Source organism: Ruminococcus sp. (assembly GCF_017650195.1).
Lineage (GTDB): Bacteria > Bacillota > Clostridia > Oscillospirales > Ruminococcaceae > Ruminococcus.
The window spans coordinates 1-52,983 of sequence record NZ_JAGCFH010000326.1 but is presented as its reverse complement, the minus strand read 5'-3'; the positions used below and the strand labels follow the sequence as shown (position 1 = coordinate 52,983).

Annotated in this window: 45 protein-coding genes and 1 pseudogene; 30 read left to right on the top strand and 16 right to left on the bottom strand. The window is 46.3% G+C overall.

Annotated features, from left to right (window positions below):
- The coding region (locus J6U00_RS14780; RefSeq protein WP_296583146.1) for a hypothetical protein at positions 1–1,155 on the bottom strand (1,155 nt) is incomplete at its 3' end.
- A 221-nt stretch (positions 1,156–1,376) separates the two neighbouring features.
- On the opposite strand from J6U00_RS14780, the gene J6U00_RS14775 reads away from it, so the two are divergent.
- Together J6U00_RS14775 and J6U00_RS14770 are read left to right on the top strand one after the other, a co-directional pair.
- A complete protein-coding gene (locus J6U00_RS14775; protein ID WP_296583144.1) occupies positions 1,377–1,931 on the top strand; it encodes an RNA polymerase sigma factor in 555 nt (184 codons plus the stop codon).
- Entirely contained in the window at positions 1,924–3,243 is a 1,320-nt protein-coding gene (locus J6U00_RS14770) for a hypothetical protein (protein ID WP_296583142.1), read from the top strand. Before J6U00_RS14775 ends, J6U00_RS14770 begins: the two co-directional genes overlap by 8 nt.
- Positions 3,244–3,458: 215 nt before the next feature.
- Here J6U00_RS14770 and J6U00_RS14765 read toward each other — a convergent pair whose 3' ends face one another.
- From J6U00_RS14765 to murC, 13 genes are all read right to left on the bottom strand, one after another.
- Positions 3,459–5,975, bottom strand: coding sequence for a heavy metal translocating P-type ATPase (locus J6U00_RS14765; protein ID WP_296583141.1), 2,517 nt, complete (start codon positions 5,973–5,975; stop codon positions 3,459–3,461).
- 167 nt (positions 5,976–6,142) lie between these two features.
- A complete protein-coding gene (locus J6U00_RS14760; protein ID WP_296583140.1) occupies positions 6,143–6,922 on the bottom strand; it encodes a M23 family metallopeptidase in 780 nt (259 codons plus the stop codon).
- Between the two features lie 326 nt (positions 6,923–7,248).
- Complete coding sequence (locus J6U00_RS14755; protein WP_296583138.1) at positions 7,249–9,540, bottom strand: penicillin-binding transpeptidase domain-containing protein; 2,292 nt, start codon at positions 9,538–9,540, stop codon at positions 7,249–7,251.
- A 52-nt stretch (positions 9,541–9,592) separates the two neighbouring features.
- Positions 9,593–10,171: a hypothetical protein gene (locus J6U00_RS14750; RefSeq protein WP_296583136.1), complete on the bottom strand. Its 579-nt coding sequence runs from the start codon at positions 10,169–10,171 to the stop codon at positions 9,593–9,595.
- Positions 10,161–11,027, bottom strand: coding sequence for a rod shape-determining protein MreC (gene mreC / locus J6U00_RS14745; protein WP_296583134.1), 867 nt, complete (start codon positions 11,025–11,027; stop codon positions 10,161–10,163). Before mreC ends, J6U00_RS14750 begins: the two co-directional genes overlap by 11 nt.
- Before the next feature lie 11 nt (positions 11,028–11,038).
- On the bottom strand, positions 11,039–12,055 hold the full coding sequence (locus J6U00_RS14740) for a rod shape-determining protein (RefSeq protein WP_295077826.1): 1,017 nt from the start codon (positions 12,053–12,055) through the stop codon (positions 11,039–11,041).
- Between the two features lie 179 nt (positions 12,056–12,234).
- A complete protein-coding gene (locus tag J6U00_RS14735; protein ID WP_296583132.1) occupies positions 12,235–12,495 on the bottom strand; it encodes a DUF4321 domain-containing protein in 261 nt (86 codons plus the stop codon).
- Positions 12,496–12,527: 32 nt separating this feature from the next.
- Entirely contained in the window at positions 12,528–12,968 is a 441-nt protein-coding gene (gene dut / locus J6U00_RS14730) for a dUTP diphosphatase (RefSeq protein ID WP_296583130.1), read from the bottom strand.
- Entirely contained in the window at positions 12,965–15,001 is a 2,037-nt protein-coding gene (locus J6U00_RS14725) for a U32 family peptidase (protein WP_296583128.1), read from the bottom strand. Before J6U00_RS14725 ends, dut begins: the two co-directional genes overlap by 4 nt.
- On the bottom strand, positions 15,001–15,363 hold the full coding sequence (locus tag J6U00_RS14720) for a cell division protein ZapA (RefSeq protein ID WP_296583126.1): 363 nt from the start codon (positions 15,361–15,363) through the stop codon (positions 15,001–15,003). Before J6U00_RS14720 ends, J6U00_RS14725 begins: the two co-directional genes overlap by 1 nt.
- Positions 15,364–15,515: 152 nt before the next feature.
- Positions 15,516–15,926, bottom strand: coding sequence for a VOC family protein (locus J6U00_RS14715; protein ID WP_296583124.1), 411 nt, complete (start codon positions 15,924–15,926; stop codon positions 15,516–15,518).
- Between the two features lie 116 nt (positions 15,927–16,042).
- The gene (gene lexA, locus J6U00_RS14710) at positions 16,043–16,624 is read right to left on the bottom strand and encodes a transcriptional repressor LexA (protein ID WP_296583122.1); all 582 of its coding nucleotides are present in this window, start codon (positions 16,622–16,624) and stop codon (positions 16,043–16,045) included.
- A 4-nt stretch (positions 16,625–16,628) separates the two neighbouring features.
- The gene (murC, locus tag J6U00_RS14705) at positions 16,629–18,044 is read right to left on the bottom strand and encodes a UDP-N-acetylmuramate--L-alanine ligase (protein ID WP_296583120.1); all 1,416 of its coding nucleotides are present in this window, start codon (positions 18,042–18,044) and stop codon (positions 16,629–16,631) included.
- Between the two features lie 259 nt (positions 18,045–18,303).
- Between murC and spoVG the strand changes: the two genes are divergently transcribed.
- Positions 18,304–18,603, top strand: coding sequence for a septation regulator SpoVG (gene spoVG, locus J6U00_RS14700; protein WP_296583118.1), 300 nt, complete (start codon positions 18,304–18,306; stop codon positions 18,601–18,603).
- Between the two features lie 59 nt (positions 18,604–18,662).
- Here spoVG and J6U00_RS14695 read toward each other — a convergent pair whose 3' ends face one another.
- Complete coding sequence (locus tag J6U00_RS14695; RefSeq protein ID WP_296583116.1) at positions 18,663–19,199, bottom strand: NUDIX hydrolase; 537 nt, start codon at positions 19,197–19,199, stop codon at positions 18,663–18,665.
- Positions 19,199–21,724: a YfhO family protein gene (locus tag J6U00_RS14690; RefSeq protein WP_296583114.1), complete on the bottom strand. Its 2,526-nt coding sequence runs from the start codon at positions 21,722–21,724 to the stop codon at positions 19,199–19,201. Before J6U00_RS14690 ends, J6U00_RS14695 begins: the two co-directional genes overlap by 1 nt.
- Before the next feature lie 198 nt (positions 21,725–21,922).
- Between J6U00_RS14690 and J6U00_RS14685 the strand changes: the two genes are divergently transcribed.
- From J6U00_RS14685 to J6U00_RS14555, 27 genes and pseudogenes are all read left to right on the top strand, one after another.
- Positions 21,923–23,053 (top strand): cysteine desulfurase family protein, encoded by a 1,131-nt coding sequence (locus J6U00_RS14685; RefSeq protein WP_296583113.1) that lies wholly within the window; start codon positions 21,923–21,925, stop codon positions 23,051–23,053.
- A gap of 550 nt (positions 23,054–23,603) precedes the next feature.
- Positions 23,604–24,788, top strand: a complete 1,185-nt coding sequence (gene thiI, locus J6U00_RS14680; protein WP_296583111.1) for a tRNA uracil 4-sulfurtransferase ThiI — start codon at positions 23,604–23,606, stop codon at positions 24,786–24,788.
- A gap of 63 nt (positions 24,789–24,851) precedes the next feature.
- Positions 24,852–25,406, top strand: coding sequence for a CinA family protein (locus tag J6U00_RS14675; RefSeq protein WP_296583109.1), 555 nt, complete (start codon positions 24,852–24,854; stop codon positions 25,404–25,406).
- A complete protein-coding gene (locus tag J6U00_RS14670) occupies positions 25,387–27,231 on the top strand; it encodes a sortase (protein WP_296583108.1) in 1,845 nt (614 codons plus the stop codon). The genes J6U00_RS14675 and J6U00_RS14670 overlap by 20 nt, the downstream gene beginning before the upstream one ends.
- 5 nt (positions 27,232–27,236) lie before the next feature.
- Positions 27,237–28,196, top strand: a complete 960-nt coding sequence (locus J6U00_RS14665; protein WP_296583106.1) for a class B sortase — start codon at positions 27,237–27,239, stop codon at positions 28,194–28,196.
- Positions 28,197–28,789: 593 nt separating this feature from the next.
- A pseudogene (locus J6U00_RS14660) lies at positions 28,790–28,894 on the top strand (stage II sporulation protein D); the annotation flags it as partial.
- 6 nt (positions 28,895–28,900) lie between these two features.
- Positions 28,901–29,530 (top strand): SpoIID/LytB domain-containing protein, encoded by a 630-nt coding sequence (locus tag J6U00_RS14655; RefSeq protein ID WP_296583148.1) that lies wholly within the window; start codon positions 28,901–28,903, stop codon positions 29,528–29,530.
- A 421-nt stretch (positions 29,531–29,951) separates the two neighbouring features.
- Entirely contained in the window at positions 29,952–30,383 is a 432-nt protein-coding gene (locus tag J6U00_RS14650; RefSeq protein WP_296583104.1) for a division/cell wall cluster transcriptional repressor MraZ, read from the top strand.
- A 60-nt stretch (positions 30,384–30,443) separates the two neighbouring features.
- On the top strand, positions 30,444–31,385 hold the full coding sequence (rsmH, locus tag J6U00_RS14645; protein WP_296583102.1) for a 16S rRNA (cytosine(1402)-N(4))-methyltransferase RsmH: 942 nt from the start codon (positions 30,444–30,446) through the stop codon (positions 31,383–31,385).
- Positions 31,378–31,878 carry a hypothetical protein gene (locus tag J6U00_RS14640; RefSeq protein WP_296583100.1) on the top strand — a complete coding sequence of 167 codons (501 nt, stop codon included), beginning with the start codon at positions 31,378–31,380 and terminating at the stop codon, positions 31,876–31,878. The genes rsmH and J6U00_RS14640 overlap by 8 nt, the downstream gene beginning before the upstream one ends.
- A 316-nt stretch (positions 31,879–32,194) precedes the next feature.
- Positions 32,195–34,618 (top strand): penicillin-binding transpeptidase domain-containing protein, encoded by a 2,424-nt coding sequence (locus tag J6U00_RS14635; RefSeq protein ID WP_296583098.1) that lies wholly within the window; start codon positions 32,195–32,197, stop codon positions 34,616–34,618.
- Positions 34,619–34,715: 97 nt separating this feature from the next.
- The gene (locus J6U00_RS14630) at positions 34,716–36,155 is read left to right on the top strand and encodes a UDP-N-acetylmuramoyl-L-alanyl-D-glutamate--2,6-diaminopimelate ligase (protein WP_296583095.1); all 1,440 of its coding nucleotides are present in this window, start codon (positions 34,716–34,718) and stop codon (positions 36,153–36,155) included.
- Positions 36,156–36,275: 120 nt separating this feature from the next.
- Positions 36,276–37,325 (top strand): phospho-N-acetylmuramoyl-pentapeptide-transferase, encoded by a 1,050-nt coding sequence (gene mraY, locus J6U00_RS14625; protein ID WP_296583093.1) that lies wholly within the window; start codon positions 36,276–36,278, stop codon positions 37,323–37,325.
- Positions 37,326–37,359: 34 nt separating this feature from the next.
- Positions 37,360–38,637, top strand: coding sequence for a putative peptidoglycan glycosyltransferase FtsW (locus J6U00_RS14620; protein WP_296583091.1), 1,278 nt, complete (start codon positions 37,360–37,362; stop codon positions 38,635–38,637).
- Positions 38,638–38,639: 2 nt separating this feature from the next.
- The gene (gene murG, locus J6U00_RS14615) at positions 38,640–39,773 is read left to right on the top strand and encodes an undecaprenyldiphospho-muramoylpentapeptide beta-N-acetylglucosaminyltransferase (protein ID WP_296583089.1); all 1,134 of its coding nucleotides are present in this window, start codon (positions 38,640–38,642) and stop codon (positions 39,771–39,773) included.
- A complete protein-coding gene (locus J6U00_RS14610) occupies positions 39,770–40,648 on the top strand; it encodes an alpha/beta hydrolase (protein WP_296583087.1) in 879 nt (292 codons plus the stop codon). Before murG ends, J6U00_RS14610 begins: the two co-directional genes overlap by 4 nt.
- 52 nt (positions 40,649–40,700) lie before the next feature.
- Entirely contained in the window at positions 40,701–41,960 is a 1,260-nt protein-coding gene (gene murA / locus J6U00_RS14605) for a UDP-N-acetylglucosamine 1-carboxyvinyltransferase (protein ID WP_296583086.1), read from the top strand.
- Positions 41,961–41,982: 22 nt separating this feature from the next.
- Positions 41,983–43,242, top strand: a complete 1,260-nt coding sequence (locus J6U00_RS14600; RefSeq protein ID WP_296583085.1) for an FtsQ-type POTRA domain-containing protein — start codon at positions 41,983–41,985, stop codon at positions 43,240–43,242.
- A 186-nt stretch (positions 43,243–43,428) separates the two neighbouring features.
- Entirely contained in the window at positions 43,429–44,574 is a 1,146-nt protein-coding gene (gene ftsZ / locus J6U00_RS14595; RefSeq protein WP_296583084.1) for a cell division protein FtsZ, read from the top strand.
- Between the two features lie 201 nt (positions 44,575–44,775).
- Positions 44,776–45,396, top strand: a complete 621-nt coding sequence (locus tag J6U00_RS14590) for a helix-turn-helix transcriptional regulator (protein WP_296583082.1) — start codon at positions 44,776–44,778, stop codon at positions 45,394–45,396.
- Positions 45,397–45,792: 396 nt separating this feature from the next.
- Positions 45,793–47,253: a hypothetical protein gene (locus J6U00_RS14585; RefSeq protein ID WP_296583081.1), complete on the top strand. Its 1,461-nt coding sequence runs from the start codon at positions 45,793–45,795 to the stop codon at positions 47,251–47,253.
- 96 nt (positions 47,254–47,349) lie between these two features.
- Entirely contained in the window at positions 47,350–47,931 is a 582-nt protein-coding gene (locus J6U00_RS14580) for a sigma-70 family RNA polymerase sigma factor (RefSeq protein WP_296583080.1), read from the top strand.
- 97 nt (positions 47,932–48,028) lie between these two features.
- On the top strand, positions 48,029–48,304 hold the full coding sequence (locus J6U00_RS14575; RefSeq protein ID WP_295077928.1) for a zinc-ribbon domain containing protein: 276 nt from the start codon (positions 48,029–48,031) through the stop codon (positions 48,302–48,304).
- 103 nt (positions 48,305–48,407) lie between these two features.
- Positions 48,408–49,868: a Nif3-like dinuclear metal center hexameric protein gene (locus tag J6U00_RS14570; protein ID WP_296583078.1), complete on the top strand. Its 1,461-nt coding sequence runs from the start codon at positions 48,408–48,410 to the stop codon at positions 49,866–49,868.
- 9 nt (positions 49,869–49,877) lie between these two features.
- Positions 49,878–50,696 (top strand): methyltransferase domain-containing protein, encoded by an 819-nt coding sequence (locus tag J6U00_RS14565; protein WP_296583076.1) that lies wholly within the window; start codon positions 49,878–49,880, stop codon positions 50,694–50,696.
- A 100-nt stretch (positions 50,697–50,796) separates the two neighbouring features.
- Positions 50,797–52,563: an NFACT RNA binding domain-containing protein gene (locus J6U00_RS14560; protein WP_296583074.1), complete on the top strand. Its 1,767-nt coding sequence runs from the start codon at positions 50,797–50,799 to the stop codon at positions 52,561–52,563.
- A gap of 1 nt (position 52,564) precedes the next feature.
- A partial coding sequence (locus tag J6U00_RS14555; protein WP_296583072.1) for a DNA-3-methyladenine glycosylase occupies positions 52,565–52,983 on the top strand: 419 nt, incomplete at its 3' end.

Here is a 52,983-nt window from a genome sequence, read left to right as displayed (position 1 = left end):
GGTTATTATCTTTGTATTGGCAGCCTTCGCAGGATCACGCTTTACCAGCTTGTAAATACTAACCTGACTGCCGCCATTACCGATATCCCAGCAGTAGAATTCGTCATCTCCTGCGCTGACTACGTTCATCGGTAAAGCGTCCGCGTCGATCCAGTTGAGTATCTGTTCTTTCGTTCCGTCCTTTTTTATACCGTAAAGGTCGGTGTCATCGCAGTTCAGCAGCAGATAATCACCGTAGCCCGTGGTGAAATTATCTCTGTACATCAAAAAGCTGTCGCTTTCCAGAGTAAAGAAAGGTTCTCCGACAGTCCTCCTTTCCGGGTCATAAACAGCGATCTTCCTTACGGACCTGCTGTAGTCTGCGTCGGGGTAATAGGAATAGGTTAGCAGTACCGAGCCGTCGGAGGCATACATGAAGTATGCGTCTTCTGTTTCGCACTCATCACAAACCGAGGAGAGCTTTTCAAGGCAGCCGTCGCTGCTGCATGAAAAAATCTCGTTCCTGCCGATAGTAAGGAGCAGAGTATCGTCGGAGCTGATGATAAAGCTGCCGAGATACCGCTCTTCCTCCCCGTCGCAAAGGTATTCATCAATATTGCTGAGCATGGAAAAGCTCTTTACAGAGCCGTCCTCGTTGTAGAAGCATATGCCGTAGGAGGTCTTCCTGCTGTCATAGAAGCTCTCGTAATCAAAGCTTTCGTCATAGCCGTCCGGCAGCTTCACTCCGTCGTCGTCATAGAGCATATAAATGGCAGCATACTGCCCCTCCGGAGAAATAGAGGTCCAGCAGTAATGATCGTCTGCTGCCTTTGCCTCATCGGGGATATCGAGCTTTATCTCCATGAGCTCTGATAGCCCGGCGTCGGCGCGGTAGAGCATTTCACTATTATCTGCGTAATTATATGCAGTAAGGATATAGCCCCCGTCCTTCTGAGGAACTATCGTGCCTAAATTGTCAAATCCGCCGAGGACCTTATAGTCGGTGAGCTTGTAGGAATCCGCAAGAAGCTCTGCCGCAGACTGCGGTACAGACTCTCCGGCGGAATTTACCCCTGACTTATCCTTGATACCGTTGTTCTTTGTATCGCTGCAAGAGCTCAGGGACAGGCAGGCTGCTGCTGCAAAAGCCACAGCACGTATTATTCTGTCGTTCATTTTATCTCTCCTTTTGCGGAGGATCTCCGCATAGTTCCTGCAATGACCTCTGCTTTATGTTTATCATTGCCTGTACACTATTATAAACGTAAGGAACTGCAAAAACGTGACAAAAAATCTTCCTTGAAAAAATTTTTCCCCGGAACTGAAATATTCCGCGTTAAAATTCGATTATATAGACAAGAGGACCTCAAAACCTAACGAAAGGAGGTTTCCCGGTTATGAATGATGCATCTATCATGGAACTGCTCCGGAAGAGAGACGAAAGCGCGATACAGGAGCTGAAGCTTAAATACGACGGACTGTGCCTGTATGTAGCGGGAAATATCCTGTCAGGGCGCGAGGACGCAGAGGAGTGCGTGAATTCCGCCTATTATGACCTTTGGAAGAAGATACCGCCGGAAAGTCCCTCAGACCTTAAGACCTATCTTTGCCGTATCGTAAAGAACAAGGCTATAGACAGACTTAAGTACAACACCGCACAGAAGCGGGGCTCGGGATATACGGTCTCCCTTGACGAGCTTGAGGAATGTATACCCGACAGGGGCGGCGACGATGTCTCCGCGGAGAAGCTTGCAGGGATAATAAGCAGATTTCTCAGGGAACAGGACGAAAAGCACAGAAAGGTATTCGTAAGGCGCTACTGGTACGGCGACTCCCTCGCGCAGATAGCAGGGTACTACGGTATGAACGAGAAGACCGTCGCTACCTATCTTTTCCGGACAAGAACAAAGCTCAGAGAATATTTGAAGAAGGAAGGTTATGATTATGGATAAACAGAAATTTTATAAAGCTGTTGATATGATCGACGATGACCTTATAAAGGAAGCGGAGATAGCTCCCGATAAGCTTATGGAAAGCGACGGCGAGGGCATGACAGTATCCGGCGTTGAGACCTACAGAAGACCGAAATGGAGCATTATCGCTTCTGTTGCAGCAGCTGCTGTACTTGTACTGGGCGTGGGCGCTTCGCTGAATATGCTGATGAAGCACCGCCCGAACGTAGTGCAGGATATGACTGATGATACACTGGAGGACAGCAGCGGCAGCGATCCCGCAGCAGAGGGTACAAAAGAAAGTGAATATAAACAGGGAGCAGGAGAAGAGGCGACCGCAGCTCAGCACAGCGAGGGACCGAAACCTGTTGATACCACTGAAAGTACAGGTACGGCTCCCGATAACGGTGAAGAGCCCACAGCTGTTCCGATAGTGGAGAACGACGGCAGACAGCAGGAGACAGTACAGACAGCGGCACAGCAGACCACTCAGCCGACAGAAAATACTTCCCCAAAGACTACTGCCAAAACCACCTCAAAGACAATTGCTAAGACCACCACAAAGACCACGACCAAGCGTACAGAGCCCGTTACTACGACAACAAAGTCCGTAACTACAGAGAAAATGGACGTATTTGCCCGTCTGAATGCTCTGACCTATTCTCCCGAGACCTGTGACGGACTTGCCGAGTATGTGCTGAACGCTCCCGGAGATACTGAGATATTCTATTTTAATTTTTCGGGAAATTACAAGTGGGTATGGCGCAACGGTTCGGCAAGTAATCCCGTACTGAAGGAAGCTGTTCTTCCCGATGACCTTGCCGAATACCTTATGGAACACGGCGAGGAGATAGGAATGTATCCTGCATATTACAGCATTCCGGTGCCCATGCAGGGCTATAGCTTCAATGCTCAGTATATCCGCACTAACGGTTACAGTGACGGTGCAGTATATCCCAAGAAAAAGCTCATAACGAGCCGTGCGGAGCTTGACAGCTACATTGAGGCTAATAAGGACATATATGATTTTAAAGGCTGGGATACAATAACAGGCTTCATGAACGCGACTGCTAAATATGACGATAACTGGTTCAGCAGCCATAAGCTTCTTGTAGTTGTACTGGAAGAGGGAAGCGGTTCCATAAGTCATACAGTAGCAGAGGTCAACGGACTCGGTGTAACTATACAGCGTGAAATACCCGAGGTCGGCACCTGCGATATGGCTGAGTGGCATATCCTTATAGAGGTGGACAAGGACTTATATGTCCACAGCGACTTTATGGTAAGCACCTACGAAAAACACATAAGATAAAAAGCAGAAGGCAAGCGAAAAGCTTGCCTTCTTTTTATGTCCTGCCAGCCGCTGCCGGCAGTAATTCTTTATTGGTATTAAACAAATGTGAACATACATTCTTGTGCAGAACAGAGAACTTCAAAATTATTTTTTCAATATTCAATGGTTTTACATTGAATTTCATGCCATTCCGCCCCCCTTATAGAAGGTGTTTTTATCTGCCTGCCTCTGCGCTAAATACTGACGACCTTATATCCTGCGGCTTCCACAGCCTGTTTCAGCTCATCGCTGCTTATATCGCCGCAGAGCTTCACCACAGCCGTACCCTTTTTATGGCTCACCTCTGCGCTTTCCACGGCTTTAAGCTCCTCCAGAGCCTTTTTAACGCGAGCTTCACAGTGTTCGCACATCATGCCCTTTATTTTTATGGTCTTTTCTGTGCTGCTGTCGGGGTTTTCCTCAGCTTTTATGTGTACCGACCGCTTTTTATCGCGGCTTGGGTCGTAGGGCTTGAACATATTCAGCCTCAGGGCATTAGTGACCACGCAGAAGCTTGAAAGGCTCATTGCCGCCGCACCGAACATAGGGTGGAGCTCCCAGCCGAAGAGCTTAATGAAGGCTCCTGCGGCAAGGGGTATACCTATTATATTGTAGAAGAAAGCCCAGAATAGGTTCTCGCGTATATTCCTGAGAGTTGCACGACTGAGCCTTACAGCGGCCGGAACGTCTGCAAGACTGTTCTTCATGAGAACTACATCAGCCGCGTCTATGGCAACGTCCGTGCCTGCGCCGACGGCTATGCCCATATCTGCCGAGGTAAGGGCAGGTGCGTCGTTTATGCCGTCGCCCACCATTGCGGTAACACCCTGTTTTTTCAGCCTGCGTACAACCGCTTCCTTTTCGTCGGGGAGCACACCTGCTATGACCTCATCAACGCCTGCCTGCTCGCCTATTGCCCTTGCAGTGACCTCGTTGTCTCCGGTGAGCATTATCACCTTTATACCCATATTTTTAAGTTGTTTCACGGCTTCAGGACTTTCCTTCCTGATAACGTCCGCAACCGCTATAAGACCTGCTGTCTTTCCGTTTTCAGAAAAGAAAAGTGGAGTTTTTCCCTCTGCGGAAAGCTTTTCGGAAGCAGACCTGATATCCTCCGGTATATCCGCGGAAGATCCTATAAATTCGAGATTTCCTCCCGATATTTTTACACCATTTCTTTTTGCAACAAGACCGTTTCCGGATAAAGCCATGAAACCAGTAACATCTTCAGGCACCATGCCTTTTGTGGTGCAGCATCTGATTATCGCCTTTGCAAGAGGGTGTTCACTGTGAGTTTCAAGGGAAAGCGCAAGGGTAAGAAGCTCCTCCTCCGTGCGTTCTCCTGCTGGGATAATGTCAGTAACTACCGGCTCTCCAGCGGTAATTGTACCTGTTTTGTCGAGAGCGACAATGCTGACCTTTCCAGTCTGCTCGAGAGATATGGCATTCTTGAAGAGTATGCCGTTCCTGGCTCCAGTACCGTTTCCGACCATGATTGCCACGGGAGTTGCAAGTCCGAGAGCACAAGGGCAGCTTATAACAAGGACGGATATCGCTCTAGCAAGGGCATAGCCTGTGCTTTTGCCTACAAGCATCCAAATTATAAAAGTTACCGCGGCTATTATTATTACCGCAGGCACGAATATCCCCGATACCTTGTCAGCAGTTTTTGCTATGGGAGCCTTTGTGGCAGCTGCGTCTGAAACGAGCTTGATTATCTGTGAAAGAGTGGTATCTTCTCCCACCTTTGTGGCTTCACATTTTAGATATCCTGAGGTATTGACAGTAGCGGCAGTTACAGAAGAGCCTGGTTTCTTGTCTACAGGTATACTTTCTCCTGTGACAGCAGCCTCATTTACGGCGCTTTCACCATCTGTCACTATACCATCAACGGGTATGCTCTGACCTGGACGGACTACGAATATATCACCCTTTACTACGTCATCAGCAGCAATCTCAGTCTCAACGCCGGCCCTTATTACTGTGGCAGTCTTCGGGGACAGCTGCATGAGACTTTTCAAAGCGTCCGTTGTCTTTCCCTTTGAGCGCGTTTCGAGGAGCTTTCCTACGGTTATGAGAGTGACTATCATTGCAGCTGACTCAAAGTAGAATTCGTGGGTATAGCTCATGGCTTTTGTGATATCACCATTTACTTGAGCGTCAGCCATTGCAAAAAGGCTCCATGTACTGTACAGGAATGAAGCCATAGAACCCATAGCTACTAGAGTATCCATATTAGGGGAGCGGTGAAAAAGTCCCCTAGTGCCATTTATGAAGAATTTCTGATTTATGACCATTACTATCGCCGAAAGCAGCAGCTGTGAAAGGCCGATAATGATATGATTTTCAGCCATAAAGGCGGGCAGGGGAAGTCCAAGCATAGAATGTCCCATTGATATATATACAAGTATTAGCAGGAATACAATAGAAGCGGATAGCCTGCGTTTCAGCGTGGAGAGCTCTCCAGTCTCTGAAAGCTCGTCATTTCTGACTATTCCGGCTTTCACAACACTGTCAGCCGAAGAAGCTCCGTAGCCTGCGTCTGTAACTGCTTTTATAATAGCGCTGTCCGGAGCGCTCCCTTCAACCCTCATAGAATTGGTCAGCAGGCTTACAGAGCATGAGGTAATGCCTTCTAAGGAGGATACGGCTTTTTCAACTCTTGCACTGCACGCTGCACAGCTCATGCCTGTTATATTGTATTTTCTCACAGCTCCGCCTCCGTTTCTGATATACTAACGTTAGTATATCATAATTATGATTCTTCGTCAATCAGGGCTTATACTGCTGTTGCATATGGCTAATATCATGGGCCGTGTATGTAGGGGCGGATATCAGGCAGCTTCGCTTATCCGCCCTGAGCCTGTAAGCAGAGTATTCAATTACTGATAAGGCTCATGGGATCTATGAATTTTCCGTTGTGGGTGACTTCAAAGTGAAGATGAGGAGGAATACTGCTTTCGATATCTGCGGTCTCGCCGACAGCTCCGAGGATATCTCCACCGTCAACTCTGTCTCCTTTTTTTATGGCAAGGTCTGAGCCCATACCACAGTACTTGGTGATATATCCATTCATATGATTTATTACTATCGTAACTCCCCACAGAGGGTCATTTGATACAGACTCTATTTCACCAGCTGCTACGGCATAGACGTCAGTACCCACTTCGGCTGCTATATCAGTACCGTTATGGGTCTGCCATGTTCCTGTGGTCGAGTTTTTTACAAGCTCTCCGTTGCTGAATTCGCAGATGATATTGCTCATATCCTCAAGTGGAGAGCGAACCTCTGACATATCTGTGGCAGCCAGCTCGGCCTGTTCAATGTAGACGTTGTCCTTGAAGGGAGCGTCTACCTTTATTTCCGCAGCTGGCAGAGTTTGCAGCGGAGCCTCTGTGATTAGGGGGGCAGTCGCCGTTGTTTTAGTTATGTTGGCAGGAGCTGTGGTCACTTGTATGTTGGTGACCTGTCTGCTGACGGTATTCTCTTGTACAACACTGTTGCTTCTGGTATAGGAGTCTATCTGCGGCAGTCTGTCACCCTGTTTATGTGCGAAAAGGCAGGCGGCGCCGATCATTACAGCACTTATGCCGAGTGCGGCGTAGAAGCCCTTTGAGCCTTTTTCGTTATGCTTTTCGGTCAGTTCGTTTTTTTTCACACTAACACCTCCGACCATATTATTGACAGTAGGCAGGAAAATATACATTTTTTTCGTTTTTAGTCTATAGCCGGTGCACCCCAACCTCACACAATGCTGTCTGCCCTCGAAAAAAGCCATAAGGAAAAATTTTGACCTTCCTTATGGCTCAGCTTTCAGAAAAATATGATTTGGTAAAGAACGTGATTCTCAAGAGATGTTCTCCGGTGAGTCGGTTTAATTGCTAGGGGGTGGGCGAAGCTACACTTATAATCACAATGCGCTCCGAAAGAGGGCATTTTCTGTAAACTATGCAGTTTAACAGACTGACCCATAAATGAAAAATATCAGTTATAATTCGGTTCCTGTGAAGCATCCGGTACTAAGCTGCTGGTATCCTCGGAAGAAGGCGGAGGAAGAGTTGCGGCAGGAACTGTCCATATCTCAGTTGGCTGAGTCCATGGTTCTGTCGGCTGAGTCCAAGGCTCGTAAGGAACTGTAGTCACGGGCTCGGTATATGGTTCATAGACTGTAGCTGCGGTAGTTGTTGCGACAGTTGTGGTGGTCAAAGTAGTTGTGATCGTCGTTGTTTCGGTGGTAGTGAGAACTGGACGCACCTCATCAGGAAGCTTCGGATTTGTGGGCTTTACGCCATTCAGACCGTAGCATTCCTGATAAGCGAGTATCAGGTCTCTTATCATATATTTCGAGTATTCACCGTGCTCGACAACGCCAGCAAAGGCAATCTCCGGATCGTCTGCAGGAGCAAAGCCTATGAAGAAGGAGTTCTGGTCGTTGATGTTTGCGCCTACCTGCGGAGTACCGGTCTTTATAGCTACATCAAAGCCGAGGTTTGTGAGGGAGTATTTTGCAGGCATACTGCGTGAAGCGTCTATCATACCGCCTATGATATAGTCATAGAGGTCAGGAGTATTCAGCTCTATCTGATTTGCCACTACAGGCTCTGTCTTCTTTATGAGCTGACGCGAGCCATAGGAGTAGTAGCTGTCAACGATATAAGGTTGATATCTTAAGCCACGGTTTCCGATAGTGCTTGCGACGACAGCCATTTGCAGTGGAGTGATACCGCAGTCCTGGTTACCAATACCTGCCTGGATAACATTTCCTATGACCCATTCCTGACCATGTTCTTCAAAGGTCTCAGGGTTACACAGGTACCCCTCTGCGTCTCCTGTTTCTATTCCGGTATGAGAGCTGAGGCCGTACATTTTTGAGTATTTTGTGATATTGTCGATACCCAGCATACGTGATAGTTCATAGAAATAGCAGTTGCATGATACCTCTATAGCGTGGCGCATGGTGATATTTCCGTGAGTACCCGTACACGAGTAATGACTGCCATAGAACCAATAGTCATGACCGCAGAAGAGGGGAGTACCGCCTGTTACAACGCCCTCGTTTAGACCAGCCGTAGCGGTAATGGTCTTAAAGGTGGAGCCGGGACGGTAAAGGCCGTAGGTGCAGCGGTTTACAAGAGGAGAATCCTCAGCCTGTAAGAAATATTCGTAATTCTCCGAGTAATCCTTAAGATTATAGGTAGGAGCCGTAGCCATTCCCTTTACAGCGCCCGTTTTAGCGTCAATGACACAAACTGCTCCGCATTTTCCTTTCAGCAGACTTGGCATGGGATTTATGGCAGGGAAGGTATAATTCAGAAAATCGTCGAGGATATTCTGTAATTTCAGCTGATAAGCACCGTCAACGGTGAGCTTTATAGTCTCTCCGGAGTTTGCTTCAAGAATGGTCTTGACGTCTCTGACAACGCCATCCTTGACGGCTATCTGCTCCTCGCCGTTCTGACCGCGCAGGGGAGTTTCCATAGCAGCTTCGATACCGCTCTTTCCGAGGGTGTCGTTATAGCTGTAACCCTTGGATTTCAGATCGTCGTACTCCTCCGCGTAGATAGGACCTACAGTGCCTATCTCATGTGGAAGGATATCTCCGCGGACTATCTTTCTTTCAGAGGCGTCAACTGCCTCTACGCCGCGGTAGAAATTGCTCAGCTCCTTCATATCGACCACAGTCTTGTCGTCAACTCCTTCTGCAAGGAGGAGGTCGTTAGTATAGGAGAAGTCCTTGTCTATCATCTGATAGCGCATACCGGCGATGATACGCTTTTCCTCATCGGTATAGGTATCGGCTATCTCGTAATCGGATATGAGTTTGTCTATACAGTTTTCAGCTGTTGCGTAGACGTTGAGGTTAAGGTCGGAAATGAGCTCCGAGTTATCATCGGACATGAATATATATGGTTTTGTAAATGATACCGGTATGGTCTCCTTGAACTTGTAACCGTGTTCCTCAAGGGCTCTGTATATGCCGAGGAGTATTTTGTTGCCCTCTTTGAAGTCAGTTGGGAAAAAAGCCATTTGCAGGACTATATCGGTGCGTGCGTCGTTGGTGACTATGGTATTTCCACTGAAATCTATGATCTCTCCACGGGTAGCCTTTATGCCCTTCTTGTAGGTAAGGGTGCCGGGCTCGTACTGCTGGGGAGTTTCAATAGCGTTGTCACCTACTACCTGTATCCTCATGAGTCTCAACGAGCTTAAAAGAGCAAGGGATACAACGAGGAATATGATTATAATAGATTTGAGATTTTCTGCAAATCCTTTCAAAAGGTGTGCCTCCTTTATGATTATGACCGCACCTTTGGTGCGGTCTGAGATATTATCTTCTGTTTTCCGACTGAATATTTGTGTTTATCGCTTCCTCAATAGTAAGGTGCTCCTTTGGCATGAGAAGGCGATTCACAAACTTCAGCACAAAGTAAATCAGCACTGATGATATAACGGTATATATCCAGACTCTGAGCGTTACTCTTACGAAGATACGGTGTACGTTGGCGTAGCCCCATATCTGATAGTAGAACTTGTAGTCCAGCCAGCACTGTATGTACGAAGCGGCAGCGGTGACAAACATATAGTTTATAAAGCGGTCCCTCAGGTACAGCTCAAACATGAGATTTGCAGCGATACAGAAAAAAGCGAGTATCACAGCGTTGTAGCCGAAGAGCTTTCCACAGCATATATCTATGAGAAAGCCGCATAATGCTCCCGTAACTGCTGAGGCGTAGATATTGTTTTTCAGCGCTATGCCTATTGCGAGAGGAACAAGCAGTATCGGCTTATATAGAGTACCGGAACTCATTATTATGAAACCAATAAAGATGAGCAGGTAGTATATTCCCCAGCGCAGAGTAGTTTTTATGCGAAAGATACGCTGCTCACGGGTAGTTCTAATCCTCATCTTCTTCGTCCTCCTTCTTGCCGCTGAAATCGGTTATAACGATAACAGAGGTAAGACGGGAAACATCCACGCAAGGATTTATATCGGCGCAGACTGAAAGTCCGTTGGAATCGAAACCTATCTCAAGTATAGTACCTATAGGGTAATCCTTAGGGAAAAGACCGCTGGAGCCGGCGGTTATCATAAGGTCTCCGCGCTTGAGCTTGTTCTTCTTCGGAACGTGTATAAGCTTTGTGTGACCATTTTCAGAGGAGAGTATATCACCTTCGATTATGCCCTGATCCGCATTTGACGATGAAGCGACTGCGGCAACTGATAGGTCGGGTGAAAGAATAGTCCTTACGGTTGAAAGATGCTTTGAGACCTCGACGGTAATGCCCACAAGACCTTCTGCGGTTACTACGGGGCAGTTCACAAGGATACCGTCTGCAGAGCCCTTGTCGATAGTGAAGGACTTGAAGGGGTCGTTAGTTACGTAGCTCAGCACCTTGCAGGGTTGGGAGAGCTGGTAGTCGTCATGGTTTTCCTTGATAGTAACGAATTTGCGGAGCTCTTCCACCTCAGCCTTTATAGCGTCGTACTCAGTGAGCTGAGCGTTGAGTTCGCCTATCTGCTTTTTCAGGCGTTCGTTCTCCTCATAGTATTTGTCAGCGTTTTCAAGCTTATCCACAGTGTGCTCCATTTTGGCGCTTATACTGTTTGAAGCAGCGCGGAAAGGCTTTGTAACGGTATTTATGAAGGAAGCTCCCGAAACGGAATAGCCGCCTTTTGTAACGGCGTATACCATAATGCCGACGAGAAATGCGAGAAAAGCAAGCAGAACCTTGAATCTGGTGCTTTTTATGAAATCACGCATGGAGCTCCCCCTTAATAGTACTTGACGTTTTCAGTGAGAGCGTCCTGATAATCATTGATATTTTCAAGTATCTTTCCGGTGCCCTCGGCAACGCAGTCAAGGGGATACTCGGCGATATATACCGGCATACCGGTTTCGCGGTTTATGAGCTTGTCCAGACCGCGGAGCAGAGCGCCGCCGCCGGCAAGTGTTATGCCGTGGTCGATAATATCCGCCGAAAGTTCAGGAGGAGTTTCCTCAAGAGTTGACTTTATCGCGTCGATGACTCTTGAAAGTGGCTCAACTAGAGCGTCACGTATCTCGGCAGAGGTAACGGTTATATTCTCCGGGAGACCGTTGAGTAGGTTCCTGCCTTTTATTTCCTGGGATTCCTCCTTCTCGCTGGGGAAGGCAGAGCCGATATCGAGCTTGATATTCTCAGCTGTTCTCTCACCAATAAGGAGATTGTATTTTTTCTTAATATAGTTTATAATAGCAGCGTCAAACTCGTCGCCAGCGCATCTTACCGAGCGTGAAGCGACTATTCCGCCCATTGATATAACGGCTACCTCGCTGGTGCCACCGCCGATATCAACTATCATACTGCCGGCAGGCTCGTTTGTTGGAAGACCTGCGCCGATAGCGGCAGCCATGGGCTCCTCTATTATAAGTACGTTGTTAGCACCTGCCTTTTTGCAGGATTCGCGTACTGCACGCCTCTCAACGGCTGTAACACCAGAGGGTATGCATATAATAACGTTTGCCTTTGTGAAGAAGGTACCCTTCAGGGCTTTCCTTATGAACTCCTGAAGCATGGTCGTGGCTATGTCGAAATCGGCGATAACGCCGTCCTTCAGGGGCCTTACGGCAACTATCGAGCCGGGAGTACGGCCGATGACGTCCTTAGCCTCCTTGCCGACATAGCGGCATTTGTCCGTTCTTGTATTTACAGCAACGACCGACGGCTCTCTTATTATTATACCCTTTCCTCTCATATATACGAGGGTATTAGCTGTGCCGAGGTCAATGCCAATATCTTTTGTAAACATTCTGTAGCTCCTTAAACTGCTTTGATTCTGATATACACATATTTATATTATAGCACTAACGGGAAATATGTACAAGAATTTTTTTCTAGAAAAACCCGTGGTTGTAAATTTTGGTGTAATACGGAAACTGCTCCGCATAAAGCCGGTAAAAAACTGTCGAAATGGACGACAATGCCTTATCACTTGGAGGTGATGAGCTTAGGAGCGGTTTTTATGTATGCATATATAGCAATGAGTATGCATATTATCTGTGCTATATTGATATTGAAAGAGAAACCGAAGGTTATGCTGAACAGCTCCATTGAGAATTTGCTGTCCTCAAGGCTTATGCCTCTAGAGTAGCCGAGCCATGCAAAGGCGCCTGATGCGACTGTGCCAATAACTCCGCCGAGAATGCAAGCGCAGATAAAAAGAAGCAGAAAATAGAGTGTTTTTTTCATAATAATATCTCCTATCTTTTGTTTTAGTGTATTTATTTAATTCCCGATGAACCAAAGCCGCCGTTTCCTCGCTCTGTTTCGGAGAGCTCCTCGCTAACTTCGATATCGGGCATTAATATACGTGTTGGTATCATCTGGGCTATACGCATACCGTGTTCTACGGTAAATGCGGCTTTTCCGTGATTAATAAGGGGGACGAACCATGCGCCACGGTAGTCGCTGTCAACTACTCCCACGCAGTTGGCAAGGGATACTCCGTACTTTGAGGATAAACCTGAGCGTGGGTATATGAGCAGCGCAATGTCTTCTGAATCCGGCTCAGCTGTAATACCGATTGGTATCATTTTTATCTCGCCCGGCGCAATTGTTACGGGAGAATCAAGGCAAGCGCAAAGGTCAAGACCTGCGCTTCCAGGCGTTGCACGGGAGGGGATAACAGCTCTTGGATCAAGCTTTTTGAATGTGAGTTTCATGTTGTGATACCTCTGTAGTAAAGTCCTCTGGTGATATTTCCCTGCGGCTTTTGGCCGCTGAGAGCGGCAATTGTGCTCTCGGTGTCCTCGTCGGAAAGGTAAATGACACCGTAGCTTATTCCACGGAGCTCCTCAGTTCTATCAAGCATGTACAGTCTGTCTGGGTTGAGTATCTCGGTATAATCATTTGAGCATACCACAGGGAGCTCCCTGCCGGTGCGGTCGGTGAGCTTCTTTTTGCATTTTTTGCAACCCACCTCATTCCTTATAGGGCAGTTTCTGGTGAGCATCAGTGGCAGTCTTCCGTATACCACGGCTCCCAATGGGAGATCGGTATGTACGGCGGCAGTTTGCTTAAGAGTTGCTTCAACTGAGAAAACGCAGTCCTCAAGGCCGAGACGGCGGAGATAGCCTGCAGAGAAGGAGTTGAAAATATTCAGCGTGAAGCTGCCGTGGAGCCTGAATCCAAGTTCTCTGCCAATTGCGATACAGTCGGGGGTGTGGCAGTAAAGCCTGTCGAGCCCCTGTCTGTAAAGCTCTCTGAGGCGTTCATTGAGACTGTATTCGTTTACGATGAAGCGCGGCGGCGATACTATCAGCTTGCTTATATCCACGCTGCCAAGTATTTCCTCATTCAACAGTTCCTCAGGTACTATGAGATACTCCGAAAGCTCCGCGGCAGCTTTTATCTGTTCAGCTGTGCGGCAGAAGGTCCGGAGAGAAATCTTTCTATCAGGTTCTATGCAGCTTTGCTGAGGTAGATGAGGAGTATAATCGGAAAATGTATATTCCGGCGTGTTTTTGCGGATGATCCTACGGGTCAGTTCCTCAGTAACATTTCTTCTATACTCGTTGAGCTTTCCGGCAGGGACCATAAGTCCGTTGTCTATATCTGCGGTCAGCTTTCCAAGTATGAAAACAGTATCTCCCAGCTTTGAGAGCTGCTTTTCAAGAGAGGATTTGTCAGTGGGGCGGCTGAGAGCCCTTTCGGGAACTTCGCCTTCGTAGGAGACCGTAATGCCATTACAGTTTCCGGTCAGCACCACAGGCTGTCCTTCCTTTATCACCGCATGGAGATCAATCGTGTAAGCCTTTCGCTCGAAGCGGTAAAGCTCGTGTATTTTTGGTATGAGCTCGTGGGCTGATATAACATCGTCCTTTTCGCGGACTCCGAACATATCCAGCCTTTTGCCTGTGAAGTAGCCGTCAGTAAAGCCGCTTCGGGAGAATACTCCGCGGAGGAGTTTCATATCGGGGGCATTGCCTTCAAGGGCGCTTTTTAGCTCATGTACAGCGGAAGCCACATATTCGGGGCGCTTCATGCGTCCCTCTATCTTGAAAGAATCAACTCCCATAGCTACAAGCTCATGGACATTCGGAAGCAGGGAAAGGTCTTTCAGAGAGAGAGCAGCCTTATCCTTATTGCCTACGGCAGAAAATGGAAGTCTGCAAGCTTGTCCGCAACATCCACGGTTTGCGGAGCGCGAGCCTATCATAGCCGACATATAGCACTGTCCCGAGACTGACATACACAGCGCACCGTGTACGAATATCTCGGTTTCTATACCTGTACCGCATATACGGGAAATAGTCTCACTGTCAAGCTCACGGGCAGGTACCACTCTTGCGTAGCCTAGCTTCTTAAGCATTGAAGCTCCTGCGGCGGTATGAACCGACATCTGCGTGGAAGCGTGGAGTACAGTGTCGGGAATACAGCGGCGTATCAGCTCCGCACAGCCCCAGTCCTGTACTATAAAAGCATCGACGCCGTTTTGGGCGGAGGTTCTGATATATTCGCAGAAATCAGCGGCTTCATCGTCGGAAATGACTGTATTCACTGCAAGATCGAGCTTTGCGCCATACTTATGGCAGAGCTTTGCGGCTTCGGCTATCTCTTCCTCAGAGAAGTTATCGGCGCTGCTTCTTGCAGAAAAGCGCTTTCCGCCTATGTATACAGCATGCGCACCCGCCCTTAGAGCTGCTCGGAGAGTTTCCATGCTGCCTGCTGGAGCGAGTATCTCTGTATACTCCATTAAATGCTGTCGCTGAGCTGCTTGAGCTTAACCATATTCTCAAGCTGAGTTATCTTTGACTTGAGGACCTCGATTTCCTTCTGAGCAGCGTCGCGCTCTATACGGGTTCTGCCAGCCTCATCTACATATTCCTTTGTCTGATCGCGGATATTGTCAAGGCGCTGATTAGCCTTGTTGAGGTCGTCAAGGAGTGCCATAGCCACCATTATGGAAGCGGCATAAGGTGAAGAACCGCTTGCTGCGGTGATCTCTGTGATTTTTGTTTCAAGTGCTCTTGCAAGAGCATAAACGTAGTTCGGAGCCTCGGCAGTCTTTATCTTGTACTCCTTACCGCATATTATGACCTTTACTTCATTAAGCATAGTATCGTCCTTTCCGTGGCGTATTTTTTACCACTCTACATTATACACTATTTTTCGAAAAAATGGAAGTGTTTTTTTGAAAAAATTTATTTTAGTAACCGGAGCGCTGCAAGCTGAGAGTTGAGAGTTATATAATCCGAAAAAATCATAATTTATAAATCCTTTTCTTCGTATGGCTTATCCCACGAACCAATCTCAATAAGATTGCCTTCCGGGTCAGCTATATAACAGGTTCTCTGTCCCCAAGGTTCAAGCTCTGGTTCTAACACTGGCGTAGCTCCGTTTTCCACCGCTTTTTTGAATGCAGAATCAACCTCGGCAAATGTATCAACATAAAGAGTCAGTTCAAAATGGCCGTTCAATCCCTTGATATAGTCATACCTGCGGCTTGTCATTTTTTCAAAGTCTTTTCTCCCGTATAATAGAAATAAAGTACCGTCTTTCACAAGATAAACATTCGATGTGTCTTCTGCTTCTTTAATCTCAAAGCCAAGTACATCTCTGTAAAACCTAATCATTTTGGACATATCCTCGACAAATAATCCAAACCCATCCAATCTCATAAGTAACCTCCGTTAATTCAGATTTATATAAGTAAAGGCTTTCAACTTTCTGGCGGATATTTTTCGCCCTCTAAATGAGGTAACGAAGGCAGCGTACCCTACAGCAAGCTAACAGCTTAATAGTACCGCTTTAATCCAATTACCTTGCCGAGGACCTCCACCTCGTCTAAGATAATAGGCTCCATTGTCTTATTTTCCGGCTGGAGGCGGTAATGTCCCCTTTCTTTGAAGAAGCGCTTCACTGTAGCCTCCTCGCGGTCTATGAAGGCTACAACTATATCTCCGTTTTCAGCGTAGTTCACACGCTTTACTATTACTATATCACCGTCGAGTATGCCGGCCTCTATCATGCTCTCGCCTCGTATTTTCAGAGCGAAGAGCTCCTGAGGATCGACTCCGGGTGCTTCAAATCCTATGTATTCCGTGATGTCCTCAACAGCTGTGATAGGCTGACCTGCGGTTACTGTACCCATTACAGGAACAGATGTGGTGCCGCTGTTGGGCAGGCGGAGAGTGCGGTTGAGATTACCTGTTTTCTCGATAAGCCCCTCGCGGACAAGAGTCTCGATATATCTGTGGGCTGTAGATGTGGACTTGAAGCCCATAGCGTCCATTATTTCCCTTACGGACGGCGACATACCGTCACTGAGGCGGGATTTTATATAGTTGAATACAGCTATTTCTTTATCCTTCAGCATATTATTATTCCTCCGAAAGCTTTTTAAGTACCATTTTTGCAATCTTGTAGGCGTCACCGCAGCCGAGTGTTATAACGAGGTCGCCTTTTTGTGCGTGACCACAGATATAGTCGCAAATCTGTTCAAAGTTAGCGTACTTGCGTTCATCTGTCCACTCTGCGGTCTCATCCTGCGGGAACCATATACAGCCAGGTATCTTTTCTGCAAGATGACGGGTGAAGATACCGTATGTGTTCTTTTCACGGCTTCCCATGATATCGGTGAGCACAGCGTGGTCGGGTATTTGCAGCACTCTTGCAAAATCGTCAAGAAGCAGCTTTGTTCGTGAGAAAGTGAAGGGCTGGAATACTGCCCATACATGCTTGAAGTTCATCTCCATGGCGGCGTTTAGGGTAGCTTCGAGCTCTGTGGGGTGGTGAGCGTAATCGTCGACTACGGTTATGCCTTTCTCAAAACCCAGCTTCTCAAAGCGGCGCTTGGCTCCGCGGAAGTCCTCAAGCCCCTTTTGTATGAATTTGAAGTCAACTCCAACATAACGGGCAGCCGCAACGGCTGCAAGGGAATTGAGCACATTGTGTATGCCTGCTACATGAAGAGTCACAGTTCCCAGTTTTTTGCCCTTATACATTGCGTCATAGATTGTGAGAAGTCCGTTTTCATGCTTTACGTTTTCGGGGTAGTAGTCGCAGGAGCTGTCTCTGCCGAATGTTATTATCTCCTTGCCTGTGATACCCTCAAGAGACTTCATGGAATTTTCGTCGGAGCCGTTTACAATAATGCACTTCGAGGTGTTTTCATTGAATTTACGGAAGGACTTGATTATATTATCAAGCGTGCCGAAGTAGTCGAGGTGGTCTGCGTCTATATTCAGAATAACGGCTATATCTGGGAAGAATTTGAGAAAGTGGTCCTCAAATTCACAGGACTCGCACACCATTATATCACTCTTGCCGGCAACTCCGCTTCCGCCTATGCAAGGGAGTTTTCCTCCGATATATGCGGAGAGGTCCACTCCGGCAGTAAAGAGTATTTGCGTTATCATTGAGGTAGTGGAGGTCTTGCCGTGAGTTCCGGAAACACATATAGCGCTGCTGTACCAGCTTGTTACTATGCCGAGAAGGTCGGCTCTTTCAAGTACGGGGACTCCGCTTGCTCTTGCTGCCATGAGCTCCGGATTGTCAGCCATGATAGCGGCTGTGTGTACGATAAGGTCTGCACCTTCGATATTTTCAGCTCTCTGACCGATAAATACGGGGATGCCCATTTTCCTTACAGCGTCGAGAGTCTCGGTCTCGTTATTGTCTGAGCCTGTAAGGTAATAGCCTTGAGAGTGGAGTATCTGAGCGAGAGGATACATTCCAGAGCCTCCGATACCGATGAAGTGTATGTGTTTTTTACCTTTTAAGATATTGATATCCAAAATGATCACCTTTCCTGAATGATAATTTTATAAAGCAGGGCTTATACCCTGAGAAACAGCCAGTATATCATCATTTAACATGTGTAATGCATGAATGTTATAAGTTTTTCACCTTTATTTTGCATAAACGCTTGCTTTTTTACAAAATATGCGTTATAATAAGTTTACAGGTTTACTTTCTACCGAGATTAATAGTTAAATATAAAACATTTCGGTGTTCGTACCGTAAGTTGCATAAATAATGTGAAGGAGGAAAATTATGGAAATTACAGATGTTAAGATCAGAAAGATCATGGCTGATGGTAGGCTTAGAGCGGTAGTATCTTTAACTATCGATGATATGTTTGCCGTTCATGACATAAAGGTTGTACAGGGCGATGAGAGGCTTTTCGTTGCAATGCCTAGCAGGAAGGACGAAAACGGGGTGTTTCGCGATATAGTTCATCCCATTTCTGCGTCGGCAAGAAAGATGTTCGAGGAAACTATCCTTGAAGCCTATGAAAGACAGCTTGCCGTTCTTGAAGCCGAGGAGACCGGCGCTTCCGAGGAAGCAGTATAAACGATATCCTACCAAGACCTGCCCTGTGCAGGTCTTTTTTTGTCTGTGTGTGGTCTTTCTTATATCCCGAGTATACGGGCTGCTTTAAGAACTGTTATCTGTGTCTTTCCGTCACGTATAGTTCCGTCCATTACTTGCTTTACCGCCTCTGAGAGGGGGATGCGTTCGACGTCGAGAAATTCGTCGGGATCAAGGTCTTGTCTGCTGAATCGCAGTCCTCTTGCAAGATACATATATGTTATCTCGCTGTCGTATGCCGGAGTTGGGAGCATTTCACCTAGAAAGATGTACTCCGAGCAGGTATAGCCTGTTTCCTCAAGGAGCTCACGTCTTCCACACTCGCCGTGATCTTCGCCCTTTTCGAGCTTTCCGGCAGGTACTTCTCGTGTAACCGACTGGAAGGGATAACGGAATTGTTTTACGAGAAATATTTCGTTGTTCTCGGTTATCGGTATTACGCATACTCCTCCGTTGTGGTGCAGTACATCCCGGACAGCGGTCTTGCCGTTTTCAAGCTCGGCGCTGTCGTGAGTTATGGTAAAGATAGGCCCTTTGTATATAAGGTCGCTGGATATAGTTTTTTCCTGTAAATGCATTATTTATCCTCCTTTTTGCTGAAAAGACTGTCGCAGTGATACAGGACGGTCTTTAGTTTCTGACATGAGTTGTAGCCGTAATAGTGCCGGAACGGGAAGCTTTTGCTATTACCGAACTTTCTGCGGCATATCAGTACGTACAGCGCAAGTGCTGCGGTTGCTGTTAGGCTTATTATAACGCCTGCTGTAAGATAAGGCGTTCTGTAGGTGAATACTATAGTATTTTTTCCGGCCTCGACTTTTACAGCCATGAAGCCCTCGTTCACTCGCTCAATATCGGCTTTTCTACCGTTTATCTCGGCGCTCCAGCCCTTGCTGTAGGGAACACTGAAAAATACTAACTGAGGCTTCGGCAGTTCTATTACAGAACGGAACCCGTTAGAGTTATAAACGAAGCTATCCGCGCAGCACTGCTGCTTCTGACGGCAGAAAAACTCATAAGTGCGGCGGTTCATGGCTGAGGAACTTGAAGGGTCGAGCTCCTCCATGATATCACTGTACTTTTCTGCCTGTTCCTCTGAAAGAATTATGGAACGAAGCATCATTATCTCACGGTTCAGTTCACTTTTTTTCATTGCCGTAGATTTTGTGATGTAGGTGTCATAAGCCCAGCCCATAGGTATGAACAGTTTATTCTCGTATATTTCGAAGTTTTCGGTCTCGCCGGCGTATTCAAAGCCTGTGAGCTCGTTAGGTATAAGAGCGTTGCTTATGTCCTCTTCTTCCGGGTCTGATAAAGCCTTTCTTGTCCTTGGGGCGGATACTCTGGAAATGAGCTCATCATAGCTGCACCCCTTTTCCTTTTCCTTGTAGAAGTACTTTACTGAAAGAAGGCTGCGTAGGGGATAGTCCCGGAGAGTGGGACGTGAAGCCACGTCGCGGGTGATGCCTACAAAGTTGTAGAAATCCATTATTGATGGCGAAACGACACTATGGAATGCTCTGACCGATGGTATGCCCCATATCATCGAGGCATTTTCACTGTTGTAGCCGGTGTCTATGCGGAAGAAATCATTACTGCCTGGCATTTCGTATACATCGTTCTCATAGTCTATGAATTCGCTGATATACTTCCTGGCCGCGCCTGCACTATCAGCGCCGTAGACAGTTGTAGTGAACACGCATACTACCGAAGCGGCTGCGGTAGCGAATACGGTGAAGGCTGTATTGAGAGTGCCATTTTTCTTTCTGCAGAATATTAGTGCACAGCACAGCAGAAGGACTGCTGCGACACCTACAGTTGCCCAGAAATATGGAATGTCCTCAGGCAGCGTGAAAAGCTGCGTTTTTTTGCCAGATTCGGTTTTTTGAGGGAAGCAGCCGATCACTGCGAAGGCTGCAAGAAAAACGGCGTTCGTCTTTAGGCCGAAGAAACCGTCTGAGCTTTCGTCGTCAAGGGTATGGGCGGTCATCATAGCCATTATCAGTATCGGCATATAGAACCAACGGGCGTAGTAATATGAGTTCAAAGCCTGAAATAGGCTGTTGAGTATGGGTATAAATGCAAATACTATGCACACAACAGTGAGTCTTGAAGCCCAGTGCTTTCTTCTAAGGTGAATGAATGATATTACGCCTGCCATTGAGAATAAAGGCATATAACCACCGACAGATGCCCACAGTTCGTAGTTTTCGCTGAAAAGTACGGAATATCCTGGGGGATCGCATGGCATGAAGAAGCTCTGTATTATCTTAGGTATGAGCGTAGTGTCAGCATAAGCTATCATGTCCACGCCGTAAAGTCGTTCGTTCAGCCTGAAATTTCCAATGAGAGCCATTGCCGAGGGCAGGAGTATGAATGCAGACATTAGCGTACCGACTATAGCCTCAAGGCAGAGTCCGAGAAAAGTGTGCCATGAGGTATGAAAATCAGGACTTTTTCTACGGCAAAGATAGTAAATTACTAGAAATACCGCCTGGCCGGCAAAGAAATAGTAATTTACGCAAGCCAAAAGCGCCACAGACAGAGCAAAAAGGCCTTTTCTGTGACAGTTTACACATTCCTCCATTGCTATCAGCATAAGAGGGAAAAGCGCGGTAACGTCCTGAAAGTGATTGAAGAATATGTTGAATATCTGAAATCCAGAGAAGGAGTAAAGCAGAGCTCCAGTAAGAGCAGCATTATTGCCGCGGACAAATCGCCTTATGTATGCGTAAGCTGTAAGAGCTGCTGTGCCGTGCTTTACTGCGAGCATCACCGGTATCGCACGGAGCATTATGCTCTTCGGAAGAAAGGCTATCAGCCAGAAAAACGGGCTCCCGAAGAGGTAGAAGGAGTAGGACGTCATAAGGTCAGAGCCGAGGTCTGTCAGCCAACTCCAGCCTAGCTGTCCGTTTTTCACAGCTGAGCTCACAAGGCAGTAAAATGGTATTTGCTGAGCGTTGAAGTCGCCGTAGTATATGAAATACCCGTGTTCCGCAATCATCATGGGAAGCATAGTGAACAGCATAGCCGCAAAGCCTATAAAGAATGCTGTTAGGTATTTTTCTTTTGTACAGCGTAGGTCAACTATGCTCCTTTTCAAAATATTGTCCTCCGTAAGAATAGATATACAAAAGAATTATACCATAAACGGTACAGAAATGCAACAAAAAACGAATATATTTTCGATAAATGATCTGCGATCATATGAAGTCTGACAGCGCTGCGGCGGCGGTTGCTTTTTTTTTTTTAGTGTGGTATAATTAAAAGAATACTTATGACAAAGGAATGAATAGTTTAAATGGAAGTTTACCTTGACAATGCCGCTACCACAAAGCCCTGCGTTGAAGCGGTCGCGGCGGCTGTGGAGGCTATGACCGAAAAATACGGCAATCCCTCCTCGCTACATCGTGCCGGACTTAACGCGCAGCTACTTGTGGACGACGCAAGAAAAGCCATAGCTTTGGCAATAGGTGTTGACAGCGATAATATATACTTCACTTCGGGGGCTACCGAGAGCAATAATCTTGCCCTAAGGGGAGCTTCGGCTGCTTATGGCAGAAAGAGAAAAAAGATTGTTATATCGGCAGTTGAACATGCTTCCGTTGAGGAGACTGCTGCTGACCTAGAAAAAAACGGCTTTGAGATAGTGAGAGTTTCTCCTCGCGAGGACGGGCGGTACTATGAAACGGACTTTGTAAATGCCTGCGACGATGATACCTGTCTTGTTAGCATGATGTATGTCAATAACGAAACAGGATATATCCTCCCCGTAAAGGAGACCTTTTCGGCGGTAAAGCGAAAATATCCTGACATTATCACTCATACAGACTGCGTACAGGCTTTCATGAAGTTCCCTGTTAAGGCTAATACCCTTTGTGCAGACTTTATCTCCATCAGCGGTCATAAAATACACGGCGGTAAGGGCGTGGGAGCTCTTTATATAAGGAAGGGAGTGCGTGTGCATCCAGTAGTTACCGGTGGCAAGCAGGAAAAGGGCATACGCTCCGGTACTGAGAGCGTTCCTATGATAGCGGCTTTCGGAGCGGCTGTGAAGAAGCTTTCTCCGACGATAAAGGAGCGCTATGAAAAGGTAAGCGGACTTAAAGCTAATCTTCTCGGTAAACTCAGCGGTATAGAGGGAGTTGTAGTGAACTCTCCGGATGACGGCTCGCCTTATGTTGTGAATATTTCAGTTGTGGGCAAGCGTTCGGAGATAATGCTCCATTTCCTAGAAAGCAAAGAGATATATGTTTCAAGTGGTTCTGCTTGCTCAAAGGGACAGCAGAGCGGTGTACTCGGACAGTTTGGCATCAAGGATAAGCGTGCAGACAGTGCACTTCGAATAAGCATGACTGTGGAGACTACGGAAGAGGAGTTGGATATCCTCTGTGAGGCTCTCCACGAGGGCATTGAAAAGGTAAGAGGATAATTTGGGAAGAGGAACAGAAGAAGAGATTCTCGAAAGGTCTGATAAAAGCCACAATAATACTGTTTGTGCTGTTTTTGTTTTTCTTGTTCATGGAGTATAGCTTTGATAAGCATTTTTTAGGCTATCGTATAGATGAGGAAATGTCTGTGTAGAAAACTGCATGAAAGCCATTAATACATATATTATCGGGGTTTACGAAAAAATGGTGAACAGATACCGAAAGGCAGGGAGTATATCGTAAAAGGCAAAGGTCAGAATGTTAAAGCGTGTGAGTTGATTGCAGAGAATTCAAACTGTTATTATCTGCCTGATAGTAAAAAAGTTCTGGGCTGTAAAATTCAGGGACGGTACACCATGCGAAGCGTAGACCTGCTATCGTCCGATTAAAGATGATGAACTAAGATATTACAGCATAGATGAACAAGTTGAAATGTATAATAAAAACGTTATGAAAAATAGGAAAAAGCTGATTGTTTACTGCAATGTCAAGGAAGACATACAATACTTCCACTGACGCAGATATTATATTATAATAGTATAGGAGAAGAATATGAAAGAACTGATACTTGTAAAATACGGTGAAATGGCACTAAAGGGTCTGAACAAAAAGACCTTTGAGGATATGCTCATAAAGAACATAAAGCGCAGACTGAAACCCCTTGGACATTTTCAGTTGACCAGTGCACAGTCCACTACATATATAACTCCTCTTGACGAGGAAATCGACCTCAATGAGGCAGCTGACAGAGTAGGCAAGATATTCGGTATCGCTACATACTGCCGCGCCTGCGTATGTGAGAAGGACTTCGAGGATATATGCAATAAAAGTTATGAGTACCTTGGCGATGTGCTGAGCTGTGCACGGACCTTCAAGGTCAACGCAAAGCGCTCGGACAAGGCTTTCCCCATGAAATCACCTGAGATATGCATGGAGCTTGGTGGAAAGCTCCTTGAAAAGTTCCCGAATCTCACTGTTGATGTGAAAAATCCAGAGGTTACGGTAACGGTGGAAATACGTGACGAGAACGCCTTCGTTCACGCTGAGAATATCAAAGGAGCAGGAGGACTTCCCGTGGGAAGTAGTGGAAAGGCGCTGCTTCTCCTCTCCGGTGGTATAGACAGTCCGGTAGCAGGCTATATGATGGCAAAGCGCGGAGTGCATATAGCTGCAATACACTATGTAAGCCCTCCATACACCTCGGAGCGCGCACAGCTCAAGGTGGAGCAACTCTGTCAGAAGCTGACGGACTACTGTGGCGGCATAGCCTTTTACTGTGTGCCCTTCACCGAATTGCAGGAAGCTATAAAGGATCACTGTCCCGAGGAGTTCTTTACTATTATAATGAGAAGGCTTATGATGGAGATAGCTCAGCGCATCGCCGCAAAGGACAACTGCCTTGCGCTTATCACGGGCGAGAGCGTGGGACAGGTTGCAAGTCAGACTATGGCTGCTATGGTGTGTACTGACGCAGTGTGCCGTATACCTGTTTTTCGTCCATGCGTTGGAATGGACAAGACTGAGATTATCGAAATCGCACGTAAAATAGATACATTTGAAACATCGGTGCTGCCATATGAGGATTGCTGTACCGTATTTACTCCCCGTCATCCGAAAGTAAGACCTCAGCTTGCGGATATCGAAAAAGCGCAGAATAGCTTCGATTTCGAGCCGCTTATACAGAAAGCTGTGGAAAACACTGAAATGAAAACGTTTAACTTCGAGGATTCTTTTTAAGTTTTTCACAAAATAATCACATCTTTTTTGTATAATGTAAACTAAAGCAAGGACGGCGATTTAGTGGTTAGCGTTAAATTTTCTGAATGTGACACTGATAAACTTGACAAAACAGTCACAAATGTTGTAAAATTATTAGAACGGAAGGGTCTGACTATCGCTACGGCTGAAAGCTGTACCGGCGGACTTCTTTCAGAGCTTATAACATCAGTATCGGGCGCGTCTGCGGTCTTTGAACTTGGGCTTTGTACCTATTCCGAGCGCATAAAGACTGAATTTCTGGGGGTGCCTGCTGAAATTATTCGTGATTTCGGCGTGGTAAGCGAACAGACGGCACTTAGTATGGTCAACGGACTGAAAAAGTGTTCGGGTGCAGATGTTTGCGTTTCCGTTACAGGTATAGCAGGTCCGTCGGGTGGAACTGCAGAAATTCCTGTGGGAACGGTGTATATCGGTTTCGACATTTGCGGCAGCAGGTTTGTAAAGCTGCCGGAACTATGGAAACTCAGCGATATGAGCAGAGGGAATATCAGGAGATGCGCCGCTGCTTATGCTTTTGAGATCGTCGAAAAAATGCTGATGGAGGAGACACAGACTGATGAGCGACAAATTCAATGAGTTTAGCTCAGAGGCTCAGCGCAGAGCTGAGAAAATAAAGGCTATAAGAAGGTCTATACACGGAGAGGCTGAGGTTGCTCCCACGACCTACGAAAATAAAACTGAAACAGAACGTACAGAGAGTATTTCTGATCGCATAATGAGGGCAAAAGAAAAGAAACAGTCCACAGCGGCTGATATACTTGACGAGCTTGATGCTGCTATAGCTTACGAAAAAGCTTTGGCTGCAAAGCAGGCTGAGGAAGCGAAAAGAGCAGCGGAGCTTTATGCGGCAAATGCTTCTCCCGACATATCCGATCTTATCCCCGGACTGGAAACTCCTGCTCAGGAGGAACTTAAGGAGATAGCAGAGGAGATAGCCGGTGATTTCACTGATATTGTGAATACTGCCGCCGAGTATGCGGATATTCCTGAGAAATCCGTGGAGTATGCAGAAATCCCGGAGGAAGCTGTAGAATATGAGAATATTCCAGAGAATGCCGTAGAATATGAGAGTATCCCAGAGAATGCTGCAAAGCCTACTACATACGAAGCCGACAGCCTTGAAGAGGTGTTTTCGGTAAAGCCGGACGAGGAGAAAGCTGAAAATGTCCTTTCTGGTGTGGCTTTAAAGGCAGCAACAGAGGCTGATAATATTGAAAATAAAGAAGCTCCTACGGAGATCTTCCGTGTGCCCGATGAAGGAAAACGTAGCGAAACCTCCGGAGCTATATATAATAAAGAGGAGAAGGGATCTGCACCTGTCGTGAAGGCTGCTATGGATACCTTTGCTTCAGAAGAAAAGAAAAAGCACAAAAAGAAGAAAAACTTTAAACAGCGCTTTATCGACCTGTTTCCCCATAAGGGAGACAGCGTCGGCGAGTGCATAAGAAAAACAGTTTTCCTGAGTAGCATGGCGGTCATCATCGTATGCGGTTCTTTCATATTGAATTATTACTATGAGCGTTGGAAGAGTAAGAAGCTGAATAACGAGATCATGGAGATATATGACAGCTCCGAGACCCAGGAACCAAAGGTGAAAGCTGAGGACACTTCCGAAGGTGACACTCGTAAGCGGTATACAAGTATGCTGGAGGGAGCAAAGAAGCTCTACGACATAAACAATGAGATCGTGGGTGTAATCAGTATTCCTGATACTCCTGTCAATAATCCTGTGCTTCAGGCTGAGGACAATGATAAATACCTCAGGAGAAAGTATGACCTTACGGAAAATGATGCAGGCGAGATATTCCTCGACTACAGAAATCATTTTGATGATGTAGGTGATGACGGTTACCTTAAAGAACCAAATTCTGGCAATCTTATCATATACGGCCATAATATGTATGACGATCAGATGTTCGGATCACTTAAATATTACATCAGGAACGAGGCATATTACGGACAGCACCCTATTATAAACCTCAGCTCCAATTACGAAAAATACCAGTACAAGATATTTGCAATCTTTGTACTTGACGCTTCAGATAATACGGATACCGAATTCAACTGCTGGAATATACTTGACTTTGCTGACGAGAACGCCTACTACGATTTTGTGAACGAGGCAAAGAGGAGATCGGTCTTCCTTAACGATGTTGACGTTGAATACGGAGATCCGCTGCTCACACTGTCTACATGCAGTACCTATTTCCCTGATGAAAGGGCAAGACTTATCATTCTTGCAAGAATGGTAAGAGAGGGAGAGGATCCACTCAAGGGTACTCAGCACAGCTGGCTTAATCCCAATCCCAAATGGCCTACGATCTACTATGCGGATTATCCCAACGAGCACTACGATCCGAATGCTGAATTCGTTCCCTACGGTCCAAAGGGAGGAAAGTGATAAGCATGAGCAAATCTATCAAGATCATATCAGCTTGCGTTGCGTGCGCGGCTGCACTTGGACTAGGTACTGTGGCGGTTCTCCTTAGGAAGGATGATAAGTCGGTACCCACTATTAGTAAGAGCGAGGAAACTACAGTTCCCACAGAGGCGACCACTGTTGCAATACCCGAAAATCTCTCGGAGCTGTACTCCTATGTCCCTTCAAGGACAGGTGTCAGCGAGAGGACAAAGTCTCTTAAGAGGCTCAACAAGGATATAATGGGCTATATTAAGATAGACGGTACGCAGGTGGATTATCCATTCGTGCTCGATCCTGGTGAGGTCGCACCAAATGACCCATATTATGGTCCGGATGCCTATATCCCTGATTCCTACTATCTCGAAAAGGACCTGTTCAGACAGTATTACGATCGCGGAACGCTCTTTGCAGATTACCGCGATACCTTTGGAAGCAATGAAGCAGAGCATTCAGAAAACATGGTGATATATGGTCACAGTTGGTACGACGGCACAATGATGGGCTCCCTTAGGAAGTACCGTGCCGGCTTTGAATTCTACAATCAGTATCCCTTCATAAAGCTCAGTTCAAATTACAGGGATTACGATTATGTTATTTTTGCCTACCTTGTTACCAGCGGAAGTTATGATGCTACTGACTTCCATTACTGGAATATGGAAGAGATAGACACGGAAGAGGATTTCAATTTCTACATCGACTGCTGCAAGCGTTCATGGGGCATTGACACTGGTATTGATGTGAAGTATGGCGATCAGCTTCTGACCCTTTCTACCTGCTATGCTGACTGGGACAACTCGCGCTTCATAGTTGTAGCAAGAAGGCTCAGAGATGGCGAGGTCGCTGGTGACCTTAATTCCGTACAGCATACGGAGGCATTTCTCAATGCCCAGAAGGAAGCAGCTGAAAATGCTGAGAAGCAGGATGAAGAGCAGCCTCAGCAGTAAGCAGCTATATTATTATATAAAAGGAGATCGTTATGAAGGTACAGACAATGCTTAAACGGGCAGCTGCTCTGACCTCGGGCGCTTTGGTGATATCTGCTTCTTCCAGTGTTACCATTGCGGAGGAAAGCACAACGGAATTGACGACAGTATCGTCAGTCATCGAAACTGCCTCCGAGGAAACTACAGCTGCGAAAACGGAAGCAGTTTCTGAAGTCTCTGACGAAAAAGAGGACAGGGATATCAATATGCCTGAGGACTGGGAAAAAGCTGATGTCAGTGAATACGGCTCCAGCCTTTCTCTCATAAGCTATGAGCCAGCCACTCCTGAAATGGCAAGAGTGGGTGAACCTGTTGATCCTTATGCAGGGCTTTCCGAGGAGGAGCGTAAGGCTCTAGAGGAAAACATTGCAAAAAAGAAGAACGCTCTTAGGAAGGCTACGCCTACTCTGTCAAAGAACGCGGCGACCAGCCACACCAAGGAGCCCACAGCGGTGGAGTTAGTTACCTCCGGCGCCGCTGTTGGCGATATACCAGCGGAAAGAACTGCTCCGAGCGTTGAAGAGCAGCCAGGAAAGTTTGCCTTCGTTACCTACGGTTGGGGACACGGAGTTGGAATGAGCCAGAATGGAGCTAATTTCTATGCGGCTTATGCAGGTTGGACATATCAGGATATCCTGTTCCATTATTATCCAGGTACCTATCTTATGAATACTGAGGAGACCGACGAGGAGGAGCTTACAATAGCTCACGAGCCTGCCGGCGATACCCTTAAGGTGGTATCCGAGATAGTCAACCGTGAAGTTGGTGGTAGTTTCTCCTACGAAGCAATAAAGGCTCAGGCAGTTGCCGTATATACATATTTAAAATATAACGGAGACGATTCCAGTGACCTTAGGGGCAAGCCTGATCCTCCGCAGATAGTTATCGACGCCTGCAATGATGTACTTGGTGAGGCACTATTCTACGACGGAAACTATGCCCTGACAGTATTCTCTGCTTCAAGCGGCGGTTGTTCTGCAAACTGTTATGAAGTATTCTATGCCGATTACCCGTATCTGAGAAGCGTGCCTAGCGACTATGACGCTGCTTTTGATCCTCATTGGGGAACGGTAACATATATTGACGCCGAAACTGTAAAGAAAAAGCTTGAGAAGGCGTACCATGTGACATTGTCGGACGATCCGGGCAACTGGATACAGCCCGTATATTCGGAAGAGACAGGCTATGTCACAGAAGTCAGCATTGACGGACAGACAACAGCGAAGGGATATCCCTTCTCTTTAATGATGGGATTAAAATCTTCAAAATTCAATCTTACATATACATACGATTGATAAATGGCGCATAGCCACATATATATTAAAGAACAAAAGAAATAAGTCTTTGGATATCAGTGGGGGCAGTTTCTCATTATATTCAGAGACTTATTTCTCCTTTTGGGTGAAGAAAGGTGAAGCCGAGAGGTGAAAAAAACTTATAATTATCCCAAAAAGGTGAAAAAAGGTGAAAACTTAGAAAAAATATTTAACGAAAAAGAAAACGGGTGTTTCTTTTCTTGTTAACATCAGGTTAATGATTGAACAAAACCGACGAAATATCTTCGATTTTGTGGAGAAAAATCATTGAAAACACGAATTGCTTTTTATTCCTATTAATGCTAAAATAGGTTTAGGGTGAAAAAAGGTGATTGGATGTGAAATTTTCCAAAAAGTGGTAAATCATTCCTGAGGTTACAAGAAAGGGAGGCGGAGTTCTATGGCAGAGCATTTATGCGGTACTTATTATCCCAGCATAGATCAGAAAGGCCGTATGAGCTTCCCCACAAAGCTACGAGATATACTCGGAGCTGAATTCTTCCTTTGTCAAGGGCATGATGACGCTTACATCGCCGTTTACTCGCCAGAAGCATTTCAGGACTACTGTGATAAGCTTTATTCTATAACAGGTAAGAAGGGCGCTGACATTAGGCGTAAACTTCTTGCAGGTGCGGATAAGCAGATTCCTGATAAGCAGGGACGTATTTTTATCACACAGCAGCTCAGGGATCACGCCGGAATCACCGATGAGGTGGTCGTTATCGGTTCGAATAACAGAGCTGAGATATGGAACAAGTCCAAGTGGGAAGAATTCAACAGTAGCGTTACTCAGGAGGAGATCAACGAGGCTCTCGAGAATCTTGTTATCTGATACGGACGTTTTTTGCCTTCGTTACCGATGTATTTTCGGCTGTAAGGAGAGAATTGTTTAATGGAATTCAGCCATATACCTGTAATGCTTGAGGAATGTATCGAAGGACTTGACATTCGTCCCGACGGTATCTATGTTGACGGTACCGCAGGAGGAGCAGGTCATTCCTCTGCAATTGCAGCCCGCCTCAGCGAAAAAGGCAGGCTCATAGCTCTTGACAGAGATCCAGACGCTGTCGCCGTGGCGACGGAACGTCTTTCTGTCTATCCCAATGCAAGGGTGCTGCACAGAAATTACTCTGAAATAAGAGCAGTCCTCGACGAACTTGATATAGACTATGCTGATGGTATCCTAATGGATCTTGGCGTATCGTCATTTCAGCTTGACGAGGGAAGCAGAGGCTTCTCTTATCACTCCGACGCTCCTCTTGATATGAGGATGAGCAAGGAGGGAATGAGCGCAGCAGATGTTGTTAATACCTTTTCGGAAGCAGAGCTTGCAAAAATGATATTTGAGTACGGAGAAGAGAAATTCTCCAGAAGGATAGCTACAAATATCGTGAAGGCAAGGAAAGCTTCACCGATAGAAACAACATTACAGCTTGCGGATATCGTAAGAGAAAGTGTTCCACAGAAGGCGAGACGCGAAAAGAACCCTTGTAAGAAGACCTTTCAGGCAATAAGAATAGTAGTTAACGGAGAATTCGAGCACCTAGAAAAGGGGCTTGAGGATGCTTTCTTCAGTCTGAGGGCAGGCGGTCGCCTTGCAGTCATAACATTCCACTCGCTTGAGGACAGACTTGTAAAACAGAAGTTTGCGGAATGGTGCAGAGGCTGTGTATGTCCGCCAGATTTTCCCCAATGTGTATGCGGACGCAAGCCGCAGGGAAAGCTTGTGAACAGAAAGCCCTTAGAGGCTAAAGAACAGGAACTCGAAAGAAACAACAGAAGCAGAAGCGCAAAGCTCAGAATAATAGAAAGGAGTGCGGAAAGCAATGGCTGAAAACACTGTACGCTATTATAATTATGACAGCTATGACGATGCAGGTTCGGACGAGACGACCGATACAGGCGACGTTGTGCGTGATGAAACTGAGCATAAGCCCGAGATACAGATGAGCAGGAACGAAGCACGAAGTGGCTCGGTCATATCGATAATCTTTGTATCCCTTCTGGCTGCCGCACTGCTCGGCTCGGTAATCTATTCGCTTGATAAACGCAACACCATGTATAACAAGGTGTTTGCCCTGAACGAGAAGCTCGATAGTGCCGCTGCCGAAAATGTAAGACTCCAGTCTGAACTTGAAGGTAAGGTATCTGCCAAGAGCATAGAGGAGTATGCGAAGTCTCTTGGAATGGAGAAGATAAACTCCTCGCAGATAAACTATATTACCATACAGACGGGCGACGTCGTAACTATTCCCGAGAAGGAAAAGGGCTTGATAGCAAAAATAAAGTCTTTTTTCAATAAATGCGTGGAATATTTCAGAGGGTAGTACCAATATAAATATAACATACGGACTGCCTGTATAAAATGAATACTATCGGCAAAACAAGATATATATAAATGCCGAGGTTATATGTAGAACAAGGAGATACAGCGGGTGATCGTAATTACGGGACCGCAGTTCCCGGACCCGGGCGGAAAATAGGGTCCGGGAGCGGCAGTTCCACGCTTGAATAGCGATAAATCCTTCGTCGTATCAAAAGAAAAGGACATCCCAGAAGAAAAATAAGATGTTCAGAGGCGGGGCACATAAACACCCTGCCTTTATTTATTTATATAGATCATCACGGAAGGAAGATTTTTCAGTGATAAACACAAATCCGTCAAAGGCTATGAAATTCCGGACAAAGTTCGTAATGACGGCAGTTTTCAGCGTACTGTTCGTGTCAGTGGCTGCAAATTTCTTTAAAATCTCTGTGCTCGATAACAAGACATATCAGGATATGGCTAATAATCAGCACTTTGCCTCTATGGCTGTATCAGCCCACAGAGGCTCTATATATGATTCAAAGGGAGTTGTCTTTGCAAAGAGCGCTACAGTATATACGGTCTTTGTTGACCCTAAGCAGTTCAATGCGGACGTAAAAAGCCTGCAGAGTCGTATAGACAAGAGAAATCTTGATAAGGCGAGCGGCAAATACGTACCCAAGTTCGATGAGGAGGGCAATGAGCTCGACGTGCTCCCAGCCTCTGCCGAGGAATTCGTAGCAAAGGCTACGGAATTCATATCCATAAAGCTGGAGATAGCTCAGAGCAAGTTCACTTCCGCTATCAATGCGGAAGGACAGTACAGGGAGCTCAAGGGCAAGGTGGAGAAAGCTACTGTTGACGAGATAAATGAGTTCTTTGACAGCATGGGCTTTATATCCATAGGCTATAACGAGGATACAAAGCGTTATTATCCTCAGGATGACCTTGCTGCCTCTGTTGTGGGCTATACAAACGGAAACGTATATTACGGGATAGAAGCTTCCTACAACAAGTATCTTTCCGGTGTTGACGGAAGGACTATATCCGCAAAGGATTCCCACGGAAACGCTCTTCCATACAAGTATTCAAAGACCTACGACCCGCAGGACGGCTCCGACGTTTACCTCACTATCGACAGAGAGATACAGTATATACTTGAAAAGTACCTCAAGGAAATGACAGAGGAGAATTATGTCAAGAACCGTTCATGCGCTATACTTATGAACCCTAAAACAGGCGCGATACTCGGCATGGCACAGTATCCCAGCTTCAATCTGAACGATCCGAGAGAGCTGAACGGCGATATGCTGATAAATAAGGTATATAACGAAAAGAATATATACTCCCCGACTGAAAAGGAGAAGGAGGACGCAGAAGCGGAGGCTGTTGAGAGACAGCTAAGAAACAAGTGCGTAAGTGAGAGATACGAGCCTGGCTCAGTATTCAAGATAATCACAGCTGCCTCAACGTTGGAGGAAAAGACCATAGATACTGATACATGGTCCCATTATTGCAGAGGTGTTGAGACGTTCAAGGATGGTCAGAGAGAGCTTGAGATACACTGTCATAAGCTGCCACCCGGACACGGCATGAGGACATTCCAGGAGGCTCTTACGGATTCCTGCAACCCGGCGTTTATGGAGTTAGGAAAATTACTTGGTATAGAAAAATTTCACAGCTATTTTGAAGCCTTCGGATTCGCAGAGGAGACAGGCATAGACCTCCCTGCGGAAGCGGTGGGCGATATACCGCCTATCGAAGATACGGAAGGCAGAAAAGCGATGACCCATATCGATCTTGCCTACTCCGCCTTCGGACAGTGCGAGACCGTTACTCCTATTGAGCTCATAACTGCATGTAGTGCCGCCATAAACGGCGGATATCTGCTTCAGCCATACGTTGTTGACAGGGTAGTGGACGGCGACGGCAATATAGTTTTAAAGAATGAGCGTACCGTAAGACGTCAGGTCATATCGGAGGATACCTCCACTAAAATGCGTCAGGCGCTGAGAACAGTAGTCGAGGATAACCCTTCCGGAAATGTTGATATAAAGGGTTATGCTATCGGCGGAAAATCTGGTACCTCAGAGAGACGAAGCGAGCCTGAGGTCGTAAGGAATCTCAACGATAACAGCGTGACAGAGGGAAACAGTCTGGAGTACGGAGCTTCATATGTATGCTTCACACCTGCTGACGACCCTGAGCTGATACTCCTTGTGCTTGCTGATATGCCGGACAACTCACCTGGAGCTTACTACGGAAGCAAATGTGCAGTTCCCTGTGCTGAGAAGATACTTAAGGAGATACTTCCGTATCTCGGAATGAGTCCGGAATACAATGAGGAGGAGCTCAAAAACCGAGATATAAACGTACCTCTTCTTACAGGAGCAAGTATAGACGACGCCAAAAAGACCCTTGACGAAATGGGAATAAGACACGTTGAGATTGGAAACGGCATAGAGGTCGTTGAACAGTCTCCTCAGACAGGAAAGGCTATCTCAAAGGACGGCTGCGTATACCTTTATACGGAAAAGTACACAGAGAGTGAGAAAATGGTAAAGGTACCATATCTAATAGGCTGCTCGCCTGAGGTAGCTAATCAGTCGATATACCTGTACGAGCTTAATTATACCGCCAAGGGAGTAGTATCTTCACAGAGCGGCTCTTACGTAAAGAAACAGTCTTACGAAGCCGGCACATACGTACCAAAGGGCACGACAATAGAGCTTGAATTTGAAACAGATACGTTTACAGACTGACGCATATCCAATATGCGAATGACCTGATACATATCATGCATGATACAAAGATATAACTTTAAAAGAAAGAGAAACAATAAGACAGGAGGCAGACAAAATGAAATTGAGTGATCTTATCGAAAACAACGCTGTTACAGCTATAGGCGATACTGAGATAAGCTCCGTTACAGACGATACGCGCAAAGTGACTGAGGGTAGCCTCTTTGTCTGCGTAAAGGGTGGGAGTTTTGACGGACATACGGCGGCTGCGGAAATGCTTGAAAAGGGTGCAGCTGCGGTAGTATGTGAGCGTGATCTCGGTCTGGGCGACAGACAAATCATCACCAGCAATTCAAGAAAGCTCTATGGACAGATATGTTCCGCATGGTTCGGTCATCCGGAGCGCAAAATGAAAATGATAGGTGTAACGGGTACAAATGGTAAGACAACTATCACAAACGTCATAAAGTATATCCTTATGAAGAATGGTCACAAGACGGGACTTGTAGGTACTATACAGAACGAGATAGGGGACGAGATTCTTCATACCGACAATACAACGCCTATGGCTTATGATTTTATGGAGCTGTTGGCAAAAATGGCTGACGCAGGCTGCGAGTACGTAGTCATGGAGGTATCTTCTTTCGGGCTGTGCCAGTACAGGATAGGATCCTCATATTTCGATGTGGCTGTATTTACAAATCTTACGCAGGATCACCTCGATTATCACAAGGATATGGAGGATTATTATCAGGCTAAGAAAATGTTGTTCGATATATGTGAATGTGCTGTAATCAACATAGATGATGATTACGGTAGACGTCTTATGGGCGAGATAAACTGCAAGAAGCAGGGATTCAGCGTAAAGGAGAATGCAGATATCTATGCGGACGGCATAAAGATAAAGTCCACTGGCTCCAGTTTCTGGCTATGTAGGGACGGAAAGTCACATCTCATAAAGACAAGGATGCCTGGACTTTTCAACGTATCCAATATAACAGCTGCTATTGCTGCCTGCCTTGAGGAAGGTCTCGGCATAGACAGTATAATCCCGGCTATAGAAGATTACAACGGCGTAAAGGGACGCTGCGAGATAATTCCCACAGGGCGCGATTTTACAGTTATATGCGATTACGCCCATACTCCCGACGCTGTTGAGAATATTCTTAGGAGTGTAAAGGAATACACCGAAAACGACCTGATATGCCTCTTCGGCTGCGGCGGCAACCGCGATGCGGCCAAGCGCCCGAAAATGGCAAGAGCTGCGGCAAAATACGCCGATAAGCTCATTGTTACTTCGGATAATCCGAGAAATGAGAAGCCGGAGGCTATCATTGACGATATACTTGCAGGACTTGAAGGAATGTCCGTAAACTACGACGTTGTGACTGACAGACGGGAAGCTATATATCATGCCTTGAAAATTGCTGAGAAAGGTGATATAATAGTACTTGCGGGCAAGGGACATGAGGATTATCAAATCCTTGCAGGCATGGAGCATATCCACTTCGACGAGCGTGAGGTCGTTGCTGACGGACTTAAGTTGCTCAATCAATAAAAAAACGGGGTAAATTACTTTTGTAGCGGTTGGAAACTGTCGGGAAATTACGCAAACGCCGTATATACGATAAACTACCATAAAATATGTATCCCCAAAAACTGGAGTTGTTATTAAAAAATGTCAATGTCTTTCTGGATAATCAACCTTTTGATAGTACTTTTGTCATTCGTTATCGCAGGAGTATCGGGTATTTATCTCGTTCCATTCCTGCATAAGATAAAGTTTGGTCAGCCTATAAAAACTGTGGACGGACCAAAATGGCACGCAAAAAAGCAGGGAACTCCCACAATGGGTGGATTTATGTTCATCATCTCGACTATCATAGCCGCTATCGCTGGCTACTGGATATGCAGGTGGAAAAATGGCATAGATACCACGGATAATGAGAGCTTTAAGGCGTTTTACCGTATGCTTAGCTGTATCGTATACGCAGCTTCATTCGGACTTATCGGCTTTATCGATGATTTTGCAAAGGTTGTCAGAAAGAAGAATGACGGACTTACTGCGTGGCAGAAGATCGCCATGCAGCTTCTCTTTTCTGTGGGCTTTCTTTATGCGCTACGCAAATTCGGTGACAATTCCACAAGGATAGATCTTGGCTTTTGGAAAAGTCCTTCTCTCGACATATTCTATTATATCCTCATGATGGCTGTGATAATTTACCTCACTAATGCGGTAAATCTCACAGACGGAATAGATGGACTCTGTGGTTCTGTTACTTTCATTGCCATGCTGGTATTCACCGTATGTTGCTCCATACTCAAGCAGTACGAGATGATATGCTTTGCAATGGCACTGGCAGGCGGCTGTCTTGGCTTCCTGCTCTGGAACCTGAATCCTGCGAAGTGTTTCATGGGCGATACGGGCTCAATGTTCCTCGGTGCATCGGTAACTGCTGTGGGACTTGTACTCCACAAGCATCTGTTGCTTATTCTTGTTGCTCTCGTATATATCATCGAGGCACTTTCTGTTGTTATACAAGTAGGCTATTTTAAGATTACAAAGAAGCTTCGCGCAGATCATCAGGGGCAGAGAATATTTAAAATGACGCCTATACATCATCACTTTGAAATGAGCGGTTTCAGCGAGTACAAGATCGTTATAACTTTTTCGCTCTGCGGCATTATTTTCGGAGTTCTGGGAATAATTACACTGCTGGTATTCTGAGCCGGCATAATTTCATCGTACCTTAGGAGGAAAAATGGCTGCAAGCAAAACTAAAAACAAAAAAAGCAGTGCCGTATCGAACCCATTTTCGGGCGGCAGGCGCGGAGACCTGAGTCTTTCGTTCTTTGCTTACGTTATGATACTGTTAGTTGTCGGTATCGTAATGATGTCCTCTGCAAGTTATGCGTGGGCATACAGCGAGCACGGTGGCGATGGTCTTTACTATGCAAAAAATCAGGCGAAGCATGCCGTGATAGGTTTTATAGCAATGATCTTCTTCATGAAGATGGACTATCATAATTTCAAGAATCTTAAGCTTCCTGTATTAAAGAAGCTGAATATAGCTAGCCTTATGTATATAGCCGGCGCGATACTCCTCTTAGCGGTTTTGCTTATCGGTAACGATGAGGGCGGTTCGATGGGCGCAAGAAGGTGGATAGATATCGGACCTATCAATTTGCAGCCCTCTGAGGTGGCAAAGCTGGCACTGATAATCTTCTTTGCTTACAGCATGGAGCGTGACGGTAAGAAGATGAACACCTTCAAGACTGGCATTGTCAAGTATACAGTGATACTCGGTGTATATCTTGTGCTTATCGTGCTTGAAAAGCATATCTCGGGCTGTATCCTTATCGGTACTATCGCTGTGGCTATGATACTCTGCGGTGGTGTGAACAAGAAGCATTTCATAGGCCTCGGGGCGGCTGGTCTAGGCATAGCTATTGCCTTCATCTCATGGCAGGCTCAGGTCCCCGGCAGCTATGTAAGTACACGTATAAATGCATGGAAGGCTCCCTTTGCGGATAAACTTGGCGATTCGTGGCAGACAGGTAACTCTCTTATAGCCATAGGCTCTGGTGGACTTTTCGGACTTGGACTTGGAAACTCCCGTCAGAAGTACCTCTATCTGCCTGAGACCAAGAACGACTTTGTTTTTCCGATAGTATGCGAGGAACTTGGTTTTGCAGGAGCTCTTGCTATAATCATAGTATTCTTCCTTCTCATAGTGGAAGGCTATTCTATCGCGGTCCGCTGCAAGGACCGCTTCGGTATGTTGATTGCTGTGGGTATAACTACTCAGATAGGCATACAGACTGTACTGAATCTTGCTGTTGTAAGCAATCTCATACCAAATACAGGTATCAGTTTGCCTTTTTTCAGTTATGGCGGAACGGCGCTGATAATGCAACTGGCGGAAATGGGCATAATGCTGAATATCTCACAGCAGAGACACTATCCCGATGAGAAGCCGCGGAAGAGAAAAAGGAGCTCGGGCCAGAATGCTGAGATCGCCGAGCCAGAAGGAGCATGAGCATGAAGGTACTTATCGCGTGCGGCGGTACAGGAGGACATATCAATCCAGGTATCGCCATTGCTGATATAATAAAGAAAAAGTACCCCGACGCGGAATTCCTTTTTGCAGGAACTCCCAAGGGAATGGAGGCTAAGCTTGTCCCGAAGGCAGGCTATAAGTTGGAGACCATAAAGGTTGCTGGCTTTCAGAGAAGGATATCCCTCGAAAATATAGGCAGGAACGCCAAAGCCCTTGCATATCTTGTTACATCTGGCAGGAGAGCCAAGCAGATAATAGAGGGCTTTAAGCCAGATATCGCTATTGGTACCGGCGGCTACGCGGCTGGACCTGTTATTAGGAAAGCTGCAAGAATGGGTATACCTACTGCCATACATGAGCAGAACGCCTACCCTGGAGTTACTAACAGACTCCTCTCAAAAGAAGTGGACTACGTTATGCTCACTGTTGAGGAAGCCCTTAAATTCATGGATAGTAGCAAATTTGAGAACAGCGTTACGGGACTTCCCGTAAGGAGCAATATTAATACAATGAGCCGTGAGGAAGCGCGGAATAAGCTTGGCTTTGACGATAGCTTCACCATTCTTTCCTTCGGCGGAAGCCTCGGCGCAGGCTGTATAAATGACACCATGACCGAGGTTATAAAATGGCATACAGGCAAAAAGCTTGATATAAACCATATACACGGTTACGGTGGTATGGGAAAGGACAGCTTTCCGCAGGCGATGAAGGCTGCTGGTATACAGCTCAGGTCTGACAGACTGCGCATAACAGAGTATATAAACGATATGGACGTATGCCTTGCGGCGGCAGACCTTGTGATATGCCGTTCGGGAGCTTCCACTCTTGCGGAGCTTGAAGCCGCAGGAAAGGCTTCGATACTTATACCTTCGCCTATAGTCGCAGGAAATCACCAGTACCACAATGCAATGGTTCTTGGCAATGCAGGAGCTGCAGTAGTTATCGAGCAGAAGGATGTGACCGCTGAGAGGATGATTGCCGAGATAGAGCGTCTATACGGCGACAGAGTGAAAGTAAAGTCAATGTCAGAAAGCGCGGCAAAGCTCCATCTTTCGGATACTAACGAGAGAATACTTGCAGTTATAGATAAGCTTATTGAAAAGAGCAGGAAATGAATTACGAAAACAAAGTGCAGGTCGGCGAAACGGCTCTGAATATATATACCGAGGGAAGCGGCGTGACTACCATAGTATTTATGGCAGGAAACGGTGTAACCTGTCCCGTGCTTGAATACAAGCCTATATACAAGCGAATGTCCTCGAAATACCGGATAGCCGTAATTGAAAAGGCTGGCTACGGTCTCAGTGACCACGCAAAAACACCGAGGACTATCGAAAACCTTGTTTTAGAGAACAGAGAAGCCTTACTCATGGCAGGAGTTGAACCGCCTTATGTTCTAGCGCCTCATTCATATTCGGGATTTGAAGCGGTGTACTGGGCAAATACCTATCCTGACGAGGTAAAAGCTGTTCTCAGCATGGATATGGGTGTACCTGGGCTTGCAGTATTACAGGCGGAGGAGATATCAGAGGAAAAACGTCTGAAGCTTCTCGAAAAGCAGCATAAACTGCTGAAAAGGATAGCTAAGGACGGCTTGCTTGCAAAGCTTGTAAGAAGTAAGACCGAAAACGTATCAGGACTTATGACCAGTAGCGAGCTTACGGCTGAGGAAAAGTCAATGTACCGCAGGCTCTTTTATCAGAATATTGCAGGCAACGAGTACATCGAGGAGTCGCAACTCATGACTGAAAATGCAAAGAAGGCTCTTGAAACCGGCAGTCTGAAATGTCCTTGTTGCCTCTTCATCAGCGATATGAAAACTCTGAGCCGGAAGTTGTCATGGCGTCAGGCGGGGCTTGATTTTGCGGAGCAATGTGGTGCTGAGGTGCATCTTTCCGATAAGGGCCATATGATGTACGCATCCATTCCTGATGAGATGTCGGATACATTCAACAAATTTCTTGAAGCGCATGGTATAGGCGCTCAGTAACATAATTCACACCCCATGCATACTATACATAAAAATGCTGTGGGGTGGTATAATGCAGAAATTTATAATAAACGGAGGCAGACGGCTGAGAGGCGAGCTCGCTTTGCAGGGCAGCAAGAACAGCTCGTTGCCGATAATGGCGGCGGCACTTCTGTGTTTCGGCGAATGTACGCTGCACAGCTGTCCTGCTCTCACGGACGTATATGCGGCTGCGCGTATACTCAATTGCGTAGGTTGCAAATGCATGTTTTCTGACAATACGGTGGTTATAGACTCAGCTTCGGTTGGAAGCACTTCTGTCTCTGAGGAGCTTATGCGTGAAATGCGTTCTTCCATAATCTTTATGGGAGCCATGCTTGGCAGAACGGGTGAATGCACCGTAAGCGTGCCGGGAGGCTGTGAGCTCGGTCCGAGACCTATAGATATGCATTTGTCTGCTTTAAGAAAAATGGGGATAGATATCCGTGAAAGCGGAGGAGATATAGTTTGTAGAGTCTCTGGCGGCAGAGCAAGGGGAGCAAAGATAAACCTTGCCTTTCCGTCTGTAGGAGCTACCGAGAACGTTATACTTGCAGCAGTCACGGCAGATGGTGAGACCGTCATAAACAATGCGGCGCGCGAACCGGAGATATGTGATCTTTGCAGATTCCTGCGAAAATGCGGCGCGGATATCAGCGGCGACGGTGAGAGCCGTATAATAATAAATGGAAAAAAACAGCTCCATGGCTGTGAATATACAATTATGCCCGACAGGATAGTGGGAGCTACTTATCTCTCTATGGCAGCTGCCACAAAGGGCGAGATAATACTTACAAATGCCTGCGTTCCTGAAATGGAACCATTTCTGTCTGTCCTCGAACAGACGGGATGCAGTATTTATACATCTGAAAACAGAATATACCTGCGCAGCGGTACTCGGCTCAGAGCCGTAAAGGACAGGATAAGGACAATGCCTCATCCTGGTTTTCCCACCGACGCACAGGCAGTGCTCATGGCTGCCTTGACAGCCGCCGACGGTACGAGCGTATTCGAGGAGAATATCTTCGACTGCCGCTACCGCCACACCGAAGCTCTTGTGAAAATGGGAGCGGATATACATGTACTGGGCAAGGTTGCTGTAGTTAAGGGCGTTGAAGGGCTCCGCGGAGCAAATATAGAAGCGACAGACCTCCGCGGCGGAGCGGCATTGGTAATCGCAGCTCTGTGCGCAGATGGAAGCTCAGAGATTACAAGGCTATGTCATATTGACAGAGGCTATGAAAATATGGAAGAAGCCGTAAGACTCCTTGGCGGCGATATACGCCGGAGCTGAGGCGGAAGGATTTGGAGATAGTATGAAAGACGTCGAAAAAACCAGTGTTGAAAGGCAAAACAGCCGTAAAAGGCTTAGAAGACGGCAGAGGTGGACAAATGTCTATGGTCTTGTTGTTTTACTCCTAGTTCTAACTATAGGTATAACCATAAGCTATACGTTTCTTTTTAATATAAGCGAGATAAGAGTGACAGGACAGTCGGATATGTATACGGCAGAGGAGATAGTTGCTGCATCAGGCATAAATGAGGGTGACAACCTACTGAGGCTTGACTGTAAAAAGAGCGCGAACCGCATACTCAACGAGCTTTTGTACGTGGAGACAGCGGATGTAAAGAGAAAGTTCCCGTCTTCGCTGGAAATATCTGTGACACGCTGCATACCAGCTTTTAATGTCAACTATGGTACCGGCACGCTCCTTGTGAGCAAGAAGGGAAAAATACTTGCTGACAACGGCTTTATCACAGAGGGGCTCCCTATAATATATGGGCTCGATCCCTCGGACAAAACTCCCGGAAAAATGACGTCCTCCGAGAACAAACACAAGAATGAAGCATTCAATGCGCTTATTTCGAGCATTGTGAAAATGGGTGACGATAAGATAATGACAGTGGATATGAGCGATGAGCACGCAATTGTCGTTAAGTATAAGAATGAAATGATATTCAAAATGGGTAACTGGAACGACGTTGAGTATAAGCTCAGACTTGCTGAGACAGTTATGAACGACGAAAACGTAAAGGGTAAAAAAGGCTATCTTACAATGATTGGTACAAATGAGTGCAGCTTCAGGTTAACTGATGGTCCCGTCATCGTCCCCGGCGGTTCTGAGGCTACAACAGCTGCTGTTACTGATGAATACGGCAATCCTATAGAGGGAGAGAGGAATCCTGAACAGGAAGCCAAGATAAACGAATTCAACAACAGGCGCAAGAGCGAGACAACTACAGCGCCCAACAGTATATACACAGGCAATGAATGGACGGATTATAGCGGAAGTCAATGGACTGATAACAGCGGAAGCCAGTGGACGGACAACAGTGAAAGCCAGTGGACGGACAACAGCGGAAGCCAGTGGACGGACAACAGCGGAAGCCAGTGGACGGACAATAGTGGCAATCAGTGGACAGACAACAGTGCAACACAGTGGACTGATAACAGTTTAGGCAGCTATGACGGTGGAACTCAGTGGAGTGGAGACAGTGGCAACAATTCTGGTGCCGTGGCCACGGATAACAGCGGTTATACCGATAATAGCGGAGATCAGACAGGACAGTGGTGATGAGATTCCTATGTACAAAACGCTGTGTTTTGAATATGCGTTCTTGTCTAATTCGCCGAAAATAAAAAATGTTTAATTAGGACTTGAAAAAAGTGCTTTTATATGCTAAAATATAAAGTGTATTTATAGATTAATATATAAATTTAGATGAATTAAAGGATAATATAAATAGTAGGAGGAGTTCAAATGTCAGATTTCAATTACGAGGAAACACTCGAACCCGATGTTAACATTAAGGTCATCGGTGTTGGCGGTGGCGGCGGAAATGCCGTAAACTGCATGGTGGATTCGGGTGTCAATAATATAGAATATATCGCAATTAATACTGATGCCAAGGCTCTCAACAAGTCCAAGGCCACTACAAGGATACCAATCGGCGCAAAGCTTACAAAGGGCAGAGGCGCTGGAAACAAGCCTGAGATTGGTCAGCGCAGCGCTGAGGAGAACCGTGACGAGATTGAAACTCACCTCAAGGGTGCAGACATGATCTTCATTACTGCCGGCATGGGCGGCGGTACAGGTACAGGAGCTGCTCCCGTAGTTGCAAAGATAGCTAAGGAAATGGATATCCTCACAGTTGCAGTCGTTACAAAGCCTTTCCTCTTTGAGAGAGAGCAGAAAATGGCTCAGGCTGAAAGAGGTATCGCTGAACTCAGAAAGTATGTTGACTCCCTTATCGTTATCCCTAATGAAAGACTTCTCGTGGGACTTGATAAGCCCCTTACAATGCTCCAGTCCTTTGCACTGTCTGATGACGTGCTCAAGACTGGTGTAAAGAGCATCTCCGACCTCATCGTTGAGGAAGGATACATTAACCTTGACTTCGCTGACGTTTCAACTATCATGAGAAACGCAGGCTACGCTCACATGGCTATTGGTCACGGTACCGGTAAGGATAAGGCAAGAGACGCTGCAAATGCAGTTATCTCCAGCCCGCTTCTCGAAACATCTATTTCTGGTGCAAAGAGGCTACTTATTAATATTGCCATGTCAGAGGATATTCTTTCGTCCGATGTTGATGCAGCTACAAAGATGATAACCGATACAGCTGCTGACGGCGTTGAGTTCATCTTCGGTACAGCTTTCAAGGAGGATATGCAGGACGAAATGACTATCACAGTTATCGCTGCTGGTTTCGACGATATGGATTCTGCTAATGATGCAGCAGTTGCTGCGGCAGATTCTGTGGAAAGCCACGATGACGATATAATCCCGATAGACAATCCTCTTATTGACGGACTTGGCTTCGGCGCACCGAGCAGTGCTCCTAGACCTGCTTCAAGTAATCAGGATTACGACCTTGACGACATCTTCAAGATGCTTGGCAACTAACAGATATATTAAAGCGGTTCGTTAAGAGCCGCTTTAATTTTATGTAAGAGGAAGCTGTAGAATGGCTTGAGATCGGCTTGCCAAAAGGTTTTGACAATGTTTCTTCGACGTCTGCAAAAGAATTTTGGTTGATAAAATATATCGCGTCTGCTATGATAAGTTCAGACAAGGAAAGTACCCTTGCGGAAAGGAGTGGAACGTATGGAGCTGAGCAACAGGATAAAGGAACTTAGGACTGAGAAAGGCTGGTCACAGGAGGTGCTGGCACAGCACGTGTATGTCAGCCGCCAGACCATATCTAACTGGGAGACAGAAAGGAGCTATCCCGATGTCCACAGTCTGCTTATCCTCAGTGACCTCTTCGGCGTTTCTATCGATGAGCTTATCAAAGGAGATGTTGATACTATGAAAGAGAAAATTACCAAGAATGATGGAAAAGAAATGAAAAAGCTTTATAACCTTGCAGGCATAGAAACGCTTGCAGGTCTGGCTTCAGCGGTGCTCGCTTCCGTACTTGACATTGAAGCGCTCAGACTGTTATTTGCAGTGCTTACAGGTATGTTTCTGACAGCCGATTTTACGACATTTCATAAAATGGGGCAGATGCAGGCAGAGCACGATGTTCAGACATATCGCGAGGTCATCGCCTTCATGAACGGTGAAACTCTAGATGAAATTGAAAAAGCTGCGGAGTTTGAAAAGAGGAAGGTACTGAAGAAGAAACGTATTGTAGCTTTATTTTTAGTTCTGGGTATAGGCTTGACAATCGAAATTATCGTTTTTTCAGTTTTATTATTGATAAACCGCGGCTATATTATATAAGCCCGAAGTTTGAGGTGCTCTTCGGTTTTTCCCTTAATTGATGTTTACAAAAGCGTATTTTGTATAGCTTTTGTATTTCCAAACTGTAACTAAATATATTTTTATAACGCATAAAATTAAAGACATTGACGCTAAAATATCAAATGAGCAGTTTTTAAGGGATTTTTATAGTAAATTGCACTAAAATCAATTCAAATTTTCTACATTTCAATAGTTGAAATAATATAATAAATATGTTATAATTTACATAAGGCAAAATCATCAGAACCTGTATTCATGGACTGTGAAGGCTTTTTTATATGCAATATCACTAATCCCCGCCTTCACTGCGTTCGAGTACGGGTTCTTATTCCTTAATTTTTTACCTCGGTCTGACCGAGGGGAACGGAGAGTACCATGAGTGAACCAACACCAACCGTATTAAGAGAGACCAAGATCGGTCAGAAGGGTTTTATCAAAGAGGACGTTATTACATACCTCGATGAGCTGAATTCAAAGATCGTTGCCCTTGAGGAAGAAAATAAGACTTTGAAGGAAAAAGGCTCCCAGGCTGATCCTGAGGAGATCAGTAAGTACAAGAGTCAGGTGGAGAACCTCCAGGAGAAACTCAATACCTCCAATAACGCTCTGAGAGCTGCAAAGAAGGAAAACGAAGAGCTACAGAATATGATAAACCAGCTTAAGGCACAGGGCGGCGGACAGCAGGCTGCTGCTGCACTGGAGGCTGCAAAGAAGGAGATAGATACGCTCAAGGATAAGCTTAAGGCTGCAGAGCAGAAGGCTGCCGCAGGTGCTGCAAATCCGCAGGCCAATGCACAGACAACTGCTGCACTTGAAGCTGCAAAGAAGGAAATAGAGGATCTCAGGAACAGACTCAGGGCTGCTGAGCAGAAGGCTGCTGCAGGCGCTGCTGCTGGTGGAGCTGCTGACGGTGAGCTTGCAAAGGTTAAGCAGGAGCTTGCTAAGATTACTGATGAGCTCAACGCCAAGAAGAAGGAGATCACTGATATTACAGGCAAGCTTGACGCCAAAACTAAGGAAGTTGCTGACGCTTCTGCTGCAAAGGATGCTGAGATCAAAAAGCTCAACGACGAGATCGCTGAACTTAAGGAGAACGCAACTCCTACATTCGATATGGGTGCTCTCTTTACAGAAGCTCAGAAGAATGTTGCTCAGATCCAGAACAAGGCTAAGAGAGACGCTGAGGCAGTTACCAAGGAAGCAAACGACAAAGCTGCTCAGGTTCTCAAGGATGCTAATATTGAGGCTGAAAAGGCTGTTGCAAACGCAAATGTTGCCGCTGAAGCCTGCATAAAGGAGGCCAACGATCAGGCTCGCAATACTGTTAACGAAGCTAATTCACACGCTGACAAGGTCAATGCGATGTCAAAAACTGTACGCGAGATGCTCCTCACTGAGATCGAAAGTATTAACAGCAAGTTCACAGATATTGCCTCTGTACTCAATAACCTTACAGGTCAGTGCTCAGGCAGAATGAACGATGCTCAGAATATCATCAACGAAGCTCGCAAGGCTGTAGACGTTCAGAAGAATGACGGCGTTGTAAAGAGGTCTGATCCTCCGAGAGCTGAATTCAAGCCTCTCAAGGCTCCCAAGGCTGATATCACAGAACTTCCCTCTGCAAAGGTAAACGAGGGCAAGTCAGATGACAGCTTCAACAGGAACAATAACAACAATAATAATAAGCCGGCACAGCCCAGCGCTAATCAATCTAACGTTCAGAACCAGCAGAATAAGCCCGTTCAGAACGGCAACAAGAGCGCAAACTTCAATTTTGATATGGCTGAGCTACTTAAGGCTGCTGAGGAAGAGGCTGCCAAGGAAGGCGAAAACTAAGAGAGAATGATCCGTATCCCCCGGCTCGTCCGGGGGACGGATAATAAAAAACACATTATCGGATATGCAGATTGCTGGGTGGATATCTTGCTTGATTTGGATTTCAATTTGAATGAACTTAACGCAAAACCGGATGAGGAACTTGCCGTTCTCGGCAAGACTGACAAAACAGCTGCCGCTGTACTTATCTCACGTTTTTCAAGGCTTGTTTTTATTAAATCGGAAATTTACGCAAACTCCGAGACCGACAGTGATGACCTGCATCAGGAGGGCATGCTCAGCCTGCTTAAGGCAATTGAGACCTTCGATCCCCACAAGGGCGTGAAATTCTCGACTTATGCCGAGGTTTGTATCGTCAACCGCATGAGAAGCCTTTCAAAAAAGTCTGTAAGGGAACAGAGTTTTGCTGAAAGAGTCGGGGAGGAAGAGGCTGCTGACGTGCTGTCTGTGGAGGAAACTCCGGAAAGTATATATTTTTATAAGGAATTCTTTTCCGAGCTGTGGAAGGATATATGCTCCGTCCTTTCTCTTACCGAGTTGAATGTACTTACGCTCTGCGTACAGGGACTGAGCTATAAGAGCACTGCGGAAAAGCTTGGGATGACTGAGAAATCAGTGGATAATGCAATGCAGCGTGCAAGAAGAAAGATACGCGCGCTCATGCATGATACAAATTGAATATGACCGTGTAGCTCAAGGCAGAAGAGCGTTGTTTAACAAAGATGTGGGTGGAAATCCAACCGTGGTCGAAAATAATTAAGCGAGGTATTGTACTATGTACGAAGACAAGACATTAGTTTGCAAGGATTGCGGAAACGAATTCATTTTCTCCGCAGGCGAGCAGGAATTTTATGCAGAGAAGGGTTTCGTTAACGAACCGCAGAGATGCAAATCATGTCGTGATGCAAGAAAGAACGCAGGCAAGGCTGAGCGTGTGATGTATACAGCTGTTTGCGCATCATGCGGCGGTGAAGCAAAGGTTCCCTTCGAGCCGAAGGAAGGAAGAGCTGTATATTGCAGCGATTGCTTCGCAAAGATGAACGAGGCATAATTAATGAGACCGAAAGCACAGTCGGAAACGGCTGTGCTTGGTTTTGTTTATGCGTACTGCTGTGCAGTGCGCTATTTTAGTATAGTATAGATGAGGTGCAGCAATGCTTGATAACAGATTGAAAAAGATCGCTGAGCTTGTAAGCGGAGAGGGAATCGCCGTAGATGTGGGCACGGACCATGCATACCTTGCGGCTGAGCTGATAAACAGCGGAAAGTGTAGTAAGGTCATTGCTTCTGACGTGAAGGACGGACCTCTTAGCTCTGCCCGGAGTACTGTAGAAAAATATGGCATACAGGACAGGGTTGAGCTGATACTTTCTGACGGACTTGAAAATGTGCCACATGATGGTGTGTCAGATATTGTCATAGCAGGTATGGGCGGAGAGACTATCGCCGCTATAATTGAAGATACGGATATGGAAAGCTTTGGTAGCGAGGATATACACTGGATATTACAGCCTATGACAAAGCCTGATGTGTTGAGGAAAAAGCTGAACGAGTACGGCTTTATAGTATGGCAGGAGTACGCAGTGGAGGAGGCCGACAAGCTCTACCTTATCATGGAAGCTCAATACAACCCATATATGCCGACAAGGATTACGGAAGCTGGAAGCATTTGCGGCTTTTTCGCGGAGGATGACCCTGTTGGAGAAAAATACAGAGTGCATGAGGCTCAAAAGCTTGAAAAGATAAGCATTTCTCTTGCCGGTGCAGGGGACAGAAACGGCGCACAACATTATTCCGCTCTTGCTTGTAAGCTCAGGAACGGCATTGAAGTTGTGAAGATAAGCGATATTAAGGAGTATCTTGACAGCGTTTATCCTTTCTCCTTGCAGGAAAAGTGGGATAATTCGGGCTATCTAGTGGAGAGCGCGGTGCAGGAGTGCGAAAGGGTGGTACTGGCTCTCGATATTACAAACGATATCGTCGATGAAGCCTTCCACAAGGAGGCGGAGCTGATAATCTCCCATCATCCCGTAATATTTGAACCGCGGAGGAGAATTACACGGAACGATCCTGTATACAGATTAATCGAGAGTGGCATAGGCGCTTTATGTATGCATACAAACCTTGACATCGCAATAGGCGGTACAAACGGCGTGATACTTGAAAAACTGAGCAAGAGACTTGACGTTGATGGTGAACCTGAGTTCTTTGAGGAACTTGGTGGAGATAAGGGACTGGGCTGGATAATAAGTCTTAAAGAGGACATTGCCCTGAGGGAGCTTGCCACAATTTGCAAGGATATATTCGGTTGTGAATATGTCCGCACTACTCATGACTGCGGTGCGAATATATCAAGGATAGCCTTATGCTCAGGCTCCGGAGGCTCTATGCTGGGAATTGCGGCTGAAAAAGATTGTGATGCTTTAATAACTGGTGATGTAAAGCATGATGTATGGATAGATGCAGCAAACTGTGGGATATCTCTACTTGATTGCGGGCATTTCCATACAGAGAACATTGTGCTCTGGGAGCTCCGCCGTGTCCTCGAAGAGCGTTTTCCACAGTTGGATGTTGAGATAGCGGAATGCTCCACTGACCCCTGTGAGTACGTCTGAGGTGAGCATATGAGTATATTTATATGTCCCGTTTGCGGTGAAAAGCTCGAAATATCAGGAAATACATACTTATGCTCCGAGCATCACTGCTTTGATAGGTCTAGGAGCGGTTATGTCAATTTGCTACTCTCAAAGAATACTGGCAGTATTGTTCACGGCGACAACAAGCTAATGGTGCAGGCGAGGAGGCGTTTTCTCGGCAAGGGATACTACGAGCCTCTGTGTACAGCTCTCTGCAATGCGGTCAGCGAGTACATAAAAGGTAATACGATTCTTGATGCGGGTTGTGGAGAGGGTTACTACACCACCGCAATAAATGGTAAGCTTCATGAGCAAAATATTGCTGCGAGTGTGTACGGAATAGATATATCCAAGACAGCTGTGGAGTATGCGGCAAAGCGTTGCCGGGAAGCAGAGTTTGCAGTCGCCAGCGTTTTTCATATCCCTGTTGGGAATAGTAGCTGCGATATGCTCGTTACACTTTTTGCTCCATACTGCGGAGAGGAGTTCCGGCGAGTATTGAATGACAATGGCGTTATGATAATGGCGATACCCTCCGAAAATCACCTGTGGGAGCTTAAAAAAGCTGTGTACGATACCCCTTATAAAAACGAGGTAAGACCATATGGGTTGGAAGGCTTCAGGTTGGAGAAACAACAGAGGATAACTTATGATATAAGCCTCGATTCACAGGAGGATATAGACGCCTTGTTCTCCATGACGCCCTATTATTACCGCACTGGTAGGGAGCAGCAGGAGCGCCTAGCACATATTGGCAATCTTTGCACCAAAGTCGACTTTGAATTGCTGTTATATCGCAAATTTTGATTAGAATAGAACCACACATATATGTTATAATATGATAGGAAGAATGTGTGCGGTTCTGAGAACGCAGCAACCGTGGAAACATGGCACTGCGTTCATTTTTATGAAAAGGAATGATTCTATGGCTCTTGACGGAGCTTTCTTGTATGCGGTAAGAAACGAGCTCCTGCCGCTTATTGGCGGAAGAGTCGAAAAAATACATCAGCCCTCCCGTGAAGAAGTAATAATATCAGTGCGTACAAGAAATGGAAGCAGGAAGCTTTATATTTCCGCGAATGCCGGTAGCGCAAGAGTACATATAACAGAAAATACGGTGGATAATCCGCAGACTCCACCTATGTTCTGTATGTTGCTCAGAAAAAGGTTAGGCAGCGGAAAGCTCATTGATATTAGGCAGGACGGTCTGGAAAGGATTCTCTTTCTTGACTTCGAGTGCATTAACGAGCTCGGGGATATGGTTACGGTGACACTTGCCTGTGAGATAATGGGGCGGTGTTCAAACCTTGTAATGATATGTGACGGAAAAGTCGTTGACAGTATAAAGCGCGTTGATGAGGATATGTCTCGTGAGAGACTGGTGCTTCCCGGAATGAAGTACACTATGCCCCCGAGGGACGACAGGTTGAATTTTCTTGTCGCTGAGCCGGAGGAGATAAAAGAAAGACTTCTTGACACAGAGTCAAAGGAGCTCTCAAAGGCGCTTATTAGGATATTTGAAGGCATATCTCCCATACTTGCAAGGGAATGGGCGTTCTTTGCTGGAAGGGGAGCACATATAGAAAGCGGCAGTGTAAGTAGCGACCAGATGGACAGACTGCTCTTTGCAGTGAAGCGTACACGTGAACAGCTAGTCAGCGGAGAGTGCTGTTTTTCTGCGGTTAGTGACAAGGAGGGACAGCTCAAAGATTTCTCCTTTATACGCCTTTCACAGTTCGGTACCCTCATGTATACAAAGGAGCTTGGCAGCGCTTCGGAGCTACTGGATTACTTCTATTCTGAGCGCGATAGGGTTGCTCGTACAAAGCAGCGTGCAAATGACCTCTTCAAGATGCTCATGAATCTTACCGAAAGGACGTCAAGGCGTATCGCTGCACAGCAGGAGGAGCTCGCAGCCTGTGCCGACAAGGACAGGGCAAAGCTCTGCGGAGACCTTATATCTGCAAATATGTATCGCATACAGAAGGGCGACAGCAGTACTACAGTGGAAAATTTCTACGAGGAGAGCTGTCCACAGATGGTGATACCGCTTGACGTGAGGAAAACTCCTGCGCAGAATGCGCAGTACTATTATAGTGAATACAAGAAGTCAGTAACGGCAGAGGAAAAGCTTGCCGTTCAGATACAGAAGGGCGAGGAGGAGTTGCAATACCTTGAAAGCGTTTTCGACTCGCTCACAAGAGCTTCCTCTGAGAATGACATAATCCAGCTTCGTCTGGAGCTCCGGGAACAGGGCTATGTGAAGTACGCAGGAGGCAAAGCTAAGCCTCCTAAAGCGCTGCCCCCTCTAGAGTACAGATCCAGCGAAGGATTTACCATACTCGTAGGACGCAACAATAAGCAGAATGACCAGCTGAGCCTGAAGTTTGCCGAGAAATCGGACATTTGGCTCCATACTCAACTTATAACGGGCTCCCATGTGCTGATACTCACCGATGGAGCCGTACCTCCTGACAAGACCATAGAGGAGGCTGCGGTGATAGCGGCTGTGAACAGCAGCGGCAGAAATTCCGGACTTGTTCCAGTGGATTATTGCCTTGCAAAATTTGTCAGGAAGCCTGCCGGTGCAAAGCCAGGCAAGGTCATTTTTACAAATTACAAAACTGCCTTCGTCAAGCCTGACGCCGAGCTTGAGCAGAGCCTGAGGGTGTGAAATGGGCAGGCGCATAAACGCGGACTTCTTTCACCGTGACGTGCTGGAAGTAGCTCCCGACCTTGTAGGCAAGATACTGGTACGCAGACTGCCTGACGGTACGGAGTTGCGGGAGCGCATCGCGGAAACAGAGGCTTACCGCGGAGAAGAGGACAAGGGCTGCCATGCTTCAAAGGGAAGGACTAAGCGTACAGAGCTACTCTATGGGAGGAGCGGAGTGATATATGTCTACCTTTGTTATGGTATGCACTGGTTGATGAACGTCATAACCGGCGAAAAAGATCAGCCGCAGGGAGTTCTCCTTAGAGCAGGGGAACGGTATGACGGTCCTGCGAAGCTCACAAAGAATATGAAGATAGACGGGAGCTTCAACGGAAAGTCTCTCCTCGGGAATGAGGAGATATGGTTCGAGGACGACGG

Coding starts and splice junctions, on each gene's coding strand:
- J6U00_RS14775 (WP_296583144.1), top strand. CDS start 1,377: ATGAATGATGCATCTATCATGGAACTGCTCCGGAAGAGAGACGAAAGC.
- J6U00_RS14770 (WP_296583142.1), top strand. CDS start 1,924: ATGGATAAACAGAAATTTTATAAAGCTGTTGATATGATCGACGATGAC.
- J6U00_RS14750 (WP_296583136.1), bottom strand. CDS start 10,171: ATGAGGATTAGAACTACCCGTGAGCAGCGTATCTTTCGCATAAAAACT.
- mreC (WP_296583134.1), bottom strand. CDS start 11,027: ATGCGTGATTTCATAAAAAGCACCAGATTCAAGGTTCTGCTTGCTTTT.
- J6U00_RS14740 (WP_295077826.1), bottom strand. CDS start 12,055: ATGTTTACAAAAGATATTGGCATTGACCTCGGCACAGCTAATACCCTC.
- J6U00_RS14735 (WP_296583132.1), bottom strand. CDS start 12,495: ATGAAAAAAACACTCTATTTTCTGCTTCTTTTTATCTGCGCTTGCATT.
- dut (WP_296583130.1), bottom strand. CDS start 12,968: ATGAAACTCACATTCAAAAAGCTTGATCCAAGAGCTGTTATCCCCTCC.
- J6U00_RS14725 (WP_296583128.1), bottom strand. CDS start 15,001: ATGGAGTATACAGAGATACTCGCTCCAGCAGGCAGCATGGAAACTCTC.
- J6U00_RS14720 (WP_296583126.1), bottom strand. CDS start 15,363: ATGCTTAATGAAGTAAAGGTCATAATATGCGGTAAGGAGTACAAGATA.
- J6U00_RS14715 (WP_296583124.1), bottom strand. CDS start 15,926: ATGAGATTGGATGGGTTTGGATTATTTGTCGAGGATATGTCCAAAATG.
- lexA (WP_296583122.1), bottom strand. CDS start 16,624: ATGCTGAAGGATAAAGAAATAGCTGTATTCAACTATATAAAATCCCGC.
- spoVG (WP_296583118.1), top strand. CDS start 18,304: ATGGAAATTACAGATGTTAAGATCAGAAAGATCATGGCTGATGGTAGG.
- J6U00_RS14695 (WP_296583116.1), bottom strand. CDS start 19,199: ATGCATTTACAGGAAAAAACTATATCCAGCGACCTTATATACAAAGGG.
- J6U00_RS14685 (WP_296583113.1), top strand. CDS start 21,923: ATGGAAGTTTACCTTGACAATGCCGCTACCACAAAGCCCTGCGTTGAA.
- thiI (WP_296583111.1), top strand. CDS start 23,604: ATGAAAGAACTGATACTTGTAAAATACGGTGAAATGGCACTAAAGGGT.
- J6U00_RS14670 (WP_296583108.1), top strand. CDS start 25,387: ATGAGCGACAAATTCAATGAGTTTAGCTCAGAGGCTCAGCGCAGAGCT.
- J6U00_RS14665 (WP_296583106.1), top strand. CDS start 27,237: ATGAGCAAATCTATCAAGATCATATCAGCTTGCGTTGCGTGCGCGGCT.
- J6U00_RS14655 (WP_296583148.1), top strand. CDS start 28,901: ATGAATACTGAGGAGACCGACGAGGAGGAGCTTACAATAGCTCACGAG.
- J6U00_RS14650 (WP_296583104.1), top strand. CDS start 29,952: ATGGCAGAGCATTTATGCGGTACTTATTATCCCAGCATAGATCAGAAA.
- rsmH (WP_296583102.1), top strand. CDS start 30,444: ATGGAATTCAGCCATATACCTGTAATGCTTGAGGAATGTATCGAAGGA.
- J6U00_RS14640 (WP_296583100.1), top strand. CDS start 31,378: ATGGCTGAAAACACTGTACGCTATTATAATTATGACAGCTATGACGAT.
- J6U00_RS14630 (WP_296583095.1), top strand. CDS start 34,716: ATGAAATTGAGTGATCTTATCGAAAACAACGCTGTTACAGCTATAGGC.
- mraY (WP_296583093.1), top strand. CDS start 36,276: ATGTCAATGTCTTTCTGGATAATCAACCTTTTGATAGTACTTTTGTCA.
- J6U00_RS14620 (WP_296583091.1), top strand. CDS start 37,360: ATGGCTGCAAGCAAAACTAAAAACAAAAAAAGCAGTGCCGTATCGAAC.
- murG (WP_296583089.1), top strand. CDS start 38,640: ATGAAGGTACTTATCGCGTGCGGCGGTACAGGAGGACATATCAATCCA.
- J6U00_RS14610 (WP_296583087.1), top strand. CDS start 39,770: ATGAATTACGAAAACAAAGTGCAGGTCGGCGAAACGGCTCTGAATATA.
- murA (WP_296583086.1), top strand. CDS start 40,701: ATGCAGAAATTTATAATAAACGGAGGCAGACGGCTGAGAGGCGAGCTC.
- J6U00_RS14600 (WP_296583085.1), top strand. CDS start 41,983: ATGAAAGACGTCGAAAAAACCAGTGTTGAAAGGCAAAACAGCCGTAAA.
- ftsZ (WP_296583084.1), top strand. CDS start 43,429: ATGTCAGATTTCAATTACGAGGAAACACTCGAACCCGATGTTAACATT.
- J6U00_RS14590 (WP_296583082.1), top strand. CDS start 44,776: ATGGAGCTGAGCAACAGGATAAAGGAACTTAGGACTGAGAAAGGCTGG.
- J6U00_RS14585 (WP_296583081.1), top strand. CDS start 45,793: ATGAGTGAACCAACACCAACCGTATTAAGAGAGACCAAGATCGGTCAG.
- J6U00_RS14575 (WP_295077928.1), top strand. CDS start 48,029: ATGTACGAAGACAAGACATTAGTTTGCAAGGATTGCGGAAACGAATTC.
- J6U00_RS14570 (WP_296583078.1), top strand. CDS start 48,408: ATGCTTGATAACAGATTGAAAAAGATCGCTGAGCTTGTAAGCGGAGAG.
- J6U00_RS14565 (WP_296583076.1), top strand. CDS start 49,878: ATGAGTATATTTATATGTCCCGTTTGCGGTGAAAAGCTCGAAATATCA.
- J6U00_RS14560 (WP_296583074.1), top strand. CDS start 50,797: ATGAAAAGGAATGATTCTATGGCTCTTGACGGAGCTTTCTTGTATGCG.